Source organism: Oceanicaulis sp. MMSF_3324 (genome assembly GCF_030733545.1).
In the GTDB taxonomy this organism is placed as follows: domain Bacteria; phylum Pseudomonadota; class Alphaproteobacteria; order Caulobacterales; family Maricaulaceae; genus Oceanicaulis.
Window position 1 is genome coordinate 168,827 of record NZ_JASHIU010000001.1, and the last position, 57,671, is coordinate 226,497.

The following is a 57,671-nucleotide window of genomic DNA, read 5'->3' on the forward strand; positions in this document are numbered from 1 at the left end:
TAGGCGAGCGCGGCCGCGGTCGGCTCGTTGATGATGCGCAGCACTTCCAGACCGGCGATCTTGCCCGCATCCTTGGTCGCCTGGCGTTGGGCGTCATTGAAGTAGGCCGGCACGGTGATGACGGCTTTTTCAACGCTGGCGCCCAGATAGCTCTCGGCGGTTTCCTTCATTTTCTGAAGGATGAAGGCGGAAATTTCGCTCGGCGCGTATTTCTTGTCGCGGCCTTGCACCCAGGCGTCGCCATTGGGGCCCTCGGTGATGGTGTAGGGCACCATGTCCACGTCTTTTTTCACGGTCGGATCGCTCATGGTCCGGCCGATCAGGCGTTTGATGGCGAAGAAGGTGTGGTCCGGGTTGGTCACGGCCTGGCGCTTGGCGGGCTGGCCGATCAGGCGCTCGCCATCTTCGGTGAAGGCCACCACGGACGGGGTGGTCCGCATGCCTTCAGCGTTCTCGATCACTTTCGCCTGGTCACCGTCCATGACGGCGACGCAGGAGTTGGTGGTCCCAAGGTCGATCCCGATAACTTTGCTCATCGCGTGCATCTCTCCTGTTTAGCGGCGGGGCGGGGCGGTGGTGAGAAGCCCGAAGCGCTTCCCTCTCGCCGGGAGCCGCCCCCCTATTGGCTCGCGTTCAAAATTTCAACAATTAGACCCTCAAGCGCCTGCTCTCGGACCTGTTCGATGGTCTTCACTTTCACGGCTTTGTGAAAAGCCATGCGTGTCATGGGGCGATTTAGGAAGGCGGTTGCGGGGACGCAAGGGCTGCTTACGCATTCAGGCGGTTATGCCGCCAGACTTGATGCAGTAGAGCGCGCCGCACAGGGCCCAAATGACAGAACCCAGCGAACAGGCCGCCGGGCTCAAGCGTCGGGATAAAGACAATCGGTCAGGCGCGACACGCATTGAAGAAGATGTTGAAGCGGTGTCCCGGCCCGTCCGCATCCAGAGCGACAATGGTGCTGGCGAGCAATTCAAACAGGGTGCAGGGCTTGTCCTGTGTGAAACCCTCAAGGCTCACCAGCGTCGTATCGGCCCCGACCAGCAGGGACCCGCTGACATATTTGGGATCTCCCAAATCCCAGAGTTGGAAATTGACGACCTCTTCTCCGGGCGTATTGGTGTGAACGACCATCTTTTCGGCCTCTTCGATCAGGCCCTTGTTGAGGACCTGATAGATCGAGACGGACAAATCCCAGTCCAGAATCTCGCCCGACGCGCAGAAGAATTTGTAGGCGTACCCGGCCGGGGCCTTGAAGGTCTGCCCGCCCGGATTCTGAGCGTGTGCGGAGATCTGAATGTTGTAAGTGGCCATGGCGGGGCTCCGTGAGTGAAACGCTGCGGACAGTGTCCCGACCGGCTCGGGATGGCCAATCGCGTCAGTGTCGCTGTTCCATTTGCGGATAGGGCATGATCTCGTCCAGCGGTCGCGTGCGCCCGTCCGCCTCGACAATACGCACATGCTTGCGCTTGAGAGCGCGCGGTTCGGGCACGCCGCACGAGTGGGCGATCATCTCCACATCCTTGATGATCGCCTTGGCGTATTCCGCCGCCTTGACGGATTTCTGTTTGGGCTGAAGCCCGCGCTGGAGTGACTTCTTGTGCGTGGTGACGCCGGTCGGACAGGTGTTCTTGTCGCATTTGAGCGACTGGATGCAGCCGATCGAGAACATGAAGCCGCGTGCGGAGACCACGGCGTCCGCCCCCACCGCCAGCGCCCAGGCGACGCCGGCCGGGGTGATCATCTTGCCCGAGACAATCAGGCGAATGCGGTCCTTCAATCCCTTGCGGATCAGGATATCGCACACCAGCGGCAGGGCCTCGCGTACGGTCAGGCCCACATTGTCCATCAGCGGCATGGGCGCCGCGCCCGTGCCGCCATCCGCGGAATCGATGGTGATGAAATCGGGCGCGCTTTCAATCCCGCGCTCGTTGATCTCGTCACACAGCTCTTCCAGCCAGCCATAGGCGCCGATCACGGTCTTGATGCCGGTGGGCTTGCCGGTAACGCTGCGCACATGGGCGATGAAGTCCAGGAGCGAGCCATTGTCGTGTATCTCGGGATGGCGATTGGGCGACAGGGAATCCCGGCCCTGTTCGATGCCGCGAATCTTCGCGATCTCCCGGGTCACCTTCTCGCCCGGCAGGAGCCCGCCCTTGCCCGGCTTGGCGCCCTGGGCGAGCTTGACCTCGAACATGCGCACCTGCTCATGAGCGGCGATCTCGCGCAGCTTGTCATCAGACAATCCGCCGCTCGGGTCGCGGACGCCATATTTCGCCGTGCCGATCTGGAAGACGATGTCACCGCCGCCTTCCAGATGCATCGGGCTCAGCCCGCCTTCCCCCGTATTCATCCAGATCCCGGCCTTCGCCGCGCCCAGCGACAGCGCGCGCACCGCCGGCTTGGACAAGGCGCCATAGCTCATCCCCGAAATATTGAAGACCGAGGGAGCGTGATACGGCTTGTCCGCATAGGGGCCGAACTCGCAGGGCTGGGTTTCGGCCACATCCTGCTCCAGCACGGGATAGGCGCAGTTCACGAACAAAACGGTGCCCGGCGGGGTCAGCAGCTTGGTGGAACCGAACGGAATGATATTGCCATGGCCCTTGGCCATGCGCGCCACGGCTTCCCGCTCGGCGCGATTGAAGGGCATTTCCTCGCGATCCAGCGCGAACATGTAGGTGCGGAAGAATTCGCCCAGACGGATGAAGAGGGCGCGGAACCGGCCCACGACCGGATAATTGCGTCGCACCGCATCCGAGCGCTGATTGGAATCGATCAGCCACATGAGCAGGATCAGGGCGGCGAACAGCCCGACCAATAGTATGAAGAGCTGGGCCATCACCCCCAGAACATCCAGCGCCCAGGACGGAACCATGTCATTTCCCCTATCGTTTCCGCCGCAGCTTACCGGCTAACCTTAAAAAGCTGAACTCAGCTGGCGAAGACGTGAAACCCTGTGATGATGCGATGATCGAAACTGCGGACGGCTTCAGACTGCTGACGGGCTATTTTGACCGGGATGCCCAGACCCGTCTGGTGTCAGACGTGCTCGAACGCGTCGCACGGGCGCCGCTTTACCAGCCCGCCATGCCGCGCACCGGCAAGCCCCTGAGCGTGCGGATGACCAATCTGGGCCCTTTGGGCTGGATGACCGACAAGGCTGGCGGCTATCGCTATCAGGATCACCACCCGGTCACCGGAAATCCCTGGCCAGACATGCCCGACAGCCTTTTGGACCTCTGGGGCGCGGTTTCAGGCTGGCCCGATCCGCCCCAGGCCTGTCTTGTGAACTGGTATGGCCCGGATGCGCGCATGGGCCTGCATGTGGATGCGGATGAAGATGCGCGAGAGGCCCCCGTCGTCTCGGTTTCACTGGGCGATACGGCGCGCTTCCGTCTGGGCGGGCCTGAACGCAAGGGATCCACACAATCGGTGCGGCTACATTCGGGCGATGTCGTCGTTCTGGGCGGGGCCAGCCGGCATTTCCACCACGGTGTGGACCGGATTTATCCCGAAAGTTCCACACTTCTGCCCGAGGATTGGCGGCCGGGACGGATCAACCTGACCCTGAGGCGGGTGCGGGATTAATTGTCAAAGTTTCACGCTCTGGCCTTTTTTCCGCCTCGGTCTGCAACACAATCACGGTTAAAGCGTTTGTCCGTGAAGGCGCGGCTTCGCGCTCTGAAAGGGAGACTGGGCATGAAAAAGCTTCTGATTACCGTAATCGCCGCTGCGCCGCTGGCGCTTAGCGCGTGCGCCACCAACCAGGGCGTCCAAGGCGCCGGGATCGGTGCAGGCGTGGGCGCTGTCGCCGGCGCCGTCATCGGCAATAATGTGGGCTCGGGCAATGCCGAGACCGGCGCGCTGATCGGCGCGGGCGTCGGCGCAGCGGCCGGCGCGGCTTATGGTTGCTCGCGCCCGGGCGGTTGCGGCCACAGCCCCAACAATCCGAACCATTCCGAGCTGGTCTACGACCAGTATAGCGGTCGGTATTATTATACCGACTACCGGACCGGCGCGACGTTTTGGCAGAACGGTGAGCCGCGCACGCGCCCACAGCGTCGCTAGGCCACACACCGAAACCAGATCAGGGGCGGCCCGTCGGGCCGCCCTTTTTCGTATCCGCCTGACGGGGCGCGCATCGACGGCGTCCAGAATCGTCACCGCGCCTGACCAGGCAACGCAAAACGGCCAACAATCAGTTGCTTATCAAAAATCGATCATGCGGGTCGCATGGCCAGGGTTGATTACAATTCTCTCATGACTTGAGTTTCACTTGTACGGACGGTCAGCGTCTCTAGCGTTCCCATGTTCATTTTGGGGGAACGCTATGCCTGTCAGCCTTGTGACCACCCTGGCGCTCATGTCCCTGACAACGGCTCAGGGCGACACATCCAATACGGCCGACGCCTTGAGAATTGAAATCGAGGCCATGCGCGCCGCGTATGATGTCTCGGGCCTGGCTGTCAGCATTGTCGACGGGGACGCAGTGGTCCTGTCCGAAGGCTTTGGCGCGTATGACAGCGGCCTCGTCTCTGAGCGCACGCAGTGCGGGCTGTTCTCCGCCACCAAAGCCCTGACCGCGTTCACCCTCGCCGACCTGGCCGAAGACGGCGCGATCGATCTCGATGCGCCCTTGGGATCCGTGCTGCCAGACAGCCCCGAGGACTGGCGCGATATCCCGCTCTGGCGGCTGTACAATCACACCAGCGGCATTGCGATGATCGTCAATCAGGAGGCTTTCGGCGCAATCGCGGAAGATCCCGAAGGCGACAACGCCGCCATTTACGAGGTCGTGCGCACCCAGCCGCTCGATTTTGAGCCCGGCGCGCATTCGCGCTACCAGCAGAGCGGCTACGCCATTGCAGAAATGATCGCTGAGGCGCGGCTGGGACAAACCTGGCCTGCGCTTGTCGCGCACCATCTGACAGGACCGGCCGGCGCGGCCGACACCGTCTATGGCCCGCTGTCAGATGGCAGCAAGACCGTCCCCATGATCGCGTCGGCAGGCGGGTATCTGACCACCGCCGCGGATATGGCGGCGCTGTTCCAGGCCTTGAACGCAGAACGCATCATGGACCGCACTGCCCTGACGGACCGGCTCTCTGACCCGCGCTATATTCAGGATGGATACGGGCTGGGTCTCATCATCAACGAGGTGAATGGCGAGGTGACGCTGGGCCATCGAGGCGGCGGCGCCCGGGCCAATCTGCGCTATGCGCCCAATTCCGGGGTCGGCGTGATGGCGTGCACCGATCAGGTCGGCAATCGCGAGCTGACCATTCATGTCGCAGATATGGTGATGAACGCCCTTCTGACAGGCGAGGCGCCGCGCCCGCACATCGCCAGCCTGCTCTACGCCTCAGATGACGCGACTGCGGGCACGCTTGTTCGCCTGTTTGAAGCGGAATGGTCCGATTCCGACACCCGCTACGGGTTTGGCGGCGCGGAAGCGGTGATCAATGCGATGGGCTATGACCGGCTGGCGGACAGCCCGGATGAAGCGCGGATGCTGTTCGAACTGAATGCACGCACCTATCCGGACTCGGCCAATGTCTGGGATTCGCTGGCGGATGCGCAACTGGCGCTTGGTGAAGACGCCGCCGCGCTTGAGAGCATGCGGCGCGCGCTCGATCTGCAGCCCGGAAATCCATACTTCCAGGGCCGTGTCGCCGAGCACGCGCCGGATTAAGGCTCTGCCTAGGCGCTGACATCCACGCCGCCGCCGGTCTCACCCCCGCTTTCGGGCGGGGTGGCGGGGCCGGCGCTGACCACGACCATGGCGGCGCGCAGGGTGCGGTCGCCGATCTTGTATCCCGGCTGCATGACGTGCGCGATCGCGCCCTTGGGCTGATCGGCGGGAATTTGCGCAGCAGCCTGGTGCAGGTTCGGGTCCAGCGCTTCACCGGGCTCGGGCTCGACCTTCATCACGCCATGACGCTCCAGGGTCGAGAGCAGACGACGCTCGGTCATCTCCACGCCTTCCAGCAGGGTCTGAAGCGCTTCGCCCGCTTCGGCCTTGGCTTCATCGCTGATCGAGGACAGGGCGCGCGACAGATTGTCGGCCACATCCAGCATGTCACGGGCGAAGCCGCTGACAGCATAGGCGCGCGTGTCCTTCACCTCGCGCTCGGCGCGCTTCTTGGTGTTTTCCATCTCCGCCAGAGCGCGCAGCAGCTGATCGCGAAGCTTGGATGCTTCTTCAGCCGGATCGGCCTCTTCGCTCGCGGGCGCTTCGGCTTCTGCCTCGGCGGCCGCCTGGGCCTCCTCGGCGTTCAGGTCAGCGTCTTCGGTTTCAGGGGTCTGGTTTTCGTTGCTCATGCGTGCGGTCATTCAAGGCTAGAGGGTTATCCGTCAACCCGGAGACTCACCCGGTCGGGACTTAACGGGGGCCGGCCAGCAAGCGGCCGACCAGTTGTGCGGTGTAGTCTACAATGGGAATGATGCGGGCATAGTTCAAACGCGTGGGGCCGATCACCCCGATAGCGCCGATGATCTGGTTCTCTTTATTGCGATAGGGCGCGACGATCACCGACGAGCCCGACAGCGAGAAAAGCGGGTTTTCAGAGCCGATGAACAGGCGCACGCCCTGGGCCTGGCGCGCTTCATCCAGCAGCGACAACAGGCCTTCCTGCCGTTCGATATCGTCAAACAGCATGCGAATGCGCTCAAGGTCCTCCGCCGCATCCACGCTTTCGAGCAGGCGCGACTGGCCCCGCACGATCAAGGTGCGCTGCTCGGGCCCCGCCCAGTCCGCGAGCCCGGCCTCCACCAGCGCCGACGCGGCGCTGTCGAGCTGGGCCTGCTTGGCGGAAATTTCCTCACGGATCGCGCTCAGCGCTTCAGACAGGGTCCGCCCCCGCAAACGCGCGGACAGGTAATTGCCCGCTTCGATCAGCGCCGCCGGCGGCAGGCCGGGCGGTGGGCGCATCAGGCGATTTTCGACATTGCCGTCCTCGGTGACGAGAACCGCCAGCACCTCTGTGGGCGACAGATTGACGAACTCCACATGGCGCAGGGGCGCATCATGGGCCGGACTGGCCACAAGGCCCGCCCCGCCCGCGAGGCCGGACAAGAGGTTGGAGGCTTCGGTCAGCACATCCTCGGGGCGCTTGCCGGCGGCGGAGACGCGCGTATCGATCGCGCTGCGGTCATCCGCTTCGAGATCGCCCAGCTGCAACAGCCCGTCCACGAACAGGCGCAGTCCGGCATGGGTCGGCATGCGGCCCGCCGAAACGTGCGGCGAGGCCAGAAGACCCGCCGCGGTCAGGTCCGCCAGCGTATTGCGGATCGAGGCGGGCGACAGGTTCAAGCCCGAGGTTTTCGACAGGGTGCGCGAGCCCACCGGCTCTCCGGTGTCGAGATAGGTCTCCACCAGATCGCGAAAGATCGAGCGGGAACGTTCATCGAGCGCCATCAGGCTGGAGGGTGAAGACGTCGAATGGGTCATGGCGCCTCAAGAGTTAGTGTCGCCCCGCTGGGAGTGCAATCGGCAAAAACGGGTGCAAAGCGCTTTGCGCCGAAAGCCTGGCTCGGTTAACACAAGAGCCAAATCAGAACCTGGAGAACACCATGCGCCCTGAAGGCCGCCAACCTGACGCCCTGCGTCCGCTCAGCTTCGAAATGGGCTGGTCCCCCTATGCCGAAGGCTCGTGCCTGATCAGCTTCGGGAACACCAAGGTGCTGTGCACCGCCAGCGTGGAGGACAATGTCCCGCCCTGGCTGCGCGGTCAGGGCAAGGGCTGGGTGACGGGCGAGTATTCCATGCTGCCCCGCGCCACCCACCAGCGCACCCGGCGCGAGGTCCAGTCGGGCAAGCCGTCCGGCCGCACCCAGGAAATCCAGCGCCTGATCGGCCGCTCCCTGCGCGCTGCGGTCGACCTCAAGGCGCTCGGCGAGCGTCAGATCGTGGTCGATTGTGATGTGCTGCAGGCCGATGGCGGCACCCGCACCGCCGCCATTACCGGCGCCTGGCTCGCGACCAAGGCCGCCATCGCCTATCTGATGGAAGAAGAGGTGCTCAAGACCGACCCCGTCATCGCCCAGATCGCCGCCGTCTCCGCCGGCGTCGTGAACGGCGAATGCGTGCTCGATCTTGAATATGAAGAAGATCGCGTGGCCGAAACCGACGCCAATTTCGTCCTCACCTCCACCGGCGGGGTGATCGAGGTGCAAGCGACGGCGGAAGACGCGCCGATGACCCAGGACCAGTTCGACCAGATCTTCGCCCTGGCGCGCAAGGGCGTCAGCGATCTGTGCGCGGCCCAGCTCAAGGCGCTCGGTCAGTAATATGGGGTCAGGCGGGCGGTCTAGTCGCCGTCCGCTTCATCCTCATCGCCATCCTCAAACACCAGAAGGTCGGCGGGCTGGCAGTCGAGCTCGCGACACAGCGCTTCAAGGGTCGAGAAACGAACGGCCTTCGCCTTGCCGGTCTTCAGGATCGACAGATTGGCCATGGTGATGCCGACACGATCACACAGCTCGGTCAGCGACATCCGACGGTCGAGCAGCATGCGGTCCAGGGTGACGCGAATGGGCATGTAAGGTTCCGCGCTCCCTAAATCGTGAGTTTCTGTTCTTCACGCATGCGCGTGCCTTCGCGGAAAATCTCCGCCAACACAAGCATGGCAAGCACAGCAAACCAGGCGCCCAGATTCAGGCTGAATTCGGGAACAACGCGGGCGCCGCCTTCAATCGGGCGGCCCAGAAGCGTGATCATCAGCGACAGCACGCCGTGCGCGCCGTAATGCAGCAGCTGATAGACCGCGATGCCAATGGCGATCGCACGCAAATGATTGGAATTCTCTTCAACGAAGGGGTCACCCGCGATCAAGGTCGCCATGATCCGCCGCAGGCGGTCGACGACAAACGTCACAGCGGCCAGCGCCGCGATCGCAAGCGGCAGGGCCAGAACCACATCCATCGCCAGGAACTGGCGAATGCTCTCGGGCAAGTCCGAGCCAAAGCCCAGAAGGCGGTAAAGGCCGCCAAACACAATGATGACGATAATGAGACTGGCCAGTCCCAATACCGCCCAAAGCAGGTAATAGACGATGTCGAGGAGGATCTTCAGCAGTGAGGCCAGCGATCCCTGACCAAGCGTCTTCATGCGTCCCCCAAGGGTTTGTTTGTCGGACCTTCAGCCGGGCGGCGAGACGTCATCCGCGAGGGGAGGAACGGCGCGTCTCGTCTCACCCGGCCTACGATCCGGACCTTCATTAACCGACCATCGAGGTGATCGCTGCGGCCATGCCGGCGAAAACACCTGCGACCAGAGCCAGATTGATCACCATCGCGATTGCGCTGTGACCGGCATTGTTTTTGGACCTGACCATCTCATACTCTCCTAAGTCTCTTGTTTGACCAACCAGTTTCCGAAGCCTTTCCGATCCTTTAGCGCCGGGGGTCTTCGGTGTGGCGGGGTGTTTCCCCCTCGCCACGAGTATTTATGTAGACCACGTCCTATCGCTTCGCAACAAAAAAATATCGAAAATCGATATGAATTTTTCGAAAGGCGATATGTACGGATGAAAGGACCCCCTCAGATGACCCTCTTCGCCAGTGCGCCCAAATGGGCGATTGCGAGCCATAACAAAGGCAAAATCAAAGAGATAGCTGAGCTGATCGCCCCCTATGGACTGGCTGCGGAGGGGGCGGAATCCCTGGGTTTGCCCGAGCCTGAAGAGACTGAAAAAACTTTCACCGGCAATGCGCTTTTAAAGGCGCGCGCCAGCGCAGAGGCCTGCGGACTGGTGTCTCTGGCCGATGATTCCGGGCTGGAGGTGACCGCTCTGGACGGCGCGCCGGGCATCTACTCGGCTCGCTGGGCCGGCGAGCCGCGCGATTTTTACGCGGCCATGGACAAGGTCCGCACCGAGCTCGAAGCGAAAAGCGCCACCGACTACAGCGCGCGCTTTGTCTGCGCCCTGGCGCTGGCGCACCCCGATGGCGAAACCCGGGTCTATGAGGGTGAGGTTCGCGGCCAGTTGAACTTCCCGCCGCGGGGCGAGAAGGGGTTCGGCTATGATCCGATCTTCGTGCCGGACGGTCACACGCTGACCTTTGCGGAGATGGACCCGGCGATCAAACACGCCATGAGCCATCGCGCCCACGCCTTCAAACTGCTGGTCGAGGATATCTTCGGCGCATGACCCGAACGCCTGCCCGTCTCGGCCTCTATATCCACTGGCCGTATTGCGCGCGCATCTGTCCGTATTGTGACTTCAACGTCTACAAGGCCGCCCATGCGCAGCCCGAGGCGTTGCTGCAGGCCATGCTGACGGATCTGGCGCACTGGCGGGACCGTCTGGGCGCCAGACCCATTCACAGCGTCCATTTTGGCGGGGGCACGCCGTCGCTGATGGCGCCCGACGCCATTGCCGCTCTCCTTGAAAAGGCGGATGCGCTGTTCGGCTTTGCGCCCGGCGCCGAAATCGGGCTGGAAGCCAATCCGATGGAGCACGAGCGCTTTGCCGGCATCGCGTCAGCGGGCGTCGAGCGGATGTCACTGGGGGTCCAGGCGCTGGACGATGACAGCCTGAAGCGTCTGGGTCGGGACCATGACGCCCGCACGGGCCTGGAAGCGCTCGACAAGGCGCAGACCCTGTTCGACCGGGTCTCGCTCGACCTGATCTATGCGCGTGAAGGACAGACGCCCCAGGCCTGGCGCACCGAGCTGGAGGCCGCTCTGGGGTTCGGCACAGGGCACATGTCGCTCTATCAGCTGACCATCGAGCCGGGCACGGCCTTCGCCCGCAAGCTCAAACGCGGCGCGCTGACGCCGCCGCCCGATGACGCTGCAGCGGACATGTACGCGCTCACCCAGGACGTCTGCGCCGGCGCGGGCCTGCCCTCTTATGAGATCTCCAACCACGCCCGTACGCCAACGGATCAGTCCGTGCACAACCGGCTCTACTGGGAGGGCGAGGACTGGATCGGCATCGGTCCGGGCGCGCATTCGCGGGTCGGCGCCCATGCGCGGGGCGGACGCACAGGGGCTGCCGCCCAACGGCGTCCGGAGCAGTATATAGAGACGGTCGAGGCCGGCGACGGCCATGACCGTGAACGGCTGGACGCGGAAGCGGAGTTCATCGAACGCCTGCTCATGGGCATCCGCCTGACCGAAGCCGGGCTGGACATGGCGCGCCTCAAGGCGCTGACGGGTCTGACGCCGGACCGAAATGGGCTCGAGCGCATGCTGTCTCAGGATTTGCTCAGCCAGTCAGGCGATGCTCTGGTGCTCACCGAGAAGGGGCGCGCCTTCGCTGATCACGTGGCCGAAACCCTGATCCCCGACTTTGACGCCTAGAACGCGGGTTCGTTAACCGGCTTGTCCTCGGTCATGTCCGCGTCGTCCTCGGGCATGCCGAAACGTTGAGGCGCCGGGTCGAGCACGCGGAAACCGCTGCTGCGCACCGTATAGACCGCCAGTCCACGTTCGATCGTCCCGTCCGGGCGGAAGCGGAACAGGCCGTCAACGCCCATGAAACCGTCCGGCGTGCCCAGCTGGTCAGGACCATAGCCGGCATCCGCCAGCAACGCCGCCAGCGAGGCGGCGTCATAGCCCAGCCCGGCGAGCCGGGAGGGTTCAGACCCGTAATACTGCTCGAAGACCTCTTCGAACCGGGTGCGCGCTTCGGGGTCGGGACCCGCAAACCAGCCATTGGACAAGGCCGGTTCACGCACCAGCGAATTGTCGAGCCATTGGCCCGTGCCGATGAACTTGACCAGGAGCGGGTCAATGTCCTGATACAACAGAACCGGCGCCAGCATGCGCAACTCATCGCCGCCCTCGGGCAGGAGCACGACCTGGAAAGCGGAGCCCGGCGAGGGGCTCCAGTCCGCGCCCGTCATCGTCGCCGCTTCGGCCGGGTCCAGTTCTTCCACGCCATAAGAGGCGAGGCGTGCGGCCGCTTCGGTCATGGCGGACACGCCGCCATCATAAAACTGGCTGGAGACAAGCCCGGTATCAAAGGTGCGCTCGACTGCAACCTCTTCAATGCCCTCAGCCTCGGCCTCATCCCTGTCTACGCCTTCGGGAAGCTCCATCAGGGTGACCGTTTCAGACATGGGGAATTCGCCCAGCATGTCCTCGATGGTCTGGGCGTAAGCGCCCTGGGTGACCTGACCATAGGCCGAGGCCGGCCCGATAAAGGCGAAGCGCGTGGCGCCCTGCGCGCCGACATATTCGGTCACGCGGCGCACCTCCTCATCCGGCGGGAAGCTCAGCTGATAGACGCCGTCCCCTACGATCGCACTCGAGGAGGACAGGCTGAGCAGGGGCACATCCGCTTCGCGCGCGATGTCCCCGGCCGCGGCAACCGCCTGCTGGAACAGCGGGCCGATGATCAGGTCCGCGCCATCGGAAATGGCCGATTGCGCGGCGCGACGTGCGGTTTCGGGCGTGCCGCCGGTATCCTTGGGCAGCAGCACCAGATTGGATCCGCCACGTTCGAACACCGCCAGCTCGGCCGCGCGCAGCAATTGCGTCGCCTCGCTGCGCGCCGCGGAAGAAGACGCGCTGAAAGGCAGCAGGAGCGCCACGCGCACCAGATCGCTCTCTCCTTCCAGGAAGGCGGGCGTATAGCCGCGATCGGCCAGCTCCACCGGCAAGGTTGCCGGCGCTGGCGGGGCGCCGACGACAGGGCGGTCAGGCGCGGTCTGGATCGGGGCGGATGGCGTGGATGCGGTGCAGGCGCTCAGGATGAGCGCGCCGCTGAAAACAGCGGCCCCGGCCAGGACTCGCGTGATGCCCGCTGCAGATGTAGTCTTTTCAACCATGACGGTCACCCTATCCCCCCGGCGGACGCTGGCGCGGCTCGCCCCTGTCGGAGCAGAAGCTAACCCTCGCCCGCCTCAGGGGCAAGCATGCGGACAGCGCGGGACGAACCCATGACACAAGCCCGTCAGAATGCGGAAATCAGAGGCCGTCGGGCCGAAGCCCTGAGTGCACTCTGGTTACGGCTGACCGGCTGGCGAGTCCTGGACCAGCGCGTCCGGACCGGCGCAGGCGAGCTGGACCTGGTGGCCCGGCGCGGCGCAGTGCTCGCCTTCATCGAGGTCAAACATCGTCAGACCCTTGAACAGGCGCGACAGGCCATCCCCCAACGCCAACAGGATCGGCTGGTACGCGCCGCCAGCTTGTGGCGCAGTCATCACCCTGAATGCGCGTCCCTTCAGCCGCGTTTTGACATCATGCTCTGGAGCCGACGAAACTGGCCGCGTCATATTCAAGGCGCATTCGTTCTGGAAGATGCGTCCTTGAGTCGGCTTGTCTGAGACGGGCCTGTCATTGGTAATACCCGGTTAACCAATCTCTCACGCCCGACGCCTAGGCTGCCGCCTGACACCATCCTCTGAGAAAGACGCTTGTCATGACCCTGTTGAGATATGCCGTTCTTGCGTTCCTCAGCCTCGCCCTGGCCAGCTGCGCCGCGTTTCAGCCGGGCCGGTCGGTCGGACGACAGGTGGATGACTTCAACGCCTCTGTCTCCCTCAAATCCTCCATGTTGCGCGCCGAAGGCTACGCCCTGAACGGGGTGGATGTGGAAGTGACCGAGGGTGTCGCCCTGCTCAGTGGAACCGCGCCCCGGGCCGAGGATCGGGTCTATGCTGAATGTCTGGCCTGGTCGGTTCAGAGCGTCCGCTCTGTGTCAAACCAGATCGAGGTCGGTGGTCGCCGCGGCTTCACCAGCGCCACCCGGGATGGCTGGATCACCCAGCAGGTGCGCTCCCGGCTCGCCTCTGACAGCGCCATACGCAGCCTCAACTTCAATATCGAAACCCATTCCGGCGTCGTTTACCTGCTCGGTTACGCCCGTAGCAGCGCCGAAAGCGAACGCGCCGCCGCACACGCTTCGCTTGTAGAAGGCGTGGAGCGCGTGGTGGTTCTGACCCGGTCGCCGGATGAAACCGTGGCGCTGCCCGCGCGCGGCGCGCAACAGGCGCAGGTCTGTGAGCTGAACCCCGAGCCCACGCCCTAGCCCTCACCCAAAGTCTTAAAAAACAAAGCTCTTTGGCTTCTCATTGATTGCAATTCCGACAGAGTTTCCCCTGTGGGTTGACCTGAGCGCGTCACATATTCTATTAATGTTCTTGTTTTGAACGGGTCTGTTCCGGCCTTTGTGGATAACTCGCGTTAACCGTGTTTTTCGGCTGATTGCATTCATTGAATGAGGGCGCCTTGGGTATACGCACATTCTCAGCCGCATTTGACGGAGCCCAGGCACGTCTGGTCGACGTTCAGGTGCAAATCGCAGGCGGCCTGCCAAACTTCATGATTGTCGGCCTGGCGGACAAGGCCGTCGCGGAAAGCCGCGAACGGGTCCGCGCCGCCTTCGCCGCCGTCGGCCTGTCCTTGCCGTCCAAGCGGTTGATCGTCAACCTGGCGCCCGCTGATCGCCCCAAGGAAGGCGCGCATTACGATCTGCCGATCGCGCTGGGGCTGATGGCCGCCATGGGCGTGCTGCCCACCGACATGCTGGCCGAGCATCTGGTGATGGGCGAGCTGGGCCTGGATGGGGCGCTTGCGCCCTCGCCCGGCGCCCTGCCCGCCGCCATGTTGGCCCAGGAACGCGATCTGGGCTTCATCTGTCCGGAAAGCAGCGGTCCTGAGGCGGCCTGGGCCGGGGGAGAGCTGCCCATTCTGGCGCCCGCCTCCCTGATCCAGCTTGTGAACCATTTCAAGGGCAATCAGGTCCTGTCGCGCCCGGCGCCCGGCGACCTGATCGAAGACGGACCGCACAAGGACCTGCGGGATGTTCGGGGACAGGAGACCGCCAAGCGCGCGCTCGAAGTGGCGGCCGCCGGCGGACATAACCTGCTGATGGTGGGCCCGCCCGGCGCCGGTAAGTCCATGCTCGCCGCGCGTGCGCCCGGCCTTCTCCCCCCTCTGACGTCCCAGGAACTACTGGAAGTCTCCATGGTGCAATCCGTGGCGGGGCTTCTGGATCGCGGCCGCCTGTCGCGCAGCCGCCCTTTCCGGGCGCCCCATCATTCCGCCTCCATGGCGGCGATGGTCGGCGGCGGCACGCGCATCCGCCCCGGCGAAGCCTCGCTGGCCCATCATGGCGTCCTGTTTCTGGACGAACTGCCCGAATTTCATCCCCAGGTGCTCGACAGCCTGCGCCAGCCGCTGGAGACCGGCGAGATCGCCGTGGCCCGCGCCAATGCCCGCATCACCTTTCCGGCCCGCTTCCAGATGATCGCGGCGATGAATCCCTGCCGTTGCGGTTGGGCGGGCGAAAACGGTCAGGCCTGCGCGCGGGGTCCCAAATGCGCCCAGAGCTACCAGGCGCGGGTCTCGGGCCCGCTCCTGGACCGGATCGACCTTCAGATCGACATTCCCCCCGTCACGCCCGCCGATCTCGCCCTGCCGCCGGCCTCCGAAGGCACGGCGGAAGCGGCCGCCCGGATCGCCAATGCTCGCGCCATCCAGCATGAGCGCGGCGCGCTCAATGCGCATCTGACCGGGGACGCCTTTGACGCTCATGCCAGCCCGGATGAGCCCGGGCGCGCCCTGCTTCTTCGCGCGTGTGAAACCCTCGGCCTGACCGCTCGCGGATATCACCGCATCCTGCGCGTGGCGCGCACCCTCGCCGATCTTGATCAATCCGAGCAGGTGCGCCGCATCCATGTGGCCGAGGCCTTGAGCGCCCGACGCGCCACCAGCCCGGGACAGGCCGTCTCCACGCCGCCCCAGCTGAAGACCGGACACGCCCTTTCGACGCTTCGTTAACACGCCGCGCGTAGACAGGGTTTATGGAGCGCGACTGGGATCCCGATTCTGAACCAAGCCCCTTCGCCCAACGCACCCTTCTGGATGCGATGGCGGAGCTGGTGCTGGCGCGCGATTCCTCAGGCCGGGTCACGGAAGTCAACGCCGCGTTTCTCAATGCGTTCGGCGGATCACGACAGGACTGGATCGGGCGCTGGTTCGCCGTCGCTCCAGCGCCCAGCGCGTCTGGCCAGCCCCGTCGCTATGACGCCGCCATGCGTACGCGGGAGGGCGCGGCCTGGATCGAATGGTCGGAAACCACGCTCGAGGACGGCGGCACCATTGCCGTGGGACGCGATGTCAGCGAGGAACGACGCGAGCGGGCGGAGGCCAGCGAGGCGGCCAAGGGCAAATCGGTCTTCTTCGCCTCGGTCACCCATGAATTGCGCACGCCGCTCTCGGGCGCCTTGGGGGCGGCCGCGCTTTTAAAGGACAGCGGCCTGCACTCTGACCAGGCGGCCTATCTCGAAGCGGTCCGGTCGAGCGCCCAGCATGCCCTCAATCTGATTGACGATATTCTCGACCTGTCGCGTCTGGAGGCCGGGCGGCTCACCCTGCGGGCCGAGCCTGTGGATCTGCGCGGCCTGATCGAGGATGCCTGCGAAATTCTGGCTACGCGCGCCGCCGAGAAGGGGCTGGCGCTGGCGCACGCCATCTCCGCTGATGTGCCCGCGGAAATACGCGCTGACCCCGCGCGCTTGCGCCAGATCCTCTTCAATCTGGGCGGAAACGCCGTGAAATTCACCGAAACCGGCGGCGTGCTCGTGCAGGCCAGCTATCATGACGGCGAGCTGAGCCTGGCGTTCAAGGACACAGGTCCCGGCATTTCCAAGACGGATCAGCCTACCTTGTTCAAGCATTTCGAACGCGGCGCCGCCGAACACAACGCCACCCCCGGCGCGGGTCTGGGGCTCGCCATGGTCAAGCGGCTCGCCGAAGCCATGGAGGGCGAGGTCGGCGTCAGTTCCGAGCCGGGCGCGGGCGCAATCTTCTGGACACGTTTCCCGGCGCCCGCGCTGTCCCCGCCCCCTGCAGACAGGCCGCTGGCGGGCTGCACCATAATTGTCGCGTCGGATTCAGAAATCCGGCGCGAGGCCCTGACGCTGAAAGTCCAGGCGCTGGGCGGGCAAACCCTAGAGACCCGCTCCACTTATGCGATCCCGGATCTCGTCAGAGAAGCGGTCGGCCCGACCACGCTGATCCTTGACGCCGACTGGGCGGATCAGGCGCCGGCGATCAAGTCGGACGCACCGCAATTGCGCATTCTGGTGCTGGCCGAACCGCGCACCAAGGATCGCTTCACTCACAAGGATGGCCCGCCCGGCATTGATGGCTGGCTGGTCGCGCCGGTGCGGCTCAAATCCCTGGCCGCCTATGCCCAGGGCCTCGAAGTGATCGACGAGATATCGCCTAAACCGGTCCATCATGGCCGGGCTCTGGAAGGCCTGACCGTGCTTGTGGCCGAAGATGACCCGGTCAACGCCATGATCGCGCGCACGGTCCTGACCAAGCTGGGCGCCGGGGTCGAGGTGGTCGACACCGGCCGCGCGGCGCTGGAAGCGGCGTCCGGCGGCCTGTTTGACGCGGCTCTCCTGGACATGCGCATGCCGGAAATGAGCGGCCTGGAAGCGGCGGTCGCCATTCGCAGCCTGAAAAGCCCGGTCGCCGCTCTGCCGCTGGTCGCGCTGACGGCCAACGCCACAGAAGACGACCGCGCCGCCTGTCTGACTGCGGGCATGGACGCGTTTCTGACCAAGCCCTTGCAGCCCCAGGCGCTGATTGAAACCCTCACCGGCTTGTGCGCCCCGCAAAACCGGGCCAGTTTCGGGTGATCTGACGAGGGATCTTCATGTCGCAGGACATTACCCAGCCCCGGCGCAGCTGGCGGCAAACGGTCCGGGTGTATTTCACCCCGGTCATGCTTTCCATGATTGTGCTGGGCTTTGCGTCCGGCCTGCCGCTCTACATGGTTTTCCAGAAACTGTCCTACTGGCTGCGGGACGCCGGGATCGAGCGCTCCACCATCGGTTTCTTTTACTGGGTGACGCTGTCCTACACCCTGAAATTCCTCTGGGCGCCCATTATCGACCGGGTGCAGATCCCTTTCCTCGCCAAGCTTCTGGGCCCGCGTCGCTCCTGGATCGTCACCGCCATTTCCGGCACGGTGATCGCGCTTGTGATCATTTCCCAGACCGACCCGACCCAGGGCCTGGCGCCGGTGGCGATCGCGGCTTTTCTTCTGGGCTATTCCAGCGCCACCCTCGACGTCGCCATTGACGCCTGGCGCATCGAAAGCGCGCCCAATGACATGCAGGCGAACATGGCCGCGGGATACTCGCTGGGCTATCGCGTCGCCTATATGACGTCCGGACTGGGGCTCGCCATTTCCGAATGGGCGAACTGGAACTGGTCCTTCCTCGCCATGGCGGCGGCCATGGCGATCTCCGCCGGCCTCGTCTTCTTGATGAAAGAACCCGCCACGGGCGCGTACAAGCACGCCCTGACCGGCACGCTGCCCCAGAAAATCGTCAAGGCCGTCGTGGACCCGTTCAAGCAATTCCTGGGACGGCTCGGCTGGTGGCTCCTGCCGGTCCTGCTGCTGGTGACCCTCTACCGGATCAGCGACTTCACCATGGGGGTGATGGCCGCTCCGCTCTATTCCGATCTGGGGTTTGCACGGGACGCCGTCGGCGGCATCCAGGGCGGGCCCGGGCTCGTCTCCACCATGACCGGTCTGTTTCTGGGCGGGATCGCCAGCATGCGGTTCGGCCTGATGCGCGCGCTTGTGATCGGGCTCGTCATCACGCTGATCACCAATGGCGCCTATGCCTGGCTCGCGGCCACAGCAGGCCCGGATGATCTGGGCAAGCTGACCATTGCGGTGGTGGGCGACAACCTCGCGGGCGGTTTTGTGACCACCGTGTTCATCGCCTATCTGTCGAGCCTTGTGGACCCTGACAATGCGGCGACCCAATACGCGCTCCTGAGCTCGTTCTATGCCCTGGTGCCCAAATTCATGGCCGGCTTTTCCGGCGTGCTCGCCGACCAGGTGGGCTGGGTGTGGTTTTTCATCCTGACCGCAGGCTGGACCATCCCGGCCGCACTCTTGCTGGGGCTGGTTCTGGGATTGGGGCCGGCGGCGGCGAAGGGTCAGTTCAAGTTCGCCGAACGCCGGACCACACAAAACAGCTCTGATGAAAACGCAGAGGGCCAGGCGGAGTAATTACTCCGCCGCCTTCACCGCCCGTTCCTCGGACAGGTCGTGCGCCGCCAGCGCAGCGAGCGTCAGAATGTCGTTCACACTCGCGCCCAGACGCGCGATCTGCACCGGCTTCTCAAGCCCCACCAGCATCGGACCCAGCACGGTGGCGCCGCCCGCGGCGCGCATCAGCTTGGTGGCGATGGAGGCGGAGTGAATGGCCGGCATGACCAGTACATTCGCAGGGCCGGACAGGCGCGAGAACGGGTAGAGGCGGCGATGATCGGGGTCGAGCGCCACATCAGCGTTCATCTCGCCCTCGTATTCAAAGTCCACGCCCCGTTCATCAAGATAGCTGACCGCCTTCTGGATGGCGTCCGCCCGGTCGCCCGCCGGATTGCCGAAGGTCGAATAGGACAGGAAAGCCACACGGGGGGTGACGCCGAAGCGCTTGGCCGCCGCGGCGGTCTCCACCGCAATATCCGCCAGCGCTTCGGGGCTGGGGAATTCGGTGACATTGGTGTCGGCGATGAAGAGGGTGCGGCCGCGCGACAACACCAGGCTCATCCCCATCACGCGCTCGTTCTCGGCGGTGTCGAGCACCAGCTTCACATCGCCCAGCGCCTGGGCGTAGTTGCGGGTCACGCCCGTCACCATGCCGTGCGCATCACCCAGCGCCACCATGCAGGCGGCGAAGACGTTCCGGTCATTGTTCACAAGACGCTGCACGTCCCGACGCAGATAGCCGCGGCGCTGCAGGCGCTTGAACAGGAAGTCGGCATAATCCGCATTCTTGTCCGACAGGCGGGCGTTGACGATGCGGATGGCGTCGGATTGAACGCCCAGCAAGCGCATATTGGCGTGCACGGTCTCTTCGCGTCCAATGAGGATCGCCTCGCCCAGACCCTGGTTCTGGAAGGCGTAGGCGGCGCGGATGACCGACGGCTCCTCCCCTTCGGCGAAGACGATGGTCTTTTGCTCGCCCGCGCGCACTTCGTCGTGGATGGATTGCAGGATCGCGGCAGTCGGGTCGAGACGACGCGCCAGCGCGGCCTTGTAGTGCTCCATATCGGAGATGGGCTTGCGCGCCACGCCGGAATCGATCGCGGCCTGGGCCACATAGGGCGGCACATGGCTGATCAGGCGCGGGTCGAACGGGGCGGGGATGATGTAGTCCTTGCCAAACGTCGGACGCGCGCCGTGATAGGCGGCGGCGACTTCATCGGGCACATCCTCGCGCGCCAGCTCGGCCAGCGCCTGCGCGGCGGCGATCTTCATCTCTTCATTGATGGTGCGCGCGCGCACATCCAGCGCCCCGCGGAAGATGTACGGAAAGCCCAGCACATTATTGACCTGGTTGGGATAATCAGACCGGCCTGTGGCCATGATGGCGTCAGAACGCGCTTCGCGCACTTCTTCGGGCGTAATCTCCGGATCCGGGTTCGCCATGGCGAAGATGATCGGGTCGGCCGCCATGGAGCGAACCATCTCCTTGGTCACCGCGCCCTTTACCGACAGGCCGATAAAGCAGTCTGCGCCATTCATCGCCTCTTCCAGCGTGCGCGCCTCGGTATCGGCGGCATGGGCGGACTTCCACTGGTTCATGCCGTTTTCACGGCCCTTGTAGATGACGCCCTTGGAGTCGCACAGAATGGCGTTGTCGTGCTTGACGCCCATGGCCTTGATCAGTTCGAGCACGGCGATGCCGGCCGCGCCGGCGCCATTCACCACCACCTTAAGATCGGCGATGTCCTTGCCCGACAGCTCGCAGGCATTGATGATCCCGGCGGCGGAAATGATCGCGGTGCCGTGCTGGTCATCGTGGAAGACGGGAATATCGAGATATTCGCGCAGCTTTTCCTCGATGATGAAGCAATCGGGACCCTTGATGTCCTCAAGATTGATGCCGCCAAAGCTGGCGCCGAACCGGCGCACGCATTCGATGAAGGCTTCGGGATCGCTCTCATCCACCTCGATATCGATGGAGTCCACATCGGCGAAGCGCTTGAACAGGACCGACTTGCCTTCCATCACCGGCTTGGAGGCAATGGCGCCCAGATCCCCAAGGCCCAGAATGGCGGTGCCGTTCGAGATCACCGCGACCATGTTGCCCTTGGAGGTGTAATCGTAGGCGAGGTCGGGATCGTCCGCGATCGCCTTCACCGGCGCGGCCACGCCCGGGCTGTAGGCCAGCGACAGGTCGCGCTGGGTCGCCATGGGCTTGGTGGCGGTCATCGCCAGTTTTCCGGGCTTGGGATAGCGGTGGAAGTTCAGGGCTTCTTCGTCATCGACGCGAGAACGGCGGTCAGTCATGGCGGGCTCGGAAAACAAGGGATGTGGACAGGTTCAAATCAGCACACTAGCCGCTTCGTCGCAGACAGCAAATCACGCGCTGTCACACTTGCGGCGGACGTTGGCGCGGTTAACTTGCGCGCATGACTCGACACGCTGATCCCGCCGCGCTGAACGCTCGCGCCTTCCCGACCTCAGAAGGCGGCACGCCCATGATGGTGCAGTTTCTCGAACTGCGCGCCGAAGCGCCGCTGGACGCCCTGCTGTTTTACCGCATGGGGGATTTCTACGAGCTGTTCTTTGACGACGCCGTGCGCGCCGCCGAAGCGCTCGATATCGCGTTGACCAAGCGCGGCGAACACCAAGGCGAGCCGGTCTCCATGTGCGGCGTGCCGGTGCACAACGCCCAGATCTATCTGTCGCGCCTGATCAAGGCAGGCTTCAAGGTCGCCGTGGGCGAACAGCTCGAGGATCCGGCCGAGGCCAAGAAACGCGGGTCCAAATCCGTTGTCCGGCGCGGCATCACCCGCATCGTCACCCCCGGCACCCTGACCGAGGATGATCTTCTGGACGCCCGCGCCGCCAACCGCATCGCCGCCATGGCGAAGCTGGCCACCGGCGAGGCGGCGCTGGCCTGGGCGGATGTGTCCGATGGTGAGTTCGCCGCCATGAGCGTGGATGCAAACGAGCTGGAAGCGGAGCTGGCCGCCCTCAACCCGTCCGAGATCCTGTGTTCGGATGACGACGCCAAACTGGCCGCCGAGCTGGCGCCCCATGCCGTCATCACCCCGCGCGCCAAGGCCAAGTTTGATTCCGGCGCGGGCGAGCGTCGCCTGAAGCAGCGCTTTGACGTGCAAAGCCTTGATGGCTTCGGCGCCTTTTCCAAGGCCGAATTGTCCGCGCTGGGCTCTCTGCTCGATTATCTCGAACTGTCCCAGGCCGGCGCTCCGGCGCGCCTGCGTCCGCCGCAAAGCCTGCCGTCTGGCGCGGCCATGGTCATCGACCCCGCCGCCCGGATGAGTCTCGAGATTGATCGCACGCTGCAAGGCTCGCGCAAGGGCTCGCTGATCGATGCGATCGACCGCACGCTCACCGCGCCCGGCGCCCGCTTGCTGGCGGACCGGCTAGCGCGTCCGTCCATGAGCCTGCCCGAGATTCATGACCGGCTCGATGCCGCCCAGTCCTTTTTGGAGAACCGCAGCTTGCGCGAACAGACCCGCGAGCGCCTGAAAGCGGCGGGCGATCCGGCGCGTTGCCTGTCGCGACTCCTTCTGGGCCGGGGTGGCCCGCGCGATCTGGCGCAGCTGTCGCGCGCGCTCAAGGAAGGCGAAAAGCTGATCGCGGGCTTTGCGAAAGACCCGCTCAACGCGCCGCCAGCCCTGATCGGCCGGGCGCTGGATGCGCTCTCGCTGGCGCAAAATCCTGAACTCGCGAGCCTCGTGCAGGAAACCCAGCAGGCGCTGGTCGCGGAACCGCCGCTGCTGGCGCGCGATGGCGGCTTTGTCGCCCCGGGCTGGGCCCCGGCGCTGGATGAAGCGCGCAAGCTGCGTGATGAATCCCGCCGTATCGTGGCGGGCCTGCAGGCGACATACGCCGAGCAATCCGGCGTCAGCGCGCTCAAGGTCAAGCACAACAATGTGCTGGGCTATTTCATCGAGGTCAGCGCCAGGAACGCCGACGCCCTGATGGGCAATGACGCCTTCATCCATCGTCAGACCATGGCGAACGCGGTGCGCTTCTCCACCCCGGAACTGGGCGAGCTGGAAGCCAAGATCGCCCAGGCGGGCGAACGGGCGCTGGCGCTGGAGCTAGAAATCTTCGACGCGTTCCGCACTCGCATCGAGGCGCTGGACGCGCCCATCCGGCGCGCATCGGAAGCGCTGGCGAGCCTCGATGTGGCCGCCGCCACGGCGCATTGGGCCGAAGAAACCGGCGCAGAACGGCCGCAGGTGGAAGACAGCCTCGCCTTTGACATCGAAGGCGGGCGCCACCCGGTCGTCGAACAGGCGCTCGAACGCTCCGGCGAAGGCCGCTTCACCCCCAATGGCTGCCACCTCGATGGTGCAGGCGGCGAGCATCCACGCCTGATGCTGGTCACCGGGCCGAACATGGCGGGTAAATCCACCTTCCTGCGGCAGAACGCGCTGATGGCGATCCTCGCCCAGGCCGGGCTCTACGTGCCCGCCAAATCCGCGCGCATCGGCCTTGTGGACCGCTTGTTCTCCCGCGTCGGCGCCGCCGATGACCTGTCGCGCGGGCGCTCCACCTTCATGGCGGAAATGATCGAGACCGCCGCCATCCTCAATCAGGCGGGCCCTCGCGCGCTGGTGATCCTGGATGAAATCGGGCGCGGCACCGCGACCTTTGACGGCCTGTCCATCGCCTGGTCGGCGGTCGAGCATCTGCATGAGGTCAACCGCAGCCGCGCGCTCTTCGCCACCCATTATCACGAGCTGACCCGCCTCGCCGAAGAACTGGACGCGGCGGGCAATTGCTCGCTCAAGGCCAAAGAATGGAAAGGCGAGCTGATCTTCCTGCACGAGGTGCAGAAAGGCCCCGCTGACCGCTCTTATGGCGTGGAAGTCGCCAAGCGCGCCGGCCTGCCCAAGGCGGCGGTCAAGCGCGCCCAGGAGATTCTCGATCGGCTCGAAAGCGATGATGCGCCGGCGGCGGCCCTGGCGGATCTGCCGCTGTTCTCTGCCCTGAGCGTCGAGCCTGAAAACGAACCCAGCGCCGTGGAGGAACGGCTGAACGGCATCGATCCTGACAGCCTCACGCCGCGTGAAGCGCTGGACGTGCTGTATGCGCTTAAGGCCTTGAGCCAAAACTAAGGCTGACGCGCCCTTCGCACTCGCATAAAATCAAATCATGCGACCCACCACACTCCCTGCGAGCCTTGATGGCCTGCGCCTGCGCGCCGAGCTGTCCGCCGCCACCCGCGACGGCTGGGACAAGCCCGCCAATCGCCAGCTCGCCATGACCCGGCTCAAGCGCTATCTCGACAAGGGCCGGGCGCTGGCCGATACGCGTCTGAACGGGCCCGAAGGCGGTCTGGAGGCGGCGCGCACCTGGTCCGGGGTGATGAACGCCGCGCTGCGCGCCCTGTTTGATTCTATCATTTCGGACTACACCGAAGACGCCATTGAGGGCATCGCCCTGTGTGCGCTGGGCGGCTATGGCGCCGGCGAACTGGCGCCGCAATCGGATATCGATCTGGTCTTCCTGACCGCCGACGCCCCGCCCGATTATGCCCGCGCCGTGATCGAGCAGACCCAGTACGCGATCTGGGACGCCGGCCTGCAGATCGGCGGCGGCGCCGTGCGCACGCTGGATGACGCCATCGCCCTGGCCAAGGATGACCTGTCCGAGCGCACCGCCTTGCTGGACCTGCGGTCCATTTCCGGGGATATCCGCCTGGTGCGCCAGATGCATACTCGGTTTGATGAAGAGATCCGGATCAAGAGCGACGCCGAGTTCGCCGCCGCCAAGCTGGCCGAGCGCGATGAGCGCGTGGATAAACAGGGCGATAGCCGCTATGCGGTCGAGCCCAATATCAAGGACGGCAAGGGCGCGCTGCGCGATCTTCAAACCCTGCGCTGGCTCGCCCAGATCCTTTATGGCGACGATGCGCTGGAGCGCTGGGTCGTGGCGGGCCTGTTCTCCATCGATGACGTGAAACGCTATCTCAGCGCCGCGGATTTCTTCTGGACCGTGCGCTTTCACCTGCATGCGCTGGCGGGTCGCAAGGATGATCGGCTGACCTTTGACCTTCAGCCCGAAATCGCCCGGCGCATGGGGTTCGAGGACACCGACGACCAGCTGGGCGTGGAAGCTTTCATGCGCAGCTATTTCCTCAAGGCCATTGATGTGGGCGCGTTGACGCGCCTTGTCTGCGCCAAGCTCGAGGCGGAAGAGCTCAAGGACCCGCCCGGCGGCCGGTTCCTGCCCGCTGATGGCGTCGCAGATGAAAGCGAGCTGGCCGAACGCGGCTTCACCCTGCATGCCGGACGGGTCGATTTCGCCGATCCGCACGCGCCGGAAACCGATCCGGTGATGATGCTGCGCCTGTTTGAAAAGGCTGCAGCGCGCCATCTCGACCTGCATCCTGACGCCGTGGCCGCCATTGGACGCGGCTTGCGTCAGATCGATGACCGGTTCCGCACCGATCCACGGGCGGCGCGCAGTTTCTTTGCGGTCCTCATGGACGCCGATGATCCGCGCATCATCCTGCGCGCCATGACCGAAGCGGGTCTTCTGGGCGCCTATATCCCCGAGTTCGGCGACATTGTCGCGCGCACCCAGTTCAACATGTATCACCGCTTCACCGTGGACGAGCACACGCTGAACGCGCTGGGCCTGTTACGCCTGCTTGAACAGGGCAAGCTGAACGCCGACCATCCGCTGGCGAGCAAGCTGGCGCCGGAAATCCTGCATCGCCGGGCGCTGCATCTCGCCGTGCTGTTGCACGACACCGGCAAGGGCAAGGGCGACCAGTGCATTGAGGGCGGGGAGAACGCCCGACAGGTCTGTCCGCGTCTGGGACTGGATGATCACGAAACCGATCTCGTCGCCTGGCTGATCGAGAACCACCTTGAAATGAGCGATGTGGCCCAGCGCCGGGACCTGTCCGATCCACGCACCGTGCTCGATTTCGCCGAGAAGGTCGGCACGATGGACCGGCTCAATCTGCTGACCGTGCTGACCGTGGTGGATATCCGCGCCGTGGGGCCGGGTGTCTGGAATGGCTGGAAGGCCCAGCTGCTGCGCGATCTCTATCAGGCGACTGCCGCCGTCCTGAAAGGCGGGGACCGCCGTGACGAGGCCGCCGCCCGTGCGCGCTTGGCCGAACGTGCCGCTTTGGCCCGCAATCATTTCCATGAGGCGTTGTCGCGAATTGATCCCGACTTCACCCGAATCTGGACCGAGGTTCTGGACGAATCCTATTGGCTGGCCTTTGGCGAGGATGACCGCTTCCGCCACGCCGCCTTCGCCCGCGCCGCTTTTGAACGCGGCCAGCCCACCAGCGTGGGCGTCAGGACCGACAAGCGCCGCTCGGCCACCGAGGTCATGGTGCTCACCCCCGACCGGCACGGCCTGTTCGCTGACATTGCCGGGGCGCTGTCACGCGAGGGCGCAAACGTTGTGGGCGCCCAGGTGACGACAACCTCCGACGGGCGCGCCTTTGACGTCTTCTATGTGCAGGAACAGGGCGGCAAGCCGTTTGGCTGGTCCGACAGCTTCATACAGGATCGCCTGCGCGACAGTGTTCAGGACGCCGCCGAGCACGGGCTCTCTGATGAAGACGCGCGCCCCATGCTCAAACCGCTGCGTCGCCGGGAAGCCGCCTTCACCGTCACCCCGTCGGTCAATCTGGATCTGGAAGCCTCTGATGAATCCCTGGTCATCGAAGCCACCGGGCGGGATCGGCCAGGCCTTCTGCATGCGCTGGCGAAAACGCTGTCCGACATTGGATTGTCGCTGGAGGCGGCGCGCATTGACGGCTATGGAGAACGCGCCGTCGACACCTTCTATGTGACCGAGTCTGGCAGCAAACCCTCGGGCGACGCCCGGCTGGCGGGGATCAAGGTGCAATTGATGAATGTTCTCGCCGATGCGGAAGAAGCGGTCGCGATGCACCGCGCCAAACAGGGCCTGGTCGCCACGCCCGCCAGCGCCGGGCGTTAGACGATGCGGCTCCTGCGCTCCTCTGCCGTGGTTGGCGGGTTCACCCTGTTAAGCCGGTTTTTCGGCGTCACTCGCGACATCCTGCTGGCCGCCCGGCTGGGCGCCGGACCGTTGACCGACGCCTTTTTCACCGCACTCCAGTTTCCCAACCTGTTCCGGCGGATCTTCGCCGAAGGCGCCTTCAATTCCGCCTTCATCCCGCTGTATGCGCGGCGGCTGGAAGGGGAGGGCTCTGAAGCGGCGAACCGGTTCGCCAGCGAAGTGCTGTCGGTTCTGACGGTGTCGGTTCTGGCCCTGGTCGTGATCGCCCAGATCATCATGCCCTGGCTGATGTATCCGCTGGGGCCGGGCTTCATCAGCGATCCGGACCTGTTCGCCTATGCCGTGCTGATGACCCAGATCACCATGCCCTATCTGCTGTGCATGTCGATGGCGGCGATGATTTCCGGCGCACTGAACTCCCATGGCCGCTTCGCGACGGCCGCCGCGGCGCCAATCCTGCTCAATGTGGTGCTGATCACCGTGCTGCTCATCGCCCCGGGCGAACGTCGCGATCTGGCGCTCTGGCTATCCATCGGGGTCACGGTATCAGGCGTGCTCCAGACCAGCTGGCTCTATATGACGGCGCGTCGCGCCGGCATCCGGCTGACCTTCCGGGCCCCGCGCCTGACGGCAGGGGTCAAGCGCCTGATCGTACTGGGCGTGCCCGGTGCTGCAGCGGCTGGCGTCACTCACGTGAACCAGCTGGTGTCCGGCTCCATAGCCACCTTGCAGGAAGGCGCGCGCTCCTGGATCTATTATGCCGAGCGTCTGTACCAGCTGCCTCTGGGAGTCATCGGGATCGCCATGGGCGTCGCGCTCCTGCCCGCGCTCTCCAAGCGCTTGCGCGCCGGTGATGATGCCGGCGCCATGGGCGGACAGAACCGGGCGATCGAGATTTCCATGGCGCTGACCCTGCCAGCCGCGGCGGCCTTGCTGGTGATCCCGGACGCTGTTGTCGCGGGTCTGTTCCAGCGCGGCGCGTTTGACGGCTCCGATACCGACCGTACGGCCCTGGCGCTGGCCCTTTACGCAGCCGGATTGCCGGCCTTTGTGTTGATCAAGGTGTTCGCGCCGGGCTTCTTTGCGCGCGAAGACACGCTGACGCCCATGAAATTCGCCGCCGCCTCCATGCTGGTGAATCTCGTCGTCGGCGTGGTGCTGTTCTTTGGCCCCATGGGCTATGCAGGCCTGGCGCTGGGCACCTCGCTGGCAGGCTGGCTCAACGCCCTGCTTCTGGGCGGGACTTTGGTGCGCCGTGGGCAATTCACACCCGATCCGCGGCTCAAGCACCGCCTGTCGCGCATTCTCATCGCCTGTCTGGTCATGATGGCGGCGCTCTGGCTGATCGTGCATTACGGCGAAGCGCCCGCTACGAGCGTGCTGACGGCACAGCTCGGCGCCGCCCTGACCGCGCTCGTGTGGATGGCCGGCCTCGTCGTGTCCGGGTTGGGCGTGTTCGTGGTCTCCACCCTGTTGCTGGGCGGCCTGAAACCGCAGGAATTGCTCGGCGCGCTCAAGCGGGATTCCGGCGCCGCAGTGACACAACAGCGCCCGGACGGCACAGACGCTTGAGGCCCGGGCTTGCGCGCTTTAAGACACAGCCTTCCTCGACCTTGGTTCTCTAGCGGAAAATCCCATGACTGACGCGACGCCTGCCTATTCCGGCCCCGAACGCATTCTGTCCGGCATGCAGCCCACGGGCGGCCTGCACCTGGGCAATTATCTGGGCGCGCTGAAGAACTGGGTGCCCATGCAGGACAGCGGCAAGGAATGCTTCTTCTGCGCCGTGGACATGCACGCCATGACGATCGAGTACGATCCGTCCGTCCTGCCGGACCGGGTGCGCGGCGTGGCGGCGGCCTATATCGCAGCGGGCGTGGACCCCAAGCGCAGCGCCATCTTCGCCCAGTCCGCCGTGCCCGAGCACGCCGAGCTGAACTGGGTGCTCCAGTGCGTCGCCCGCATGGGCTGGATGGAGCGCATGACCCAGTTCAAGGACAAGGCCGGGTCAGGCAAGGACGCCGAACGCGCCAGCGTGGGCCTGTTCACCTATCCGGTGCTGATGGCGGCGGACATCCTTGTGTACAAGGCCACCCATGTGCCGGTGGGCGATGACCAGAAACAGCATCTGGAGCTGGCCCGCGACATCGCCGCCCGCTTCAACCGCGACTTTGGCGGGGATGAAATCATCCTGCCCCAGCCCGAGCCTGTGATCCTGCCGACCGGCGCGCGGATCATGTCGCTCAAGGACGGCAGCAAGAAGATGTCCAAGTCCGATCCCAGCGACAATGCCCGCATCAACCTGCATGACGATGCGGACACGATCGCGCGCAAGATCAAGAAGGCCAAGACCGATCCCGAGCCCCTGCCCGAAACCGCAGACGGCCTGAATGATCGTCCCGAGGCGAAGAACCTTGTGGGCCTTTACGCCGCGCTCACCGGCCAGTCCGTGGCGGACGTGCTGGGCGAGTTCGGCGGCGAAGGCTTTGGCGCGTTCAAGCCCAAACTCGCCGAGGCCGCGGTGGAATACATCGCCCCTGTGAGCGAGGAATATGCCCGCCTTCTCAATGACAAGACCGAGATCGACGCCATTTTGAAAGACGGCGCCGAGCGCGCCCGCGCCGCCGCCCGGCCCGTGCTGGCCGAGGTCCGCAAACTTGTGGGTTATTGGGGCGCTTAATCGCCGCAGGCCGTGCGCTTGCACGGCCCTCAAAAACTCGCCATGTCTAGGCGTACCGGGATCGGGCGAGGTGGATCACCTCGCCCGTCTCATATGGAGAGATGACATGTTCAAACGCGCCCTTCTTGCCCTTGCTCCGCTGAGCGTTCTGACCCTCGCCGCCTGCTCGCCCGCCGAAGAGACGCAATCGAGCGCTGAACCGGCCGAATACGCCGTCATCGAAGGCTGGGTCCGCAATCCGCTGGGCGGGCGCGATGTCACCGCCGGCTTTGTCACCCTCACCGCGGGCGCGCCCGGCGGCCAGCTGGTGGGCGCATCCACGCAGGAAGCCGACGCGGTGGAGCTGCACACCATGGCAATGGATGGCGCTGTGATGCGCATGCGCCATGTGGACAGCCTCGACATTCCCGCGGGCGGCGCCATGAGCCTCGCGCCCGGCGGCGATCATCTGATGATCTTTGGCGTGAACCCCGCCGAGCTGGAAGACGGCGAAATGACCCTGACGCTGGAATTCGCCGACGGCGAAACCCTCGACGTCACCCTGCCCGTCCGCGACACCGCCCCCGAGCTTGATCCGGAGATGGGCGCCATGAGCCATGACGGTCACGGTATGGACGGCGTGGGTAACGCAGAGGCCACTGAGGGTGACGAGCGCTAGGCGCACGATCCCGCTCCTGAAGAACAAAGCCCCGGCTGTCGGCCGGGGCTTTTTCGAGTCGCTGATTGACTTCTGATGTGAATAACAAGTATGTTCTTCTTTTGTTCGGTTGGGGTGAGTCAGCACTTGATATAGTGTTGGAGATTCTGAGGAGGCACCAAATGTCGCGTCGCGCAGATCATCCAATGTCTAATATGCTGAGTTCTGTAGAGCTCTGCGCTGGTGCTGGTGGCCAAGCCCTTGGCCTGGAACAAGCAGGCTTTGCACATGAATGCGTCGCTGAGATCGACAAAGATGCATGCGCTACCTTGAGGCTGAACCGCCCCGAATGGAATGTTTGGGAAGGCGACATCAAGAACTTCGATGCCTCTGCTTATAAAAGTGTCGACATCGTTGCTGGCGGCCTGCCTTGTCCGCCCTTCTCAGTAGCTGGAAAGCAACTCGGCGAACGCGACGAACGCAATCTCTTCCCAGCGGCACTCGATATTATCGATGAAATCCGCCCTGGCGCGATAATGATTGAAAATGTGCGCGGATTTTTAGGACCAGTTTTTGAAGATTACCGTGAAGAGCTCAGATCCAAGCTTCACGCCCTTGGGTACAAAGCCGACTGGCAACTCCTTAATGCATCATCATTTGGAGTCCCACAGCTCAGACCGCGCGTCGTAATTGTCGCTATACGCCATGCTTTCGTTGAGCACTTCAAATGGCCAGACCCGATTACTCACGAACCGCCAACCGTTGGTGAGACGCTGTTTGATCTTATGGCCGAAAATGGGTGGACGGGCGCTCACTCTTGGGCCCAACAAGCCAACACAATTGCCCCCACTATCGTAGGCGGATCAAAAAAACACGGCGGCCCCGATCTAGGCCCAACTCGAGCGAAGAGAGCTTGGGAAGCTATAGGTGTGAACGGCAAAACAATTGCCGCTGAGGCCCCAGATCGAGATTTCACAGGCATGCCGCGCCTGACTGTTCCTATGGTGGCGCGCATTCAAGGCTTCCCTGACGACTGGAAGTTCTCTGGCAAGAAAACAGCCGCGTATCGACAAGTCGGTAATGCCTTCCCTCCACCTGTTGCACGTGCTGTAGCTGCTGAGCTCAGTCACGCTCTAATGGCTAAAGATCGTATTTATCAAGTTAGAACGGTTGCTTAAATGTCAATTATTTCAATTGCTAGATCAAAATTTCATAACGCACTTTTTGAAAAAATACTTACTGTTTCCGGCGAAGAAAGAATACCTAGCATTGCCGATAAAGATAACAAAAGCAGCATACAAATTTCCCAAAACCTAATTTCAAAAATTGGGAATCCAAAATCTGTAAAGGCAAAAATTAAAGGGCAATCGGCAGGCGCGATATTTGAAGACATCTGTGCTAACTTTCTACGAGAAACCTTTCCACATTTATCCGCCATCAGGCCTGGTTCATTCAGCGTGGAAAAGGGAGGAATCATTAGCCAATTTGATCAATATGGTCACTTGGATGAAATTGACGCTCTAATTAAAAATAATGAAGCGGTGAAAGCTGCTCTTGGTTCCGACTACCTCATTAAACCGGATATAATCGTTTCTAGATTTCCAGAAGACGATAAAACAATTAATATGGAAGAAAACGTAGTAAATGATGAAGTAGGCAAACTAAGTCCAATACGTTCAATATATAATACGAAAAGAATTCTGCACGCCTCTATTAGTTGCAAATGGACGATACGCAGTGACCGCGCTCAAAATTCCCGTTCAGAAGGGTTGAATCTAATACGAAACCGTAAAGGCAGACTGCCCGGGATAGCTGTAATTACTGCAGAACCCCTGCCTACACGCATTGCGTCTATTGCTTTGGGAACAGGCGACCTAGACTGCGTCTACCACATCGCTCTGCAGGAGCTTAAAGCTGCGACAATCGCAACTGGACTAGACGATGCTCGCGACTTACTTGACCTTATGATTAAAGGTCGCAGATTACGCGATATTGCCGACCTACCTCTAGACTTAGCAATATAATCTGCCCTCCCTAGTCGTCATCCATCTTCAGCGCCGCGATGAAGGCTTCCTGCGGGATTTCGACATTGCCGTACTGGCGCATCTTCTTCTTGCCCGCCTTCTGCTTTTCCAGAAGCTTGCGTTTCCGGGTGGCGTCGCCGCCATAGCATTTGGCGGTCACGTCCTTGCGCATGGCCGACAGGGTTTCGCGCGCGATCACGCGGCCGCCAATGGCGGCCTGGATCGGGATCTTGAACATGTGCCGCGGGATCAGCTCCTTGAGCTTCTCGCACATGGCGCGGCCGCGCATGTCGGCGCGCGAGCGGTGTACGATCATGGACAGCGCGTCCACCGGCTCTTCATTGACCAGGATCGACATCTTCACGAGGTCTTCCTCGCGGTATTCGATGAACTGGTAGTCAAAGCTGGCATAGCCCTTGGTGACCGATTTCAGACGGTCATAGAAGTCGAACACCACCTCGTTGAGCGGCAGCTCATAAACCAGCATGGCGCGCGTGCCGGCATAGGTGAGCTCGAGCTGGACGCCGCGGCGGTCCTGGCACAGTTTCAGGACGCCGCCGAGATACTCGTCGGGCACCAGGATGGTGGCCTTGATCCAGGGCTCTGAAATAGAGTCGATCTTCACCACGTCTGGCATGTCGGCGGGGTTGTGCAGATCGAGCTCGGACCCGTCGGTGAGCTGCATCTTGTAGACCACCGACGGCGCCGTGGTGATCAGATCCACATTGTATTCGCGCTCGAGCCGCTCGCGAATGACCTCAAGGTGCAGCAGACCCAGGAAGCCGCAGCGGAAACCAAAGCCCAGCGCCGCAGACGTTTCCATCTCGAAGCTGAAGGACGCGTCATTGAGCGCCAGACGCTCCACCGCGTCGCGCAGGTCTTCAAAGTCGGCCGCATCCACCGGGAACAGGCCGCAGAACACCACCGGCACGGCGGGTTCGAAGCCGGGCAGCATTTCGGCGGTGGGGCGCTTTTCCTCGGTGATGGTGTCACCCACGCGGGCGTCGCGCACCTGCTTGATCGAGGCGTTCAGGAAGCCGATCTCGCCCGGACCCAGCGTGTCGCGGTTTTCCTTGGCGGGCGTGAACACGCCCACCCCGTCCACGCCATAGCTGGCCTTGGCGCCCATCAGGCGCACGCGCATGCCCTTCTTCAGGGTGCCTTCAATGATCCGCACCAGACAGATCACGCCCAGATACGGGTCATACCAGCTGTCCACCAGCAGCGCCTTGAGCGGCGCGGTCGGATCGCCCGATTTGGGCGCCGGCAGGCGGGTGACGATGGCTTCCAGCACATTGTCGATCCCCAGACCCGTCTTGGCGGAGATCTCGATGGCGTCCGATGCGTCAATGCCGATCACATCCTCGATCTGGGCCTTCACCCGATCCGGCTCTGCGGCGGGCAGGTCGATCTTGTTCAGCACCGGCACGATCTCGAGATCCACATCGATCGCGGCATAGACATTCGCCAGCGTCTGGGCCTCGACCCCCTGGGCGGCGTCCACCACCAGCAGCGCGCCCTCACAGGCGTACAGCGAGCGGGAGACTTCATAGGCGAAGTCCACATGGCCGGGGGTGTCGATCAGGTTCAGCGCGTAGGTCTGACCATCCTTGGCGGTATAGTCCAGACGCACGGTCTGGGCCTTGATGGTGATGCCGCGTTCGCGCTCAAGCTCCATATTGTCGAGCACCTGTTCCTTCATCTCGCGGTCGGTGAGACCGCCAGTGTGCTGGATCAGGCGATCGGCCAGGGTCGATTTGCCGTGGTCGATGTGCGCAACGATGGAAAAATTTCGGATCAGGGACGGATCTGTGCTCATGCCGCGGGAGTTAGCATTGGCGCGGGCTCTCGCCAAGCAGATTGGCAGTAAAGGCGGGCGGACACGGCCCTGTTAATACAGTCTTCACCCTTTCGCCTCACCCCAGCCCTAATTGGGGGTCAGCGTTCGTCCCGTTGAACTGGAAAGGAAGGAAAGCGCGTCATGGCTATCAAATCCACGCTTTCACTGATCACCACCACCGCCCTGGCCGTTGCGCTGGGCGCGTGCTCGACCACGGGATCGCCCCGCGCGCAAAGCGCCGAAGCGGCCGCGCCCCAAAGCGACTACCAGTCCAATATCGATACCTATTCCAATGAGGAACTGGTGGATGTGGTCGCCGATTTCTTCGGCGTCACCGCCGAGGCCGCCGCTTCCGTGCTCGAGCGCACCTTCTCCGATCTCGGTCGCCCGGTGGGCTATATCGCCGGCGAGGAAGTCTCCGGCGCCGCCGGCGTCGGCCTGCGCTACGGCGAGGGCTATCTGACGCTGAAGGGCAGCCCCGACCAGCAAAAGGTCTACTGGCAGGGTCCGACCGTGGGCTTTGACGCCGGCGGCAATGCCAGCCGCGTCTTCACCCTGGTCTATCGCCTGAACGATACCGACCGCCTGTACCAGCGCTTTCCCGGCGTTGAGGGCTCGGCCTATCTGGTGGCCGGCATGGGCGTGAACTATCAGCGCGCCGACGGCATCACCCTGGCGCCGATCCGCTCGGGCGTCGGCCTGCGCGCGGGCGCCAATGTGGGCTATCTCGCCTATTCGCGTCAGCGCAACTGGATCCCGTTCTAAGGGTAAATTGACGTTAACCCTTACTCGCCTCGCGCGCGTTTTGCGGCTAAACTCCTTTTGATCCGGCGCCTTGGGACCGCCGGATCAGAGGGGGCCGCAAGGATTGGACGCGTTCATGGATATTTCGGGGTTTGCAACAGGGCTGGCGGTCGGACTCGCCATGGCCCTGATCGTTGTCGTGATCGGCCAATATGCGCGACGGCTGGGCGCGGGCGTTCTGCGTGGCCTGTCCTTCCCCTTTCGCCTGATCCTGCGCCTGTTCGGACTGGGCAAGAAATCCGCTCCCAATCGCGCCAGCGAAATGGGTCCGGGCGCCTGGGCGGCCGCCGTGTCCGGCCACAAGACGCTTCTGGAAGGCGCGCTCGGCGATGATTTCGAGCACGAAGAGAGCTTCATCTCCCGCCAGGGACTGATCTTCAAATGGATGGCGGTGCGCGTGGGCTTCATGCGCATGCCCGAGGAAATGACCGACGATCTGGCCCAGGATTACGCCAGGCTGGCCGACCGCTTCCTCGGAGCGCCCGTCCCGATCGCGTCGGATCCGCGCGCCCTGTTCGAAGACGTGGAGGGCGCGGTGATCGCCGAGCAATTCGCCGATAGCGAGCATGGCCTTCTCTACATGCTCAACGAGACCCGCAAGCTGATGAACGCCAATGTGCGGCGCCTGTCGATCTGGCTGTCCGCCATCCTGTCGGTCGTGCTGATCGCCAATATCGTGCTGAACGCGGTGGGCGTGGTGGACGCCTTTGGCCCGCTGCATGGCGACCTGTTCGGCGAAACCACCGCCGGCGCGCTCAATTCCCTGATGTTCGGGGCCGGGTCCTGCATTCTGGCGGCGCTGGTGATGTGGGCGCTCTATTATGCCGAATACGCGCCCTATCAGCGCAACACCGCGCGGGAGATGGCCAACTTCCTGACCCGCTATTGCGCGCGCCTGAACGACCATTACCGCACCGCCATCGGCCGGGCGAAATCGGTCACGGTGGGCGAGGAGCGGGACTCAAAACAGCTCTCCGCCGAGGCGCGGTTGTGGACGCTCAATATCAACTGGATCGCCCTGCGCGTCTTCTTCATTGAAAGTTATGTGCGCAATGTCGTGTTCCAGATCACCCGGAACTCGAGCTATTACCTCCTGTTCGTGCCCGCCGCCTTCATCGCCGGGCTTGTCGCGCTGTTCAGCCTCGCAGCCGCGCTGGACCTGTTCAACCCGTTCGCCACCATCATCGCGCTGGGCTGGGTCTTCCCGGTCCTCTTCATCCTGGTGGGGGTGCTGTACGCCTTCTTCCTGGGCAATTCCATGCGCGCGCTGGAAGAGATCGACCAGGGCGAGTGGATCAGCTTCCACACCCTCAAACTCAACCAGGTGCTGGGCGAAGTGGTCGGCAAATACGCCGAGGATGTCGGCTATTGGAAGAACCGAGTGGGGGGCGGGCTGTAGCAACACCTCACCCTGTCATCCCGGACGCGCTGCGATCCGGGATCTACCGGAACCGCTCTGTTCTGATCGCAGAAATGAAGCTGGTGGATCCCGGCTCAAGGCCGGGATGACACTAGCGGCAGATCTCAGGCCAGAGGTCTTTCCAGCCCGGATTCGCGGTCTCGATCAGATCGAGCTTCCAGTCACGTCGCCAGCGCTTGATCCGCTTCTCCCGCTCGATTGCGGCTTCAACATCCTGATGCCTTTCAAACCAGACCAGTTGTTTGGCGTCATAGCGGGTGGTGAAGCCTTCAACCACGCCTTCGCGGTGCTGCCAGAGGCGTCCGACAAGATCGCTCGTCACGCCCGTATAAAGAACGCCTCGGGGCCTGTTGGTGAGGATATAGACAGCGAAGGACTTCATCGCGCCAGTCTCCTCTCACTTCCCTGTTCTGTCATCCCGGACGCGAAGCGATCCGGGATCTACCGGAACCACTCTGTTCTGATCACAGATACGCATGCAGTAGATCCCGGCTCAGGGCCGGGATGACACACTGAGGGGTTTGGTGAAACACCCCCATCCCCGCCGCGAAATGGCGAGGGCATGAGCAGGGCGCGCGGGAGCAGTCCGGGCGATTATGGGTCTATTGGTTTTGTTATGGAGCCCGATAAGGCTCCCGCGCGCGGTGATGTTTTGTACGGCCTCGACCGGCTTGCTGACGCCATTTCTACGCAGCCTGTCCAAGCTGGACGATTGTCAGTCGTCCGCCCAAGGGATTCCTGCCCCAGGGGCACGGCTCCAACAGGATCGCCGGAATGTATGAAGTCCCGCCTTTTCGCTGCAGCGCGGTGCGTTAAACCGCGCCCGCTCGGGACACCACCACTCCTCCCGAACCCAACGCGCCGGCCGCCTGCTCTGGAGGAGTGGGGAGATTATGGAGGAAGGTCGGGAGGGTGGGGATAAGCAGCTGTGCATCAAAAATTTCTAGTTGCACCGCCTAAGGCTTCGAATTGATACTAGTACGATTACAAACAACTGCGTGAGGGCTCACATTTGTCCGCATATCACTTTGAAAACCTTTGGCCTGACACTCAGAATGCAAGAGGGGTTCTGTTTTTTGCTCAATTGTGGTCAGAGCTTTTAAATGCTCAAACCTTTGAAAGTTTTAGAGCATATACCTTAGATACTAGAGAACGAGTAAATGAGCTTTGTGAAATTTGGGAAGATATTGATAAAGGTAGAGTACCCGATAAAACTGCTGACTTTTGCTTACAGGAGTTACAATGGTCTATTTCAAAAGATCCGGTATTAAATACATATGCCCCTAATTTAGTTGACTTAGTAACGCGCCACTTAAAGAAACAAAATTTTGATAAAAATGATGCACTCGCTATTCAAAGAGAGCTTACTAAGTATTTAGATGAAAATTATGTCAGCCTCTTAACCGATTTGATTTGCAATAACTTGAGCAATCCAACTAAGAAAAATACTATTCGAAAATCTGCTGGCTTCCTTCTTTCGCACATCATAAATAAAGGTTATTCGAAATCATATATTTATGAGCGATTAAAGAGCAGATTTTTCACTACAAATCATTATAGAGTCGGATCTCAAACAGTGCGCTCATTCTTAAGAGAATTTGAATCCGATAGCGTAGCACATTCGGTTTATATACCTGTAGATGACACAATAGCATCTATATTGTCTAGGCTCGGCTACAGGTCGTTGTTATTGTCAAAGTCAAAAGAGCATTTAAAAACTGCTAACCGCAATACTTTATCGGAAAATGGCAAATGGTCTCATGCAATTCTATTTACATGCGATGCTAGAGACCCTCACACGGCTGCACAATTAGCTAGCGAAAAGATCAGCTCGGTTAGAGCAATAGCCTTACTTGAGCCAAAGCCATTTACTTTCAATTGGTCTCACCAATGCGCAGTTCGTAGAAAATCTGCGCAATCAGAAACTATAGTTTCATTTAGCTCTATTGATTGGCTTTTAGAGGACAACAATCCTAGTCGAAACATTAGAAATAAAAGCATCCAAAAATACGCGCGCCGTCTCCTTTCTGCATTTGAACCAGATTCTTACGAACGTGTTGTAGGAGCTATCAACATGGTCGCCTTGGCCAGGGACACCCCGGCCCTTGAAAATAGGTTAGTTGCACTTTGGTCTGGAATTGAAGTATTGCTGAGTGAGCCAAAGTCATCTCCAAGAATAAGCCATTTTGTTGATGAACTAGCCCCTTGCATCGCATCAAGACACTTGCATAGAAAAATTAAATACCTTCACGATAATTTATTCGTACTCTATAGATCCAGATATACTAAGTTACTTAAGTCAATTAATTCCAGCGAAACAGCTTTGAATATTTTCATTATTATTCTAACTTTAAAAAAACATGGGCTCGAAAGGCAGATTTTGTGTAATATATGCTCAGACAATCCCCTTATGCTGCACAGATTATACTGCGTACAAAAAGATGTATCTTCGCCGAAGGCGCTTCTTAAAGCAACTGAGGAGCATTACGATAGAGTTAAATGGCAAATACGACGTATATACCGTTCACGCAACTCTCTAGTTCACAGTGGAAAAGTGCCTAAGTACCTAGATCTATTAACTATTAATGCGGGCGAATATTTCAGGTCAGCACTTTCCACACTGAGCAAAGAAGCTGAAGAGAAAGACAACAGTCTCTATCTTGACGTTACATTAAGACAAGCATCTATGCGATACAGTAGCAAATTACGGCTACTGGATAAAAATTCTAACTCAGAATGGAACCCAGAGCTCCTGAAAGATATTTTATTCTAAACGCCTAGGCATCCACCTCAGCTTCGAGCGCGAATTCCTGGATGAAGTCGCGGCGGGGTTCGACAACGTCGCCCATGAGCTTGGAGAACAGCTCGTCGGCGGTGTCGGCCTCGGTCACCGAGACACGCAGCAGCGAGCGCGCTTCGGGGTCGAGGGTGGTTTCCCACAGCTGGTCGGGGTTCATCTCGCCCAGACCCTTATAGCGCTGGATCTTCAGACCCTTGGCGCCGGCGGCTTGCACCGCGGTGACCAGGGCGTCAGGCGAGAAGATCTCGATGTCTTCAGACTTGCGACGGAACCAGGCCGGCCCCTGGTAATCGCCCCGGATCGCCCAGGCGCGCTCGGACAGGCGCTTGGCGTCCGGGCTGGCGAGGATCTTGTCATCGAGCGTGATGGATTCGGTCACGCCGCGCACTTCGCGTTTGAAGACGAGGCCGCCTTCGGGCAGCACCTGACCGGTCCAGCCGTCTTCGCCTTCATCCGATTGCGCCGCAAGGCGACGCGCGGCGGCGTCCACCTGGTCTTGCGTGGCGTCGGGATGCAGCGCGCCTTCAAGGGCGGCGGCTTCCAGCGCGAATTTCGGCCCGCGCGCGGCGAGACGATCCAGCGACAGGGCGATGCCGCGGGCGGCCTTCACCCGCTCGGCCAGATCCTGACCGGTGACGATTTCGCCATTGGCGAGCTCGAGCACGGCGTCCGAGCTGCCCTCCTCGATCAGGAAGGCCTCCATTTCCGCTTCGTCGGTGAGATAGCGCTCGGACTTACCGCGCATCACCTTGTAGAGTGGCGGCTGGGCGATGAAGAGGTGCCCGCGTTCGATCAGCTCGGGCATCTGCCGATAGAAGAAGGTCAGCAGCAGCGTCCGGATGTGCGCGCCGTCCACGTCGGCATCGGTCATGATGATGACCTTGTGGTAGCGCAGCTTTTCGTAATCGATCTGGTCGCGGCCAATGCCGGTGCCCAGCGCAGTGATCAGCGTGCCGACCTGATCGGACGACAGCATCTTGTCAAAGCGCGCGCGCTCCACATTGAGGATCTTGCCCCGCAGGGGCAGGACGGCCTGATTCTCGCGATGACGGCCCTGCTTGGCGGAGCCGCCGGCGGAATCCCCCTCCACGATGAAGAGTTCGGACTTGGCCGGGTCCTTTTGCTGGCAATCGGCCAGCTTGCCGGGCAGCGAGGTGATGTCGAGCGCGGATTTGCGCCGGGTCAGCTCGCGCGCCTTGCGCGCCGCTTCGCGAGCGGCCGCGGCTTCGACGATCTTGGAAACGATCTGCTTGGCTTCGGCGGGGTGTTCCTCGAACCATTCGCTGAGCGTGTCATAGACCGCGCTCTCCACCGCAGGCCGCACTTCGGAGGAAACCAGCTTGTCCTTGGTTTGCGAGGAGAATTTCGGGTCCGGAACCTTCACGGACAGCACGCAGGTCAAACCCTCGCGCGCATCATCGCCGGTAATGGAGACCTTGGATTTGGCCGCCACGCCCGAGGTCGCCGCATACTGGTTGATCACCCGGGTCAGCGCGCCGCGGAAGCCCGCCAGGTGCGTGCCGCCATCGCGCTGGGGAATGTTGTTGGTGAAGCACAGCACGTTCTCGTGATAGCTGTCATTCCACTCAAGCGCGGCCTCGACCGTGACGCCTTCCCGCTCGCCGGTGATCAGCACTGGATCGGGGAAGATCGGCGATTTGGTGCGGTCCAGGTGCTGCACAAAGGCGGCCACGCCGCCTTCATATTCCAGAACTTCTTCAAACGGTTCGGCTTCGCGTTCGTCGCGCAGCACGATTTTCACGCCCGAATTGAGGAAGGCCAGCTCCCGCAAACGATGCAGCAGGCGCGAGCGGTCAAAGAGGATGTCGGAGAAGGTTTCCTCGGACGGCATGAAGCGCACCTGGGTGCCCTTCTTGCCGTTGGCATCGCCGATCTCGCGCAGATCCTGTCCATTCTCGGGATCGCCGCGCCTAAAGCGCATGGTGTGTTCGCGGCCATTGCGCCAGATCGTCAGATCGAGCCAGTCCGACAGCGCATTCACCACAGAGACTCCCACGCCGTGCAGGCCGCCAGACACCTTGTAGGAGTTCTGGTCGAATTTCCCGCCGGCGTGCAGCTGAGTCATGATGACCTGGGCCGCCGACACGCCTTCCTCAGCGTGGATCTGGGTGGGAATGCCGCGCCCGTCATCGGTCACGCTGGCCGAACCGTCCGCATGCAGGCAAACCGTCACCTGCGAGCAATGGCCCGCCAGCGCCTCGTCGATGGCGTTGTCCACCACCTCATAGACCATGTGGTGCAGACCCGAGCCGTCATCGGTATCGCCGATATACATGCCGGGGCGCTTGCGCACGGCGTCGAGCCCTTTGAGGACCTTGATCGACTCCGCGCCGTATTCCTGATTCGGTGTCTCTGACATGGCATTGTTTTACCGCGTTCGCGGCGTTGTCACCATGGTTGAAAACACTCCGGGTGTGGACTTTTACCCCGCCCGCCCTAATGCGTGAGCAGCAGGATCGCCACCGCCGTCATGATCACCGCGGTGAGAAGGTCCGCCCAGCGCTTGACGCCCTTCGCTTTCAGCCAGTCGCGCGCCTTGTGCGCCAGGCCCACATGGACCGTGGCGGTCAGCGCATACATGGCGAGCATGATCGAGACCATGATCGCATAGGTTACTGGCGTGACCTGGCTGAGGTCGAAAAACGCTGGCAATAAAGACAGATAGAATACGATGGGCTTGGGGTTGGTGAGCGGCATGGCCACACCCGCCGCATAGGTGGCCAGAAGGCCGCGCTTGCTGACGGGTTTCGCCACCCGGTCGGGCAGGGCGGGATGACGCCAGCCCTGAAACGCGCCCCAGGCGAACCACAAGAGGATGCCCGCGCCCACCAGCTTGGCGATCCAGAACAGGCCCTGATAGCCCGAAGCGGCCTCAGCCGCCGCGCTCAAGCCGGTGATCGCCACGGTCAGCCAAAAGATATCGCCGGTAATGATCCCGCCGCCATAGACAAAGCCGTGCGCCGGCCCGGCATCCAGCGTGCGCGCCACCATGGCCACGTTTCCGGGCCCCGGGGTGAAGAACAGGATGAAGATGGCGCCGGCAAAGGCGGCGAGGGTGAGCGCGGTCATGGCGCTGCACCTAGCGCGGGGCGCGCCGGAGAGAAAGGGCGATTGTTCACAGGATGCAGAGCTTTCCCCTCTCCCCCTTGGACAAGGGGGAGAGGCTGGGTGAGGGGGTGCGCTTCAACAGGCAGTCCGCTTAAAGGGACAGACGCGGCTCACCCCTCACCTAACCTCTCCCCTCTGGGAGGGGAGAGGGATCAGTCCCCGCCTCTCCTCAAAGAGCTTGCCGTATACGTCAACCTTATTACGATAAGGGAAAAGACATATTCGGGAGGCCTTCATGACCAACGCACCCACCGCGGCCCTCGCCCGGCCCTTCGACACGCCCGAGCGCAAGGCGTTCCGCGATAGCGTGGAAGGCTTCATCAATCGCGAAATCGAGCCCTATGGCGATGCCTGGGACGAGGCGGGCGATTTTCCCTGGGAATTGCACGAAAAGGCGGGCGCGCTGGGCCTGTTTGGCTTTGGCATTGACGAGGCCTATGGCGGCAACGGGTTTGAGGACGCCATCATGCGCGTCGATGCAGGCATCGCCATGGGCTATGCGGGCGTAGGCGGGGTGAACGCGTCTCTGGGCTCGCGCGGGATCATGACCGGCCCGATCCACACCCTCGCCTCCGATGAGATCAAGGCCGAGGTCCTGCCCGACATCGTGGCGGGGCGCAAAGGCGGGGCGCTCGGAATGACCGAGCCCTCGGGCGGATCGGATCTGTCGCGGATCCAGACCAAAGCCCGCAAGGACGGCGATCACTGGATCATTGATGGCGAGAAGACCTTCATCACCGGCGGCATGAAAGCGAGCTGGTATGTGGTGGGCGCCCGCACGGGCGGGGACGGCTTTGGCGGCATCTCGCTGTTTGTCGTGCCGTCCGACGCGCCCGGATTTTCGCGCACCGCCATCACCCACAAGATGGGCTGGTGGTGTTCGGACACCGCCACCCTTCATTTTGACGGCTGCCGCATTCCCGAGCGTTATCAGCTCGGCCAGGAAGGCCTGTGCCTGCTCGCGATCATGGACAATTTCAACTATGAGCGCCTGACCCTGTCGGCGGGCTGCCTGGGCATGGCGAAACGCTGTCTTGATGACGCCATCACCTATGCCCAACAGCGCGAGACCTTCGGCAAGCCGCTGATCAAGCATCAGGCGATCCGGCACAAGATCGCCGACATGTCCGGCCGCATCGATGCGCTGGACGCCTATCTGCAGATGGTGGCCTGGCGGGTGAATGAGGCAACGGATAATAGCGCGGCCATGCCCGCCGCCGAGCTGGCCAAGATCAAGGTGTTCGCGTCGAAAACGGCCGAGTTCTGCGCCAATGAAGCCATGCAGATCCTAGGCGGCGCGGGCTATCTGCGCGGCTGCGCGGTCGAGCGGATCTATCGCGAGGTGAAGGTGATGGCGATCGGCGGCGGCTCGGAAGAGATCATGCGCGATCTCGCCGTGCGGCAGATGGGGCTGTGAGGCCGACTATGGGCCTCCGGATCAAGTCCGAAGGCCGAAAAGTTTAAGCGCTCTGCTCTCGGTCCTCGGGCTTGACCCGGGGACCCATGACCCCCTCAAACCCGTCCGACCAGTCCCTGACAGCCCTTCTCGATCAGGTCGAGCATGGCTTCAAAATCTGTCTCGTCGCCATAATACGGGTCGGGGACCGAGGTGCGGGCGAGGCCCACCGACCAGTCCATCAGCAGCGAGATCTTGGTTTCGGGCAATTGCCGGGCGCTGCGCGCCTCCATAAGCCAACGCTTGTGGCTGTCATCCAGGGCGATCAGATGGTCAAAGCGGATGAAGTCATCATCGGTGACCGCGCGGGCGGTGATGCCCGACAGGTCATAGCCGCGCGCCTCGGCGGCCTTGATCGCGCGCGGGTCGGGGCGCTCGCCCACATGCCAATCCCCGGTGCCCGCTGAATCAAGCACCAGATCCTTGCCCAGCTTCTCCGCCATCGCCTTGGCCACCGCCTCGGCGGTGGGCGACCGACAGATATTACCGGTACACACAAACAGGATCGACATTTCGCGCGGCATCTTCCCCTCCTGACGCTGCGGGCCGGGTGGAACCCTAGCCCGCTTTGTTCAGGAGACCGCCCCCATCGTGAAGCTGGGGTTAACGATAGCTTTCCTAGGCCGCGGTGATGCGCGCCGGAACGCTGAATTGCGGGGCGATCTTGAGATCGCTCGCCCAGCGCAGCTTCTCGAACACCAGCAAGATGGTGCCGTTATAGTCCAGCAACCGGTTGATCACGCCCCGACGCGGCAGGTGCAGCGCGCTGACCGGCTCGTCATGGTGGTGATCATGGAAGGCCTCGCCGCCGGTCAGGATCGCCAGGAGGTAATCCGCCCAGCGCGGGGTCTTGAGGTGACCGAACACGTTCACGCCCAGAATGGTGGCGTGGAACTGGATCGCGCGCGCCGTCACGGCGGAGGCGTGCAGGATGAAGGTCAGAAGCAGCGAACCGCCCAGGGCCCAGACCGCCAGATAGATGATCGCCGGCAGGATCAGATGCACGCCCAGCGTGATCAGCGAATAGTGCCGGTCGAGGATCTGCACGGTCTTGAGATCCTTCAGCCACATGGCGGTCGGACGTTGCAGATCGTTGGGATCACGGAAGATCAGCCAGCCCATCCAGGCCCACATCTTGCTCTCATGCGGGTTGTGCGGATCACCGGCCTTGTCGGACAGGCGGTGGTGCTGGGAGTGATAGTTCACCCAGTCCTTGAGCTTGCCCTGCATGGCGATGACGCAGTTGATGGCGGTCAGGATCTGCGCAGGGGCTTTGAGTTCGCCCGCCTTGTGCTGCCAGACGCGATGCAGCACGCCGATCCCGAAATTACAGATCACCAGGGTCACTGCGCCCACAAACAGCGCCAGCACCGGATACCACCAGTGCAGGGTCAGCCCGTTCAGCAAGAGCCCGAGGGTGAAGGCGATGACGAGGCCCAGGACGCCTAGGGCCGGGTAGATGATGGCGGCGAACACACTCGCCCAGTCCAGATTGCCAATGCGCTTCGGTATGGCGACCGAACGCGGCGTTGGAGTGGCTTTCATGCTTGTCCTCAATAGTCCTGACTTGCGACACGCGCCCACCCGGCGCTCAGTCGCCGACCCCGTGCATACTCTGACATGACGGCTAAAGTTTAACCAACGCCAAAACGCTGTGTCGGGTATCACGTCTTAGTCAATCTCGACACCCCGGCCCGGTGTGCGCTATCAGCGCACCAGACACCGGGCGCAAAGCGGGTCACCGCGCTGCGCCGTCCATCCAGTTTGCGCCAGTCAAACCTGGCGCCCTCACCGAATAGAAGGGGACGGCCATGGCCGATAACGAGTTTCCGACCGGCACGCTGATGAAGGGCAAACGCGGCCTGATCATGGGCGTGGCCAACAAGAACTCCATCGCCTGGGGCATCGCCCAGCAATTGCACGCCCAGGGCGCCGAGCTCGCCTTCTCCTATCAGGATGAAGCGCTGGAAAAGCGCGTGCGTCCGCTGGTGGAGAGCCTCGGGGACGAGCCGTTCATGGTGACCGCCGACGTCACCAATGACGAGTCCATGGACGCCTGCTTCAAGACCATTGAAGACAAATGGGGCAAGCTCGACTTCCTCGTCCACGCCATCGCCTTTGCCGGCAAGGACGAGCTGCAGGGCAGCTTCACCCACAACACGACGCGCCTGGGCTTCCAGCGCGCCATGGATATTTCCGCCTTTTCCTTCGTGGACGCCGCCAAGCGCGCCAGCGCGCTGATGCCGTCCAAGGAAGAGGGCGGCGGCGCCATGGTCTCGCTCACCTATCTGGGCTCCGAACGCGTTGTTCCGAACTACAATGTGATGGGCGTCGCCAAGGCCGCGCTGGAAGCCTCCACCCGCTATATCGCCCGCGATCTGGGCCCTGAAGGCATCCGCGTGAACGCCATTTCGGCCGGTCCGATGCGCACCCTCGCCATGGCGGGCATTTCGGGCGGCCGCACCCTGATGAAAACCGGCAAGGACTGGTCCATGCTCAAGGAAGACACCACCATGGAAGGCGTGGCCGGCTCCGCACTCTACCTGCTGAGTGATCTGGGCAAGTCGTGCACGGGTGAAATCCTGCACGTGGACGCCGGTTTCCACGCCGTCGCCGTACCCGACATCGACGAGTAACGCCTATCCCGCCCTTTGGCGCGAGCCTTTGTCCGGCGTCATCTGACTCCCTTTGGGCAAATGCGAAGACCGCTTGATTTTCGCACGACCGAGGAGATGGACGCATGACCGAGATGATGGCTCGCGCCCTGAGGCATACCCGCGCCGGCGTCTTTGTGGTGACCGCCGGCTTCTGCCTGGCCTTCTGCGCCCTGGCGCTTTTCGATCTGGGCCTGTTGTCTGATCTGGTGGACGCCGGGTCGAGCTGGGTCGGACAGGTCTTCGGGCTGTACTGGCAAATCCTGTTGCCGGCGATCTTCTTTGTCGGCCTGGCGATTGCGCTCTCGCCCGCCGGACGCATCCGGTTGGGCGGACGCGACACGCCCGAATTTCCCTATTTCCAATGGGCCGCCATGATCGCCTGCACCCTTCTGGGCGCGGGCGGGGTGTTCTGGGCGGCCGCCGAGCCGCTGGCCCATTACCTGACGCCGCCCCCTTTCACCGAAGCCGGGATCGAAGGTGAAGCCGCCATCAACGCCGCGCTGGCCCAGAGTTTCCTGCACTGGGGCTTTCCCGCCTGGGCGGTGCTGGGCGCGCTGAGCGCGCTTATGCTGATGTATTACGAGCAGGCCAAGGGCCTGCCCCTGGCGCCGCGCACCCTGATCTACCCGGTTCTGGGCCGGAAACTGACCGATGGCCCGTTGGGCGGGATCGCCGATTCCTTCGCCCTGATAGGGGTGATCGCCGGGACCGTGGGCCCGATCGGCTTTCTGGGCCTGCAGGTCAGCGCCGGACTGTCGAGCCTGTTCGGTTTCCCAAGCGGCCTGCCCACCCAGATTGGCGTCATCATCGCCCTGGCGATGATCTATATCGGTTCGGCGCTGACCGGCCTGTCGCGCGGCATCCAGATTCTCAGCCGCTTCAACGTGATCCTGACCGGCGTCCTGCTGGTCTTCATCCTGTTCGCCGGACCCACCGGCTTCATCCTGCGCCATTTTGCGAGCGGGATGGGGACCTATCTGAGCGACTTCTTCACCATCGCTCTGCAGCGCGATGGCGCCGGCCTGTTCGGGCAAAGCGGTTGGCTGAACGGCTGGACCCTGTTCTTCTGGGCCTGGTTCATCGGCTATGGCCCGATGATGGCGATCTTCATCGCCCGGATCTCGCGGGGCCGGTCGATCCGCTCCATCATCCTGACCCTGTCCGTGCTGGCGCCGGTCGCCACCCATTTCTGGTTCACCATTCTGGGCGGATCGGGTCTGGCGTTCGAACAGGCGGATCCAGGCGTGATCTCGGACGCCTTTGAAGGCTTTGACCTGCCCGCCGCCCTGCTGGCGATCACCATGAACCTGCCGCTGGCCCTGCCGGTGTCGATCCTGTTCCTGGTCCTGACCACGGTGTTCGTCGCCACGACCGGGGATTCCATGACCTTCGCCATCTCCAGCGCGCTGGACAAGCGCGGCGAGCCCACCAGCGGCATGCGCGCCTTCTGGGGGTTGGTCATGGCCGCCATGGCGATCGCGCTGGTCACCGCCGGCGGCGGCGGCGGGGCCGTGTCCAAGCTGCAGCAATTCATCGTCATCACCGGCGCGCCGGTCTCGCTGATGCTCTTGCCCTCGCTATGGGACGCCCCGCGGATCGCGCTCAAACTCGTCCGCGAGGATCGCGCCCGCCGCCAACAGGCCGAAACCCCCTAGAGCTTGAGGCCAAACAGGGGCCGCAACGGCTTGATGCGCCGGATCAGCTCAAAGCCCGCAAATGCGCCGCCATAGGTAATCGCGGTGACCAGCACGAATTCGGTCCACACATCCAGGCCCATGCGCGTCAGCATGTAGCCCGCCGAGACCGTGATCGTCTGGTGCAGGATATAGACCGGAAAGATCGCTTCGGTGAGATAGCGCCGCACAGGCCCGTCTCCGGTGAGATGGCGCCGAGCCAGCCCCAAGAGCGTCATGATTATGGTCCAGGCGTAGAGCACCCGGCCCGCCCGGGCGAGCCAGAGCACGACCTCATGCTCGGCGATCTGATCCCACCACAGCGCCCAGGCCGGGGTCAGCACCGCGCCCAGTACGACCGTCAGACCCAGCGCCAGCGGCAGGGCGCGGTCAATCGCGGACCAGAACCGCTCGGATTTCGCGGCGAAGACGCCATAAAGCAGATAGGTGAAGCTGATGGCGTGGTTCGCCCAGTCCCAGGTCAGATTGTGCGTGGTTTCAAAATGGGGAACCAGAAACACCCGATAGACCATCATGGGCGCAAATCCGAGCGCGATCAGGGCGACCGGTCCGAACCGGCTGTCCCAGAGCCGGGACAGCGCCGCACCAGGGCCGCGTCCGAAGGCTTTGAGCAGGCCCATCAACGGCGCCAGCATCAGCGCATAGACAAACAGATAGGCGACGTACCACAGATGGTTCCAGGTCGGCACGGCGATGCCGGCGATCTCCCAATCCATGATGTAGCGCGGCCAGAACGCCAGGATGCCCGGCTCGATCTCCCCCATTTCGCGCAATTGGAAATAGGTCTGGGGCATCACCACGACGATCATGCCGAAGACAAGCACCGGCAGAAGCCGGAGCGTGCGCTCGCCCGCGAATGTCAGCCCGCCTGACTTGTCGTGCAGATAGCGGAAGGCCACCCCGGAAATGAAGAACAGGAGCGAGAGCCGCCAGGGGTTCAGAAGACTCATCAGCGGTTCCGCGCCCGGACCCGCATGAACGCTTTTCACGTGCCAGTCCCAGGGCACGTAGAACATGCCCACATGGTACAGCACCAACAAGCCGAACGCGATGATGCGCAGCCAGTCGAGATCGTGGCGTCGGGTTGGCGAGACGGGCGCGCGCGGGCCGGTTTCAGTCATGGCGGATCTCCCATTTGATCAAGGAGAGGTTTTGCCGGCGTCGCCCCGTGTGCGCGACGCGGACGGGGCGGAATACGGACCGCAGGGACCAGCCTCGGCGCCCGGGGGACGAAGTGCAGCGCATCAGGGATGAATGACGGCGCCTTGCGCTGGCCCCCGCGCCCCGGGCGCTGCATGATCACGCCATGACAACGCCTGATCTCGAACGCCGCGTTCTGCGCTTTGCTTTCCTGTTTTACCTGCTGGGCACGCTGGGCTTCTGGCTGGTGAACGGCCTGTCCGCCGCCGAGGAATGGCGCCGCGCCGGAGAAAGCGGGGTATGGGTGCGCGCGCTGATGCTAGAAGGCACCAGCAATCTTGTCATTCTGGCCCTGTTTGTCCCGATCGCGCTGCTGGAGCGACGCTTTCCGGTCTCGCTCGAGCGTTGGCGCACCGCCCTGCCTGTGCATGCGGCCGGCGTCCTGGTGTTCTCCCTCATCCATGTGAGCGTGATGAACGGGCTGCGCGTCGCGCTCTGGCCGCCGCTGTTCGGCTTCGCCTACGAGAGCTATGGCGGGTTTCTGGGCGAGTTTGGCTATGAGTTCAGGAAAGACATGCTCTCCTATGCGCTCATGCTCGCGATCCTGGCCATGTTCCGGGAGCTGGAAGACGCCCGCCAGCGCCTCAAGGCGACGCGTGAAGACGCCCGCACCGATCATGTCATCACCCTGCGATGCGGAGGACGCGAGATCCGTCTGCCCGCGCGCGACATCCTCAGCGCCAGCGCGGCTGGAAACTATGTCGAGGTGCGAACCGGCGCCGGCGCCCATCTGGCCCGGATGACCCTGACCCGTCTGATCAGCCTGCTGCAATCCGCCGGCGCCGACCCGGTGCGCCTGCATCGCTCTCACATGGCCAGCCGGTCTGCAATCCGGGAGCTCGTGCCCACCGGTGACGGCTATGCTGAGGCGCGCCTGTCAGACGGACAGGTCCTGCCGGTCAGTCGCGGATATCGCAGTCATGTCTAGACAATTGTCATAATTCTTAATGCTGCATTAACCCCAGAAGCTGTAGGCCCTTCGCATCTGGCGCACGGGACAGCGCCAGCACACACTATCTGGGGACAGATCCATGAAATTCGGACTGATTGCAGGCGTCAGCCTGCTCTCGCTCGGCCTGGCCGCGCCGGCCCTCGCCGAGGATGATTCGCGCATCGAGGAGCTCGAAGCGCGCGTTCAACAACTTGAAGACATGAACCGCCAGCTGCTTGACGTCATGCAGGCCCAGGGCCTGCTGCCGCACGCTGAGGCGCCCGCCGCACCGTCCATGGCGCACCCGGCTCCAGGCCATCATGGCGATGCGCCTGTGCAGACCGCCCATCATCAGGGCGGCCACCATGGCGGCGATCACCATGGCGGTGAGCAGGCCGACCATCACGGCGATGATTTCCACCAGAACCTGGTGGGGATCAGCCCTGAATACGGCTACGATATTCTTGATCACGCCGAGGGTGTGAACACCCGGCCGCTGACCATTCTGAATGCGGCTCGAGAGGGTAATCTTGATCGTCGCGTCACCCTGAGCGGCAATGTGACGGCGCTGGCGAACTATCAGGAAAGCAATTCCAACACCAAGTTCGGCTGGCTGATGCGTCACCCCACCTCGGCCAATCAGATTGGCGAGACGGTGTCTGAATTCGTGGTCCACTCCGCCCAGCTGGCCGTCACCGGCCGGATGACGGACTCCATTACTCTGTACTCGGAAATGCTCTATGATCCCGAGCAGAGCTTCGGTTCGGGCACGCTGACCGATCTCAATCGCAACCAGGTTCAGTTGCGCCGCGCCTTTGTGCTGTTCGGCGATCTCGAGCGGACGCCCTGGTACGCCGCGATCGGCAAGATGGACACGCCGTTCGGCCTCAATGACACCGTCAGCCCGTTCACCAATTCCACCAACTGGCACGCCTTCGCCGGTCTCGCGACGGGCGGCATGGTCGGCTACTACAATAACGGTCTGCATGTGCGCGCCATGGCGATCCAGGGCGGTTCGCAATTCCGCGCCCATAACGCGCCGGTCGAGGACACCAATGTCCCCAGCCGCGTGAACAACTTCGCCGTGGATGTGAACTACACCGCCGATCTGGGCGATGACCGCACCCTGATGGCGGGCGCGAGCTACACTGAAGCCACCGCCTACTGCCAAGCCTATCCGGTCTTCCACTTCAATCCGTGCGACGACAACAATCCCGGCTGGGCGATCTATGGCCAGGCCGATCTGGGACGTCTGGACCTTCTGGGCGAATACGCCCGGACCACCGAGGACTGGCCGGGCACGGCCTCGCCGGCGCCGATCTATGCCGGTTTCGAGGCTGTGGCGCCGGAATCCTTCACCCTGGGCGGCCGTTACTGGTTTGATGTGACCACGAGCGAGGATTTCGCCGTGTCCTTCGAATTCAGCCGCTTCATCTCCGGTGATGACGGCGCACCGTGGGAGAAGCAGGACCAATGGGTTCTGGGCGGTTCGTACTTCATCAGCCCGTCGGTCAATCTGTTCGGCGAGCTGATCCGCACCGAAGGCTGGGTGCCGCTCAACTTCCTGTCCGGCGGCAATCTGCCCACCGGCGAGAGCTGGTCGGAAAGTGATGCGAACACCAATGTGTTCGCCTTGGGCGTCCAGGCGAGCTTCTAGAGCCCGCCAGCTGGCACAGACAAACCCCGCCGGAGCAATCCGGCGGGGTTTTTCATGGACCGCACGTGATCAGGACGCCTTGTCCAGCGCCTTGCCCTGCTCCAGTTCGTTGAGCTTGGCCTGGGTGGACACCACGACACGGGCAATCTCGTCGGTGGACTTGGACGACCGGTCCGCCAGCTCGCGCACCTCGGTCGCCACCACGGCGAAACCGGCGCCGTGCTGGCCAGCGCGGGCCGCCTCGATACTAGCGTTCAGCGAGAGCAGATTGGTCTGCTCGGAAATGTCGCGCAGGCTTTCAGCCATGCTGCTGACCTGGCTTAGAACGCCGCTGACAATGAATCGGGTTTCTTCCGTCGCCTTGCGTTGCGCCGTCGAGTCCGTCGCATACATCGTGAAGCGCTCCACCCGTCCACCAAAACCGGTGATGACCTGCACAGCTCCCGAGATCCAGACCGAGTCATGCGCCCCGCTGACCATGATCTCGTCCGTCACCGTCTCTCCACGCTTCATCTTCTCCACTTGCTCGTCGCCGAACAGTCTATCCAGCGAGAGAGCGGCGCGATCCTGCAGGCCAATCCGCTCCATCATGCGGGTCAGATTATCATTGCCTTGCACTAGAGCGCCGTCCGGATCCCACTCCAGAACCACATTGGACTGGGTGATTGCGGCCATACGCGTCTCGAACTCTTTCGCCTTCAGCTTGACCTCCGTGATATTGGCCTGGACCGAGATATAGCGTGTGATCTCCCCGGCCTTGTCATGCACGGGGTTGATGGACAGAGAGACCCAATACGGTTCACCGCTCTTGGTGTAGTTCAGGATTTCATCATAAAACGGCTCGCCCAGATGCAACTGCTGGCGGATTTTCTCTCGGGTCTCCGCACTGGTTTCAGGACCTTGCAGGAAATCGCCCGGCTTGCGCCCCGTCACCTCGTCCAAAGTATAGCCTGTTAGCTTTTCAAAGCCTGGGTTGACGTATTCAATCAAACCCTTGGCATCTGTGATGATGACAAGGTTATCGGTCTCGTCCGCCACCAGAGAGAGCAGCTTGAACTGTTCGCGGTTACGCACCTCCTCGTCCACATCCTTGACGAAAGCGGTGTACGACACCTCACCGTCCACCTGGATCTTGGACAGCGACAGCGAGCCCCAGACCCGCTGACCGTCTGCGCGCTCCACAAGAACCTCTCGGGACCGGCCCACGATCTTGTCCACGCCCGTCTCCCGATTGGCGTTCACATAGCCATCGTGCTTGTCGCGAATCTCGGCCGGAACCAGCATTTTCACATTCTGGCCCAGCACCTGGTCCGCCCTGTATCCCCAGAACCGTTCCGCCGCGGCGTTGAAGAAGGTGACTTCGTTGCGCGCATTGATCGTGACCACCGGGTCAATAGCCTGGGACAGGGTCTGGGTAATGGTCTCCCGGCTGCGACGCTGTTCGGTAATATCCTTGACGAAGGCGGTGTAGAAAATCTTCTCGCCCGCCCTCACCTTTGACAGCGACAGGTTGGCCCAGATCCTCTCGCCATCCTTACGCTCGATTTCCACATCCCGAGACGTGCCCACGATCTTGTCCTGACCGGTGTTGCGGTTGGCGTTGACGAACTGGTCGTGATTGGCGCGGAATTCCCGAGGCACCAGCATCTTCACGTTCTGGCCGACCACTTCGTCAGCCCGGTACCCCCACAACTGTTCCGCCGAGCGGTTGAAATAGGTGACGATATTGTCCTGATTGATAGAAACGACCGCGTCGAGCGCCTGATCCAGGATCTGACGCGTCGTCTCGCGCGCTTCGCGCTCGGCGCTGACATCCTTCACAAAGGCGGTGTAATAAACCTTCGAGCCCGTCTTCACCCGCGACAGGGCCAGATTGACCCAGACAGTAGAACCGTCGCGACGCTCGAGCTCAATATCACGTGACGTGCCAACGATCTTGTCCGCTGCGCCCTTGCGGTTGGCGTTCACCAGACCGTCATGCTGGGACTGAAGGTGTTGCGGGACCAGAACCTTGACGTTCTGGCCCATCACCTCAGCGCGTTTCAGGCCCCACAAGCGTTCCGCGGCCTTGTTGAAGAACACAATCTTGTTGTTCGGATCAATGGTTACGACAGCATCGATCGCTTGTTCAAGCGCTTGTTTTTCAAGAGAACGACCCAACAGATTTCGCATACGGACTCCGCAAGGTGGTAACACTGAAGGTAAGCGGAATACTGACAGGCGCCCGGATTAACAGCAATTGAATCAAGCGCGCCGCCGGTCTGGCTCCGCCTCAAACGCGAACGCCCCGCCAGCCAGGCTGACGGGGCGCTCAATCGTGCAGGGAGGGCGAGTCTATTCGACTTCGCGCTCGCCCTGGTCAGGCACATGCGGAACAACCGGCTCTTCCGGCTTCACATATGTGTCCAGCCAGTCGATGGATTCCGCCAGCACATGCAGCACGCTTTCGCGCGCGCGATAGCCATGGCTCTCATACGGCAGCATGACCAGACGCGCCGTGCCGCCATTGCCCTTGACCGCCGCGAACATGCGCTCGGACTGGATCGGATAGGTGCCCGAATTGTTGTCCACCTGGCCATGGATCATGAGCATGGGCTCATCAATGTCATTGGCGTGCATGAAGGGTGAAAGCCGGTAATAGGATTCCGGCGCTTCCCAATAGGTGCGGCGTTCGGACTGGAAGCCGAACGGGGTGAGCGTCCGGTTATAGGCACCCGAGCGGGCGATGCCGGCGCGGAACAGGTCCGACCCGGCCAGCAGGTGTGCGGTCATGAACGCGCCATAGGAATGGCCTGCGATCGCAACCCGCTCGCCATCGCCATAGCCGCGCTCCACGCTGTCATTGATCGCCGCTTCGGCGGACAGGACCAGCTGGTGCACGAAGGTGTCGTTCACCGTTTCAGGATCATCGCCCACAATCGGCATGGTGGCGTTTTCCAGAAGCGCATAGCCCTGGGTCACCATGAAGCGCGGGCTGGTGCCCGCCACGCGTGAGAAACGGTATTGCGAGCCGCGCACCTGACCGGCGTCCGACGCGGAGTTGTACTCCAGCGGATAGGCCCAGATCAGCAAGGGCAGGGTGTCGCCCTCTTCGTAATCGGCGGGCAGGTAGAGCGTTGCGGAGAGCGGCACGCCATCCTCGCGCTCATAGGTGATCAGCTCCTTGCGGATGGCGTTGAGCTGGGGATAGGGGTTCTCGAACGCGGTGATCGCCCGCGCCGCATCGCCTTCGCGCAGATAGACGTTCGGCGGGGTTTGCGGATCCTCGTAAGAGGTCAGGAAGCGCGACCCGTCATCCGACAGGATGTCGATGACCTCCTCATAATTCTCACCCGAATTGCGCCACAGCTCGGTGGTCTCGAAGGTCTCGAAATCCACCCGGTTCAGGAACGGCCGATCCCCGTCCGGGCTCGCGCCGTCACCGGTGAAATACATCTGACCGTCCAGTACGGCCGCCACGGACTGACCAAACCCATTGCGGGTCGTCAGGGGCGAACCCGGATCGGCATAGCTGTTCTGGATGGAGCGCTCTTCAAACAGGCGCGGCGCGGCGCCCTCGGCGGCGAAATCCACCAGCCAGTTGCGCAGGACGCGCGTATCGCGGTCATATTCCACCGCCATGCCGAACTGGCCTTCGGAGGTGAAGGTCGTGCCATAATAGCGATCCTCGAAGCGAGCGATCTCGACCGGCTCGCCATCAAATGGCGCATCAAGCGCCCAGACGCTGTCGCGCTCATCGGTTTCAACCCGAGGATCACCGCCATCGAGCGCTTCGGCCCAGATCAGGCGCGCCGCGTCAGAGGCCTGCCATTCAATGTTCCGGCGCCCCTCGATCACGCCGCCGATCGGCACACCGTCGGCAATGGGGTGATCGGCGATTTCGGCCACCAGCGCGCCATCCATTGTCCAGACTTCGGTGGTTTCGGCGAAGCGGGACCACGGCACGTCATAGGAAAACGGCGCGTTCAGCTCATCGACCAGCAGGTAGTCGCCGCCCGGGGCCGGATCGACCGAATAATAAAGGCCCGGCTCTCCGATTTCACGCGGACGCAGGCGACGCGCGGTGACATCCACCGACACGATCTGGGATTCCGCCAGCCAGGCGAACAGGGCGGCGTCATCCGCATCCCCCAGAAGGTCCTGATAGGTGCGCACCGGCGCTTCATAGCCACCGGCGTCCTGAATGACCGGGCCTTCAGGCACCCGGGCGCGTTCAGGGCGCGGACCGCGATCATCAGAGACCAGGGTCACCAGCAGCGTCTCATTGTCATTCATCCAGTCGAGCGCGGAGAAGACCGCGTTCACGCCTTCGGGGATGATTTCGCGGGCACGACCATTGGTCATGTCCGCCACCCAGACGCCGATCGTGTCCTCGGTCGTGACCAGGAAGGCGGCCTTGGAGCCATCGGGCGACCAGGTGAAACCGGACAGACCCGCATCATCCGGCGTGTCGAACGCGGTTTCCTCTCCGGTCTCAAGATCAATGACCGACAGGCCCACAATGCTGCGCGGGCCATGACGGCCATTGGTTTCAGCATCCAGGCGCAGGCCGGCGAGGCGTTCCATGGGGCGCGCCATTTCCGAAATCGGCGGCAGCCCTTCGCGTTCCAGCAGCAGCAGGTGACGCTTGTTCGGCGACAAGGTGGTGAAGGGCGACGGCGCCGCATCCACGATATCAACGATATCCTGTGGCGGCAGACGATAACCATCCTGCGCGATGGCGCTGCCGGCGCTGACGCTCAGCACCAGAGCCCCGCCCAGCGCGGCGCGAATAAGTGTGGACATAAAGCCCTCCCCTGATTTGCATTTTCGCATTCGGGTTAGAGTATAACGAAGCTTTGCCTGTCCGCAGAATGACGGATTGGTAAGGGTGTGGAGAACGCCCTCACAAGCGCCGAACCCTCCCTTTGATCGTGACACAAAAACCCCGCCGGATCGCTCCGGCGGGGTTTCTTGTGATCTCGCGATCTGAGGGGTGAGGACTAGTCCTCGCCGCCTTCTTCGGTGATCTCTTCGCCGGTCTCCTGGTCGACGACTTTCATCGACAGGCGCACCTTGCCGCGATCGTCAAAGCCCAGCAGCTTCACCCAGACTTCCTGGCCATCGCTGACCACGTCCTTGGGGTGACCCACGCGCTCATTCTTCATTTGCGAAACGTGCACGAGGCCGTCACGCGGACCGAAGAAGTTCACGAAGGCGCCGAAATCGACGACTTTCACGACCTTGCCCTTGTAGATCTCGCCCACTTCCGGCTCAGCCGTCAGGCCCTTGATCCAGTCGAGCGCCGCCTTGATGGAGTCCGCAGACACCGACGAGACCTTGATCAGGCCCTCATCATTGACGTCCACTTTCGCGCCGGTTTCCTCGACGATCTGGCGGATGACCTTGCCGCCCGAACCGATCACGTCACGGATCTTGTCGGTCGGGATCTGGATGGTCTCGATCTTCGGTGCGTGCTCGTTCAGCGCTTCACGCGTGCCCGAAAGCGCCTTGTTCATCTCTTCAAGGATGTGCATGCGGCCGCCTTTGGCCTGGTCCAGGGCGGTCTGCATGATGTCCTTGGTGATGCCGGCGATCTTGATGTCCATCTGAAGGCTGGTGACGCCTTCTTCGGTGCCGGCCACCTTGAAGTCCATGTCCCCGAGGTGGTCTTCATCACCCAGGATGTCGGACAGGACGGCCACGCCGTCAGGATCCTTGATCAGGCCCATGGCGATGCCGGACACCGGACGGGTGATCGGAACGC

General features: G+C 62.6%; 45 protein-coding genes (2 of these 45 running past the window's edge). 26 read left to right on the forward strand and 19 right to left on the reverse strand.

Annotated features, from left to right (window positions below):
- The 3 genes from dnaK to RBA95_RS00845 form a co-directional block, all read right to left on the reverse strand.
- Positions 1-536: the start of a molecular chaperone DnaK gene (gene dnaK, locus RBA95_RS00835; RefSeq protein WP_306014879.1), read on the reverse strand. The gene continues 1,381 nt to the left of window position 1, outside the view; 536 of the gene's 1,917 nt are visible here — the first part of the coding sequence; its start codon is at positions 534-536; the stop codon falls past the left edge of the window.
- 352 nt (positions 537-888) lie between these two features.
- Complete coding sequence (locus RBA95_RS00840; protein WP_306014880.1) at positions 889-1,314, reverse strand: hypothetical protein; 426 nt, start codon at positions 1,312-1,314, stop codon at positions 889-891.
- Positions 1,315-1,378: 64 nt separating this feature from the next.
- Complete coding sequence (locus RBA95_RS00845; protein ID WP_306014881.1) at positions 1,379-2,878, reverse strand: FMN-binding glutamate synthase family protein; 1,500 nt, start codon at positions 2,876-2,878, stop codon at positions 1,379-1,381.
- Between the two features lie 92 nt (positions 2,879-2,970).
- Between RBA95_RS00845 and RBA95_RS00850 the strand changes: the two genes are divergently transcribed.
- The 3 genes from RBA95_RS00850 to RBA95_RS00860 all read left to right on the forward strand — a co-directional run bounded on the left by RBA95_RS00850 (position 2,971) and on the right by RBA95_RS00860 (position 5,695).
- Positions 2,971-3,591 carry an alpha-ketoglutarate-dependent dioxygenase AlkB gene (locus RBA95_RS00850; RefSeq protein ID WP_306014883.1) on the forward strand — a complete coding sequence of 207 codons (621 nt, stop codon included), beginning with the start codon at positions 2,971-2,973 and terminating at the stop codon, positions 3,589-3,591.
- Positions 3,592-3,702: 111 nt separating this feature from the next.
- A complete protein-coding gene (locus tag RBA95_RS00855) occupies positions 3,703-4,071 on the forward strand; it encodes a YMGG-like glycine zipper-containing protein (RefSeq protein ID WP_306014884.1) in 369 nt (122 codons plus the stop codon).
- 262 nt (positions 4,072-4,333) lie between these two features.
- A complete protein-coding gene (locus RBA95_RS00860; protein WP_306014886.1) occupies positions 4,334-5,695 on the forward strand; it encodes a serine hydrolase domain-containing protein in 1,362 nt (453 codons plus the stop codon).
- Between the two features lie 8 nt (positions 5,696-5,703).
- On the opposite strand, the gene grpE is transcribed toward RBA95_RS00860, so the two are convergent.
- Positions 5,704-6,324: a nucleotide exchange factor GrpE gene (grpE, locus tag RBA95_RS00865; RefSeq protein ID WP_306014887.1), complete on the reverse strand. Its 621-nt coding sequence runs from the start codon at positions 6,322-6,324 to the stop codon at positions 5,704-5,706.
- A 61-nt stretch (positions 6,325-6,385) separates the two neighbouring features.
- Positions 6,386-7,453, reverse strand: a complete 1,068-nt coding sequence (gene hrcA, locus RBA95_RS00870; protein ID WP_306014888.1) for a heat-inducible transcriptional repressor HrcA — start codon at positions 7,451-7,453, stop codon at positions 6,386-6,388.
- Positions 7,454-7,575: 122 nt separating this feature from the next.
- Between hrcA and rph the strand changes: the two genes are divergently transcribed.
- Positions 7,576-8,292 (forward strand): ribonuclease PH, encoded by a 717-nt coding sequence (gene rph / locus RBA95_RS00875; protein ID WP_306014889.1) that lies wholly within the window; start codon positions 7,576-7,578, stop codon positions 8,290-8,292.
- Positions 8,293-8,312: 20 nt separating this feature from the next.
- Here the strand turns inward: rph and RBA95_RS00880 are convergent, their stop codons facing one another.
- The gene (locus tag RBA95_RS00880; protein WP_306014890.1) at positions 8,313-8,543 is read right to left on the reverse strand and encodes a helix-turn-helix transcriptional regulator; all 231 of its coding nucleotides are present in this window, start codon (positions 8,541-8,543) and stop codon (positions 8,313-8,315) included.
- A gap of 17 nt (positions 8,544-8,560) precedes the next feature.
- Positions 8,561-9,112: a DUF2975 domain-containing protein gene (locus RBA95_RS00885; RefSeq protein WP_306014891.1), complete on the reverse strand. Its 552-nt coding sequence runs from the start codon at positions 9,110-9,112 to the stop codon at positions 8,561-8,563.
- A 436-nt stretch (positions 9,113-9,548) separates the two neighbouring features.
- Between RBA95_RS00885 and rdgB the strand changes: the two genes are divergently transcribed.
- Together rdgB and hemW are read left to right on the forward strand one after the other, a co-directional pair.
- Complete coding sequence (gene rdgB, locus RBA95_RS00890) at positions 9,549-10,154, forward strand: RdgB/HAM1 family non-canonical purine NTP pyrophosphatase (RefSeq protein WP_306014892.1); 606 nt, start codon at positions 9,549-9,551, stop codon at positions 10,152-10,154.
- Complete coding sequence (gene hemW, locus RBA95_RS00895; protein WP_306014893.1) at positions 10,151-11,311, forward strand: radical SAM family heme chaperone HemW; 1,161 nt, start codon at positions 10,151-10,153, stop codon at positions 11,309-11,311. The genes rdgB and hemW overlap by 4 nt, the downstream gene beginning before the upstream one ends.
- Here the strand turns inward: hemW and RBA95_RS00900 are convergent.
- The gene (locus tag RBA95_RS00900) at positions 11,308-12,783 is read right to left on the reverse strand and encodes a penicillin-binding protein activator (RefSeq protein WP_306014894.1); all 1,476 of its coding nucleotides are present in this window, start codon (positions 12,781-12,783) and stop codon (positions 11,308-11,310) included. The two genes, hemW and RBA95_RS00900, sit on opposite strands and share 4 nt — an antisense overlap.
- Before the next feature lie 111 nt (positions 12,784-12,894).
- On the opposite strand from RBA95_RS00900, the gene RBA95_RS14490 reads away from it, so the two are divergent.
- The 5 genes from RBA95_RS14490 (at position 12,895) to RBA95_RS00925 (ending at position 19,001) form a co-directional block, all read left to right on the forward strand.
- Entirely contained in the window at positions 12,895-13,281 is a 387-nt protein-coding gene (locus RBA95_RS14490; RefSeq protein WP_371933564.1) for a YraN family protein, read from the forward strand.
- Between the two features lie 95 nt (positions 13,282-13,376).
- Positions 13,377-13,985 carry a BON domain-containing protein gene (locus RBA95_RS00910; protein ID WP_306014896.1) on the forward strand — a complete coding sequence of 203 codons (609 nt, stop codon included), beginning with the start codon at positions 13,377-13,379 and terminating at the stop codon, positions 13,983-13,985.
- 200 nt (positions 13,986-14,185) lie between these two features.
- On the forward strand, positions 14,186-15,739 hold the full coding sequence (locus RBA95_RS00915; protein ID WP_306014897.1) for a YifB family Mg chelatase-like AAA ATPase: 1,554 nt from the start codon (positions 14,186-14,188) through the stop codon (positions 15,737-15,739).
- A 23-nt stretch (positions 15,740-15,762) separates the two neighbouring features.
- Complete coding sequence (locus RBA95_RS00920) at positions 15,763-17,610, forward strand: ATP-binding protein (protein WP_306014898.1); 1,848 nt, start codon at positions 15,763-15,765, stop codon at positions 17,608-17,610.
- Positions 17,611-17,627: 17 nt separating this feature from the next.
- A complete protein-coding gene (locus tag RBA95_RS00925; RefSeq protein WP_306014899.1) occupies positions 17,628-19,001 on the forward strand; it encodes an MFS transporter in 1,374 nt (457 codons plus the stop codon).
- Here the strand turns inward: RBA95_RS00925 and RBA95_RS00930 are convergent, their stop codons facing one another.
- A complete protein-coding gene (locus RBA95_RS00930; protein ID WP_306014900.1) occupies positions 19,002-21,290 on the reverse strand; it encodes an NADP-dependent malic enzyme in 2,289 nt (762 codons plus the stop codon). It abuts the gene before it with no gap.
- 122 nt (positions 21,291-21,412) lie between these two features.
- On the opposite strand from RBA95_RS00930, the gene mutS reads away from it, so the two are divergent.
- From mutS to RBA95_RS00965, 7 genes are all read left to right on the forward strand, one after another.
- Positions 21,413-24,100, forward strand: a complete 2,688-nt coding sequence (mutS, locus tag RBA95_RS00935; protein WP_306014901.1) for a DNA mismatch repair protein MutS — start codon at positions 21,413-21,415, stop codon at positions 24,098-24,100.
- A 37-nt stretch (positions 24,101-24,137) separates the two neighbouring features.
- The gene (locus RBA95_RS00940) at positions 24,138-26,954 is read left to right on the forward strand and encodes a [protein-PII] uridylyltransferase (protein WP_306014902.1); all 2,817 of its coding nucleotides are present in this window, start codon (positions 24,138-24,140) and stop codon (positions 26,952-26,954) included.
- Between the two features lie 3 nt (positions 26,955-26,957).
- Positions 26,958-28,568, forward strand: coding sequence for a murein biosynthesis integral membrane protein MurJ (murJ, locus tag RBA95_RS00945; RefSeq protein WP_306014903.1), 1,611 nt, complete (start codon positions 26,958-26,960; stop codon positions 28,566-28,568).
- Between the two features lie 64 nt (positions 28,569-28,632).
- Complete coding sequence (gene trpS / locus RBA95_RS00950) at positions 28,633-29,676, forward strand: tryptophan--tRNA ligase (RefSeq protein ID WP_306014904.1); 1,044 nt, start codon at positions 28,633-28,635, stop codon at positions 29,674-29,676.
- A gap of 106 nt (positions 29,677-29,782) precedes the next feature.
- The gene (locus RBA95_RS00955) at positions 29,783-30,334 is read left to right on the forward strand and encodes a copper chaperone PCu(A)C (protein ID WP_306014905.1); all 552 of its coding nucleotides are present in this window, start codon (positions 29,783-29,785) and stop codon (positions 30,332-30,334) included.
- 194 nt (positions 30,335-30,528) lie between these two features.
- Complete coding sequence (locus tag RBA95_RS00960) at positions 30,529-31,491, forward strand: DNA cytosine methyltransferase (RefSeq protein ID WP_371933574.1); 963 nt, start codon at positions 30,529-30,531, stop codon at positions 31,489-31,491.
- Positions 31,492-32,337 carry an NgoMIV family type II restriction endonuclease gene (locus tag RBA95_RS00965; RefSeq protein WP_306014907.1) on the forward strand — a complete coding sequence of 282 codons (846 nt, stop codon included), beginning with the start codon at positions 31,492-31,494 and terminating at the stop codon, positions 32,335-32,337.
- A 10-nt stretch (positions 32,338-32,347) separates the two neighbouring features.
- On the opposite strand, the gene lepA is transcribed toward RBA95_RS00965, so the two are convergent.
- Positions 32,348-34,156 (reverse strand): translation elongation factor 4, encoded by a 1,809-nt coding sequence (lepA, locus tag RBA95_RS00970; protein WP_306014908.1) that lies wholly within the window; start codon positions 34,154-34,156, stop codon positions 32,348-32,350.
- A 162-nt stretch (positions 34,157-34,318) separates the two neighbouring features.
- Here lepA and RBA95_RS00975 point away from each other — a divergent pair, with 162 nt between their 5' ends.
- A complete protein-coding gene (locus RBA95_RS00975) occupies positions 34,319-34,942 on the forward strand; it encodes a DUF1134 domain-containing protein (RefSeq protein WP_306014909.1) in 624 nt (207 codons plus the stop codon).
- A gap of 115 nt (positions 34,943-35,057) precedes the next feature.
- Positions 35,058-36,380, forward strand: coding sequence for a hypothetical protein (locus tag RBA95_RS00980; protein ID WP_306014910.1), 1,323 nt, complete (start codon positions 35,058-35,060; stop codon positions 36,378-36,380).
- 112 nt (positions 36,381-36,492) lie between these two features.
- Here RBA95_RS00980 and RBA95_RS00985 read toward each other — a convergent pair whose 3' ends face one another.
- Positions 36,493-36,783, reverse strand: coding sequence for a GIY-YIG nuclease family protein (locus tag RBA95_RS00985; RefSeq protein ID WP_306014911.1), 291 nt, complete (start codon positions 36,781-36,783; stop codon positions 36,493-36,495).
- A gap of 630 nt (positions 36,784-37,413) precedes the next feature.
- On the opposite strand from RBA95_RS00985, the gene RBA95_RS00990 reads away from it, so the two are divergent.
- Positions 37,414-39,174, forward strand: coding sequence for a hypothetical protein (locus RBA95_RS00990; RefSeq protein ID WP_306014912.1), 1,761 nt, complete (start codon positions 37,414-37,416; stop codon positions 39,172-39,174).
- A gap of 4 nt (positions 39,175-39,178) precedes the next feature.
- Here RBA95_RS00990 and gyrB read toward each other — a convergent pair whose 3' ends face one another.
- Positions 39,179-41,581, reverse strand: a complete 2,403-nt coding sequence (gene gyrB / locus RBA95_RS00995) for a DNA topoisomerase (ATP-hydrolyzing) subunit B (RefSeq protein WP_306014913.1) — start codon at positions 41,579-41,581, stop codon at positions 39,179-39,181.
- 77 nt (positions 41,582-41,658) lie between these two features.
- Entirely contained in the window at positions 41,659-42,291 is a 633-nt protein-coding gene (locus tag RBA95_RS01000) for a LysE family translocator (protein ID WP_306014914.1), read from the reverse strand.
- A 274-nt stretch (positions 42,292-42,565) separates the two neighbouring features.
- Here RBA95_RS01000 and RBA95_RS01005 point away from each other — a divergent pair, with 274 nt between their 5' ends.
- Positions 42,566-43,747 carry an acyl-CoA dehydrogenase family protein gene (locus RBA95_RS01005; RefSeq protein ID WP_306014916.1) on the forward strand — a complete coding sequence of 394 codons (1,182 nt, stop codon included), beginning with the start codon at positions 42,566-42,568 and terminating at the stop codon, positions 43,745-43,747.
- A gap of 95 nt (positions 43,748-43,842) precedes the next feature.
- Here the strand turns inward: RBA95_RS01005 and RBA95_RS01010 are convergent, their stop codons facing one another.
- Positions 43,843-44,310, reverse strand: coding sequence for a low molecular weight protein-tyrosine-phosphatase (locus tag RBA95_RS01010; RefSeq protein WP_306014917.1), 468 nt, complete (start codon positions 44,308-44,310; stop codon positions 43,843-43,845).
- Positions 44,311-44,404: 94 nt separating this feature from the next.
- Entirely contained in the window at positions 44,405-45,331 is a 927-nt protein-coding gene (locus tag RBA95_RS01015) for an acyl-CoA desaturase (RefSeq protein ID WP_306014918.1), read from the reverse strand.
- A 266-nt stretch (positions 45,332-45,597) separates the two neighbouring features.
- Between RBA95_RS01015 and RBA95_RS01020 the strand changes: the two genes are divergently transcribed.
- Together RBA95_RS01020 and RBA95_RS01025 are read left to right on the forward strand one after the other, a co-directional pair.
- Entirely contained in the window at positions 45,598-46,422 is an 825-nt protein-coding gene (locus RBA95_RS01020) for an enoyl-ACP reductase (protein WP_306014919.1), read from the forward strand.
- Positions 46,423-46,526: 104 nt separating this feature from the next.
- Entirely contained in the window at positions 46,527-48,098 is a 1,572-nt protein-coding gene (locus RBA95_RS01025; RefSeq protein WP_306014920.1) for a BCCT family transporter, read from the forward strand.
- On the opposite strand, the gene RBA95_RS01030 is transcribed toward RBA95_RS01025, so the two are convergent.
- Complete coding sequence (locus tag RBA95_RS01030; RefSeq protein ID WP_306014921.1) at positions 48,095-49,258, reverse strand: acyltransferase family protein; 1,164 nt, start codon at positions 49,256-49,258, stop codon at positions 48,095-48,097. The genes RBA95_RS01025 and RBA95_RS01030 overlap by 4 nt on opposite strands.
- Before the next feature lie 185 nt (positions 49,259-49,443).
- Between RBA95_RS01030 and RBA95_RS01035 the strand changes: the two genes are divergently transcribed.
- Positions 49,444-50,265: a LytTR family DNA-binding domain-containing protein gene (locus tag RBA95_RS01035; RefSeq protein ID WP_306014922.1), complete on the forward strand. Its 822-nt coding sequence runs from the start codon at positions 49,444-49,446 to the stop codon at positions 50,263-50,265.
- A gap of 103 nt (positions 50,266-50,368) precedes the next feature.
- Positions 50,369-51,925, forward strand: a complete 1,557-nt coding sequence (locus tag RBA95_RS01040; protein ID WP_306014923.1) for a porin — start codon at positions 50,369-50,371, stop codon at positions 51,923-51,925.
- A gap of 69 nt (positions 51,926-51,994) precedes the next feature.
- Here RBA95_RS01040 and RBA95_RS01045 read toward each other — a convergent pair whose 3' ends face one another.
- The 3 genes from RBA95_RS01045 to pnp form a co-directional block, all read right to left on the reverse strand.
- Complete coding sequence (locus RBA95_RS01045; protein ID WP_306014924.1) at positions 51,995-54,097, reverse strand: PAS domain S-box protein; 2,103 nt, start codon at positions 54,095-54,097, stop codon at positions 51,995-51,997.
- A 162-nt stretch (positions 54,098-54,259) separates the two neighbouring features.
- Positions 54,260-56,710: a prolyl oligopeptidase family serine peptidase gene (locus RBA95_RS01050; protein ID WP_306014925.1), complete on the reverse strand. Its 2,451-nt coding sequence runs from the start codon at positions 56,708-56,710 to the stop codon at positions 54,260-54,262.
- Between the two features lie 197 nt (positions 56,711-56,907).
- Positions 56,908-57,671: the end of a polyribonucleotide nucleotidyltransferase gene (pnp, locus tag RBA95_RS01055; protein WP_306014926.1), read on the reverse strand. 1,366 nt of this gene lie beyond the right edge of the window; only the last 764 of its 2,130 coding nucleotides appear in the window; its start codon lies off the right edge, out of view; its stop codon occupies positions 56,908-56,910.

Excerpts from the sequence above, each read along its gene's own strand:
- RBA95_RS00840 (WP_306014880.1), bottom strand. The coding sequence starts at position 1,314 with ATGGCCACTTACAACATTCAGATCTCCGCACACGCTCAGAATCCGGGC.
- gyrB (WP_306014913.1), bottom strand. The coding sequence starts at position 41,581 with ATGTCAGAGACACCGAATCAGGAATACGGCGCGGAGTCGATCAAGGTC.
- grpE (WP_306014887.1), bottom strand. The coding sequence starts at position 6,324 with ATGAGCAACGAAAACCAGACCCCTGAAACCGAAGACGCTGACCTGAAC.
- RBA95_RS01010 (WP_306014917.1), bottom strand. The coding sequence starts at position 44,310 with ATGCCGCGCGAAATGTCGATCCTGTTTGTGTGTACCGGTAATATCTGT.
- RBA95_RS00880 (WP_306014890.1), bottom strand. The coding sequence starts at position 8,543 with ATGCCCATTCGCGTCACCCTGGACCGCATGCTGCTCGACCGTCGGATG.
- RBA95_RS01015 (WP_306014918.1), bottom strand. The coding sequence starts at position 45,331 with ATGAAAGCCACTCCAACGCCGCGTTCGGTCGCCATACCGAAGCGCATT.
- RBA95_RS01030 (WP_306014921.1), bottom strand. The coding sequence starts at position 49,258 with ATGACTGAAACCGGCCCGCGCGCGCCCGTCTCGCCAACCCGACGCCAC.
- murJ (WP_306014903.1), top strand. The coding sequence starts at position 26,958 with ATGCGGCTCCTGCGCTCCTCTGCCGTGGTTGGCGGGTTCACCCTGTTA.
- RBA95_RS01000 (WP_306014914.1), bottom strand. The coding sequence starts at position 42,291 with ATGACCGCGCTCACCCTCGCCGCCTTTGCCGGCGCCATCTTCATCCTG.
- rdgB (WP_306014892.1), top strand. The coding sequence starts at position 9,549 with ATGACCCTCTTCGCCAGTGCGCCCAAATGGGCGATTGCGAGCCATAAC.
- RBA95_RS00920 (WP_306014898.1), top strand. The coding sequence starts at position 15,763 with ATGGAGCGCGACTGGGATCCCGATTCTGAACCAAGCCCCTTCGCCCAA.
- RBA95_RS00845 (WP_306014881.1), bottom strand. The coding sequence starts at position 2,878 with ATGGTTCCGTCCTGGGCGCTGGATGTTCTGGGGGTGATGGCCCAGCTC.
- RBA95_RS14490 (WP_371933564.1), top strand. The coding sequence starts at position 12,895 with ATGACACAAGCCCGTCAGAATGCGGAAATCAGAGGCCGTCGGGCCGAA.
- hrcA (WP_306014888.1), bottom strand. The coding sequence starts at position 7,453 with ATGACCCATTCGACGTCTTCACCCTCCAGCCTGATGGCGCTCGATGAA.
- trpS (WP_306014904.1), top strand. The coding sequence starts at position 28,633 with ATGACTGACGCGACGCCTGCCTATTCCGGCCCCGAACGCATTCTGTCC.
- RBA95_RS01040 (WP_306014923.1), top strand. The coding sequence starts at position 50,369 with ATGAAATTCGGACTGATTGCAGGCGTCAGCCTGCTCTCGCTCGGCCTG.
- RBA95_RS00860 (WP_306014886.1), top strand. The coding sequence starts at position 4,334 with ATGCCTGTCAGCCTTGTGACCACCCTGGCGCTCATGTCCCTGACAACG.
- RBA95_RS01045 (WP_306014924.1), bottom strand. The coding sequence starts at position 54,097 with ATGCGAAATCTGTTGGGTCGTTCTCTTGAAAAACAAGCGCTTGAACAA.
- hemW (WP_306014893.1), top strand. The coding sequence starts at position 10,151 with ATGACCCGAACGCCTGCCCGTCTCGGCCTCTATATCCACTGGCCGTAT.
- RBA95_RS00885 (WP_306014891.1), bottom strand. The coding sequence starts at position 9,112 with ATGAAGACGCTTGGTCAGGGATCGCTGGCCTCACTGCTGAAGATCCTC.
- RBA95_RS01025 (WP_306014920.1), top strand. The coding sequence starts at position 46,527 with ATGACCGAGATGATGGCTCGCGCCCTGAGGCATACCCGCGCCGGCGTC.
- lepA (WP_306014908.1), bottom strand. The coding sequence starts at position 34,156 with ATGAGCACAGATCCGTCCCTGATCCGAAATTTTTCCATCGTTGCGCAC.
- RBA95_RS00855 (WP_306014884.1), top strand. The coding sequence starts at position 3,703 with ATGAAAAAGCTTCTGATTACCGTAATCGCCGCTGCGCCGCTGGCGCTT.
- RBA95_RS00850 (WP_306014883.1), top strand. The coding sequence starts at position 2,971 with ATGATCGAAACTGCGGACGGCTTCAGACTGCTGACGGGCTATTTTGAC.
- RBA95_RS00985 (WP_306014911.1), bottom strand. The coding sequence starts at position 36,783 with ATGAAGTCCTTCGCTGTCTATATCCTCACCAACAGGCCCCGAGGCGTT.
- RBA95_RS00940 (WP_306014902.1), top strand. The coding sequence starts at position 24,138 with ATGCGACCCACCACACTCCCTGCGAGCCTTGATGGCCTGCGCCTGCGC.
- RBA95_RS00930 (WP_306014900.1), bottom strand. The coding sequence starts at position 21,290 with ATGACTGACCGCCGTTCTCGCGTCGATGACGAAGAAGCCCTGAACTTC.
- RBA95_RS00955 (WP_306014905.1), top strand. The coding sequence starts at position 29,783 with ATGTTCAAACGCGCCCTTCTTGCCCTTGCTCCGCTGAGCGTTCTGACC.
- RBA95_RS00925 (WP_306014899.1), top strand. The coding sequence starts at position 17,628 with ATGTCGCAGGACATTACCCAGCCCCGGCGCAGCTGGCGGCAAACGGTC.
- RBA95_RS01035 (WP_306014922.1), top strand. The coding sequence starts at position 49,444 with ATGACAACGCCTGATCTCGAACGCCGCGTTCTGCGCTTTGCTTTCCTG.
- RBA95_RS00910 (WP_306014896.1), top strand. The coding sequence starts at position 13,377 with ATGACCCTGTTGAGATATGCCGTTCTTGCGTTCCTCAGCCTCGCCCTG.
- RBA95_RS01005 (WP_306014916.1), top strand. The coding sequence starts at position 42,566 with ATGACCAACGCACCCACCGCGGCCCTCGCCCGGCCCTTCGACACGCCC.
- RBA95_RS01050 (WP_306014925.1), bottom strand. The coding sequence starts at position 56,710 with ATGTCCACACTTATTCGCGCCGCGCTGGGCGGGGCTCTGGTGCTGAGC.
- mutS (WP_306014901.1), top strand. The coding sequence starts at position 21,413 with ATGACTCGACACGCTGATCCCGCCGCGCTGAACGCTCGCGCCTTCCCG.
- RBA95_RS00965 (WP_306014907.1), top strand. The coding sequence starts at position 31,492 with ATGTCAATTATTTCAATTGCTAGATCAAAATTTCATAACGCACTTTTT.
- RBA95_RS00900 (WP_306014894.1), bottom strand. The coding sequence starts at position 12,783 with ATGGTTGAAAAGACTACATCTGCAGCGGGCATCACGCGAGTCCTGGCC.
- RBA95_RS01020 (WP_306014919.1), top strand. The coding sequence starts at position 45,598 with ATGGCCGATAACGAGTTTCCGACCGGCACGCTGATGAAGGGCAAACGC.
- RBA95_RS00960 (WP_371933574.1), top strand. The coding sequence starts at position 30,529 with ATGCTGAGTTCTGTAGAGCTCTGCGCTGGTGCTGGTGGCCAAGCCCTT.
- RBA95_RS00980 (WP_306014910.1), top strand. The coding sequence starts at position 35,058 with ATGGATATTTCGGGGTTTGCAACAGGGCTGGCGGTCGGACTCGCCATG.
- rph (WP_306014889.1), top strand. The coding sequence starts at position 7,576 with ATGCGCCCTGAAGGCCGCCAACCTGACGCCCTGCGTCCGCTCAGCTTC.
- RBA95_RS00975 (WP_306014909.1), top strand. The coding sequence starts at position 34,319 with ATGGCTATCAAATCCACGCTTTCACTGATCACCACCACCGCCCTGGCC.